Origin of the sequence: Flavobacterium piscis (genome assembly GCF_031457575.1) — a bacterium.
In the GTDB taxonomy this organism is placed as follows: Bacteria; Bacteroidota; Bacteroidia; order Flavobacteriales; family Flavobacteriaceae; genus Flavobacterium; species Flavobacterium piscis_A.
This window is the reverse complement of record NZ_JAVDWQ010000003.1, coordinates 346028-403698: the sequence shown is the minus strand read 5'-3', so window position 1 is coordinate 403698 and position 57671 is coordinate 346028. Positions and strand designations below refer to the sequence as shown.

General features: G+C 35.2%; 39 protein-coding genes (2 of these 39 running past the window's edge). 34 read left to right on the top strand and 5 right to left on the bottom strand.

Going from position 1 to position 57671, the window contains the following annotated elements; all coding sequences use genetic code 11:
* The 21 genes from J2W48_RS06990 to J2W48_RS06890 all read left to right on the top strand — a co-directional run.
* On the top strand, positions 1-642 hold the end of the coding sequence (locus tag J2W48_RS06990) for a phage tail sheath C-terminal domain-containing protein (protein WP_310279765.1). 1458 nt of this gene lie to the left of the window's left edge; 642 of the gene's 2100 nt are visible here — the last part of the coding sequence; its start codon lies beyond the left edge, outside the window; the stop codon is at positions 640-642.
* Positions 643-672: 30 nt separating this feature from the next.
* Entirely contained in the window at positions 673-1101 is a 429-nt protein-coding gene (locus J2W48_RS06985; RefSeq protein ID WP_111290789.1) for a phage tail protein, read from the top strand.
* A gap of 2 nt (positions 1102-1103) precedes the next feature.
* Positions 1104-1550 (top strand): phage tail protein, encoded by a 447-nt coding sequence (locus J2W48_RS06980; protein WP_310279761.1) that lies wholly within the window; start codon positions 1104-1106, stop codon positions 1548-1550.
* Between the two features lie 7 nt (positions 1551-1557).
* Positions 1558-1719, top strand: a complete 162-nt coding sequence (locus J2W48_RS06975; protein WP_310279759.1) for a DUF5908 family protein — start codon at positions 1558-1560, stop codon at positions 1717-1719.
* A 1-nt stretch (position 1720) separates the two neighbouring features.
* Positions 1721-2416: a CIS tube protein gene (locus tag J2W48_RS06970; protein ID WP_310279757.1), complete on the top strand. Its 696-nt coding sequence runs from the start codon at positions 1721-1723 to the stop codon at positions 2414-2416.
* Positions 2417-4162, top strand: a complete 1746-nt coding sequence (gene vgrG, locus J2W48_RS06965) for a type VI secretion system tip protein VgrG (RefSeq protein ID WP_310279755.1) — start codon at positions 2417-2419, stop codon at positions 4160-4162. It abuts the gene before it with no gap.
* Between the two features lie 64 nt (positions 4163-4226).
* Positions 4227-4517 (top strand): PAAR domain-containing protein, encoded by a 291-nt coding sequence (locus J2W48_RS06960; protein ID WP_310279754.1) that lies wholly within the window; start codon positions 4227-4229, stop codon positions 4515-4517.
* Between the two features lie 2 nt (positions 4518-4519).
* Positions 4520-4930, top strand: a complete 411-nt coding sequence (locus J2W48_RS06955; protein WP_310279751.1) for a GPW/gp25 family protein — start codon at positions 4520-4522, stop codon at positions 4928-4930.
* Positions 4931-4943: 13 nt separating this feature from the next.
* Positions 4944-8327, top strand: coding sequence for a baseplate J/gp47 family protein (locus J2W48_RS06950; protein WP_310279749.1), 3384 nt, complete (start codon positions 4944-4946; stop codon positions 8325-8327).
* The gene (locus J2W48_RS06945; RefSeq protein ID WP_310279747.1) at positions 8315-11017 is read left to right on the top strand and encodes a hypothetical protein; all 2703 of its coding nucleotides are present in this window, start codon (positions 8315-8317) and stop codon (positions 11015-11017) included. The genes J2W48_RS06950 and J2W48_RS06945 overlap by 13 nt, the downstream gene beginning before the upstream one ends.
* A gap of 11 nt (positions 11018-11028) precedes the next feature.
* Positions 11029-14469, top strand: coding sequence for a PKD domain-containing protein (locus J2W48_RS06940; protein ID WP_310279745.1), 3441 nt, complete (start codon positions 11029-11031; stop codon positions 14467-14469).
* On the top strand, positions 14453-16153 hold the full coding sequence (locus tag J2W48_RS06935) for a contractile injection system tape measure protein (protein ID WP_310279743.1): 1701 nt from the start codon (positions 14453-14455) through the stop codon (positions 16151-16153). Before J2W48_RS06940 ends, J2W48_RS06935 begins: the two co-directional genes overlap by 17 nt.
* Before the next feature lie 11 nt (positions 16154-16164).
* A complete protein-coding gene (locus tag J2W48_RS06930) occupies positions 16165-16743 on the top strand; it encodes a hypothetical protein (protein WP_310279741.1) in 579 nt (192 codons plus the stop codon).
* Positions 16740-17567 carry a DUF6734 family protein gene (locus J2W48_RS06925; protein ID WP_310279739.1) on the top strand — a complete coding sequence of 276 codons (828 nt, stop codon included), beginning with the start codon at positions 16740-16742 and terminating at the stop codon, positions 17565-17567. The genes J2W48_RS06930 and J2W48_RS06925 overlap by 4 nt, the downstream gene beginning before the upstream one ends.
* A gap of 23 nt (positions 17568-17590) precedes the next feature.
* A complete protein-coding gene (locus tag J2W48_RS06920) occupies positions 17591-18451 on the top strand; it encodes a DUF6734 family protein (protein WP_310279737.1) in 861 nt (286 codons plus the stop codon).
* A 40-nt stretch (positions 18452-18491) separates the two neighbouring features.
* Positions 18492-19958 carry an eCIS core domain-containing protein gene (locus tag J2W48_RS06915; protein WP_310279736.1) on the top strand — a complete coding sequence of 489 codons (1467 nt, stop codon included), beginning with the start codon at positions 18492-18494 and terminating at the stop codon, positions 19956-19958.
* Between the two features lie 41 nt (positions 19959-19999).
* Positions 20000-24187 carry an eCIS core domain-containing protein gene (locus J2W48_RS06910; RefSeq protein WP_310279734.1) on the top strand — a complete coding sequence of 1396 codons (4188 nt, stop codon included), beginning with the start codon at positions 20000-20002 and terminating at the stop codon, positions 24185-24187.
* A 2-nt stretch (positions 24188-24189) separates the two neighbouring features.
* On the top strand, positions 24190-25416 hold the full coding sequence (locus J2W48_RS06905) for a hypothetical protein (RefSeq protein WP_310279731.1): 1227 nt from the start codon (positions 24190-24192) through the stop codon (positions 25414-25416).
* Positions 25417-25469: 53 nt separating this feature from the next.
* Complete coding sequence (locus tag J2W48_RS06900; protein WP_310279727.1) at positions 25470-25787, top strand: hypothetical protein; 318 nt, start codon at positions 25470-25472, stop codon at positions 25785-25787.
* Positions 25788-25803: 16 nt separating this feature from the next.
* On the top strand, positions 25804-26625 hold the full coding sequence (locus tag J2W48_RS06895; protein ID WP_310279725.1) for a peptidoglycan-binding domain-containing protein: 822 nt from the start codon (positions 25804-25806) through the stop codon (positions 26623-26625).
* Between the two features lies 1 nt (position 26626).
* The gene (locus J2W48_RS06890; protein WP_310279723.1) at positions 26627-27931 is read left to right on the top strand and encodes an ATP-binding protein; all 1305 of its coding nucleotides are present in this window, start codon (positions 26627-26629) and stop codon (positions 27929-27931) included.
* A 98-nt stretch (positions 27932-28029) separates the two neighbouring features.
* Here J2W48_RS06890 and J2W48_RS06885 read toward each other — a convergent pair whose 3' ends face one another.
* From J2W48_RS06885 to J2W48_RS06870, 4 genes are all read right to left on the bottom strand, one after another.
* A complete protein-coding gene (locus J2W48_RS06885) occupies positions 28030-28872 on the bottom strand; it encodes a DUF4249 domain-containing protein (protein WP_310279722.1) in 843 nt (280 codons plus the stop codon).
* 5 nt (positions 28873-28877) lie between these two features.
* Positions 28878-31496 (bottom strand): TonB-dependent receptor, encoded by a 2619-nt coding sequence (locus tag J2W48_RS06880; protein ID WP_310279720.1) that lies wholly within the window; start codon positions 31494-31496, stop codon positions 28878-28880.
* A 101-nt stretch (positions 31497-31597) separates the two neighbouring features.
* Positions 31598-32440, bottom strand: coding sequence for a FecR family protein (locus J2W48_RS06875; protein WP_310279718.1), 843 nt, complete (start codon positions 32438-32440; stop codon positions 31598-31600).
* 267 nt (positions 32441-32707) lie between these two features.
* A complete protein-coding gene (locus J2W48_RS06870; RefSeq protein ID WP_310279717.1) occupies positions 32708-33226 on the bottom strand; it encodes an RNA polymerase sigma factor in 519 nt (172 codons plus the stop codon).
* A gap of 644 nt (positions 33227-33870) precedes the next feature.
* On the opposite strand from J2W48_RS06870, the gene J2W48_RS06865 reads away from it, so the two are divergent.
* From J2W48_RS06865 to J2W48_RS06815, 11 genes are all read left to right on the top strand, one after another.
* Entirely contained in the window at positions 33871-36105 is a 2235-nt protein-coding gene (locus tag J2W48_RS06865) for a fasciclin domain-containing protein (RefSeq protein ID WP_310279715.1), read from the top strand.
* A 1-nt stretch (position 36106) separates the two neighbouring features.
* The gene (locus J2W48_RS06860) at positions 36107-39391 is read left to right on the top strand and encodes a SusC/RagA family TonB-linked outer membrane protein (RefSeq protein ID WP_310279713.1); all 3285 of its coding nucleotides are present in this window, start codon (positions 36107-36109) and stop codon (positions 39389-39391) included.
* A 14-nt stretch (positions 39392-39405) separates the two neighbouring features.
* Positions 39406-40920, top strand: coding sequence for a RagB/SusD family nutrient uptake outer membrane protein (locus J2W48_RS06855; RefSeq protein WP_310279711.1), 1515 nt, complete (start codon positions 39406-39408; stop codon positions 40918-40920).
* A gap of 7 nt (positions 40921-40927) precedes the next feature.
* Positions 40928-42619: a fasciclin domain-containing protein gene (locus tag J2W48_RS06850; protein ID WP_310279710.1), complete on the top strand. Its 1692-nt coding sequence runs from the start codon at positions 40928-40930 to the stop codon at positions 42617-42619.
* A gap of 56 nt (positions 42620-42675) precedes the next feature.
* Positions 42676-44100, top strand: a complete 1425-nt coding sequence (locus J2W48_RS06845) for a fasciclin domain-containing protein (RefSeq protein ID WP_310279707.1) — start codon at positions 42676-42678, stop codon at positions 44098-44100.
* Between the two features lie 18 nt (positions 44101-44118).
* Positions 44119-47307 (top strand): SusC/RagA family TonB-linked outer membrane protein, encoded by a 3189-nt coding sequence (locus J2W48_RS06840; RefSeq protein WP_310279706.1) that lies wholly within the window; start codon positions 44119-44121, stop codon positions 47305-47307.
* 37 nt (positions 47308-47344) lie between these two features.
* Positions 47345-49081, top strand: coding sequence for a RagB/SusD family nutrient uptake outer membrane protein (locus J2W48_RS06835; RefSeq protein ID WP_310279704.1), 1737 nt, complete (start codon positions 47345-47347; stop codon positions 49079-49081).
* 947 nt (positions 49082-50028) lie between these two features.
* Entirely contained in the window at positions 50029-50724 is a 696-nt protein-coding gene (locus J2W48_RS06830) for an ABC transporter ATP-binding protein (RefSeq protein ID WP_310279703.1), read from the top strand.
* Positions 50725-50750: 26 nt separating this feature from the next.
* Entirely contained in the window at positions 50751-53204 is a 2454-nt protein-coding gene (locus J2W48_RS06825; RefSeq protein WP_310279701.1) for a TonB-dependent siderophore receptor, read from the top strand.
* 9 nt (positions 53205-53213) lie between these two features.
* Positions 53214-54662, top strand: coding sequence for an ABC transporter permease (locus J2W48_RS06820; RefSeq protein ID WP_310279700.1), 1449 nt, complete (start codon positions 53214-53216; stop codon positions 54660-54662).
* Between the two features lies 1 nt (position 54663).
* On the top strand, positions 54664-56010 hold the full coding sequence (locus J2W48_RS06815; RefSeq protein ID WP_310279698.1) for a DUF3526 domain-containing protein: 1347 nt from the start codon (positions 54664-54666) through the stop codon (positions 56008-56010).
* An 80-nt stretch (positions 56011-56090) separates the two neighbouring features.
* On the opposite strand, the gene J2W48_RS06810 is transcribed toward J2W48_RS06815, so the two are convergent.
* Positions 56091-56396, bottom strand: coding sequence for a hypothetical protein (locus tag J2W48_RS06810; protein WP_310279696.1), 306 nt, complete (start codon positions 56394-56396; stop codon positions 56091-56093).
* 194 nt (positions 56397-56590) lie between these two features.
* Here J2W48_RS06810 and J2W48_RS06805 point away from each other — a divergent pair, with 194 nt between their 5' ends.
* On the top strand, positions 56591-57079 hold the full coding sequence (locus J2W48_RS06805; RefSeq protein ID WP_310279694.1) for a DUF1761 domain-containing protein: 489 nt from the start codon (positions 56591-56593) through the stop codon (positions 57077-57079).
* Between the two features lie 118 nt (positions 57080-57197).
* Positions 57198-57671, top strand: the 5' portion of a protein-coding gene (locus tag J2W48_RS06800; protein ID WP_310279692.1) for a GNAT family N-acetyltransferase. The gene runs 672 nt beyond the window's last position; 474 of the gene's 1146 nt are visible here — the first part of the coding sequence; the start codon lies at positions 57198-57200; its stop codon lies beyond the right edge, outside the window.

Genomic DNA, 57671 nt, shown 5'->3' with positions numbered 1-57671 from the left:
TTAGAAAGTATCGACAATGTGACTTTTAATAAGATACTTACAGAAATTTACAACCTGCCAATAACACTTCCTCCAAGTTCTGCTATTGCGGGAGTTTATGCCAGAGTTGACAGAGACAGAGGCGTATGGAAAGCTCCTGCAAATGTAAGTTTGAACTATGTAATAAAACCAACTGTTAAAATAACAAATACCATTCAGGACAACTTAAATATTGATACTGTTGCAGGTAAATCTATCAATGCTATCAGAACCTTTACCGGCAAAGGAACCTTGGTTTGGGGATCAAGAACCTTAGCAGGTAACGATAGTGAATGGCGTTATGTACCGGTTCGCCGCTTTTTTAACATGGCCGAAGAATCTATTAAAAAAGCAACCGAACAGTTTGTTTTTGAACCCAACGATGCCAATACCTGGATAAGAGTAAGAGCTATGATTGAGAACTTCTTAATTCTTCAATGGAGAGCCGGAGCTTTGGCCGGGGCGAAACCAGAACAAGCTTTTTATGTAAGAATCGGACTGGGACAAACCATGTCAGCTATGGATATTTTAGACGGTAAAATGATAATCGAAATCGGTTTGGCAGTAGTTCGTCCGGCTGAGTTCATCATTCTTCGTTTCTCTCACAAAATGCAGGAATCTTAATTATAAATCATCATTAAAAAAATATAAATCATGAGTTATCCATTACCAAAGTTTCATTTCTCAGTTGACTGGGGTGGAACAAAAATAGGTTTTACAGAAGTTTCCGGATTAGATGTAGAAACTGAAGTTATTGAGTACCGTCAGGGCGCAAGTCCGGAGTACAGCAAAATTAAGATGCCAGGCATGCAGAAGTTCTCCAACATTACCATGAAAAGAGGCACTTTTAAAAGCGATAATGAGTATTACGCCTGGTGGAATACGGTAAAATTAAACACCATCGAAAGAAGGGATATTACCATTAAATTACTTAATGAGGAGCACGAACCTGTGATTACCTGGAAAGTAAAAAATGCGTGGCCGACAAAAGTTCAATCGACTGATTTAAAAGCCGACGGAAACGAAGTAGCCATCGAGTCAATCGAATTGGTTCATGAAGGTTTATCTATTCAAAATGACTAGTTATGGCTAACTATTATCCACCCGTAGGCTTTCATTTTCTGGTTGAATTTGATCAACTGGGCACAAAAGAAAAAGACCATCAATTTCAATCCGTATCAGGACTTTCTGTAGATCTTGAAACGGAAGAAATTGTTGAGGGTGGAGAAAACAGATTCAAACACAAACTACCCGTTAAAACCAAATATCCCAATTTGGTTTTAAAAAGGGGGATACTTATTGATTCTGACGTAATTGAATGGTGCAGAAAAGCATTAGAAAATTTCGAATTTAAGCCCATAGATTTAACTGTAAAACTCCTGAATCAAGACCACGAGCCTTTAATGCACTGGAAAGTTATACATGCCTATCCCGTAAAATGGGCAGTTGAAGATTTTAGTGCTTTAGAAAGCAAAATTGTTGTTGAGAGCTTTGAGCTTGCTTATAATTATTTCACCCTTCATAAAAAATAATTTTATCATGCCAATTGAAATCAAAGAGCTTCACATTAAAATAAACGTGAACGAAAACTCAAATTCGGGTGCAAAACCAGCAGCTTCATCATCTGCTGCTGAAAAAGATACTGTGGCTGAGTGTGTCGAGCAAGTAATGAAGATTATTGAACGAAAAAAAGAACGCTAATATGGCAACTACTACCGGTGAATTAAAAAAACTGAAGATCATTGCCTATAGCGATCCTCAATTCAACAATCCCATTTCGGATATTGAAGAGTTCATTACTTTGATGAATCCCGAAAAATATACTTTTCATTACAAGATAGAGCAAGATACAACCCAAGCTGCCGGAACGAGCAGTCCTGCGCCAAGATTTACAGCAATTGCTCCGGAGGAATTAGAATTGGATTTTGTTTTTGACCGAACAGGTGTTATTGCTGGCAAAGAAACTACCGAAAATGGCGTTATTGAAGACATTGAGCATTTTAGAAAAGTAATTTTAGAATACAATGGCACAGAACATAAGCCAAACTACTTAAAAATTGCCTGGGGAAGCCTGCTATTCAAAGGATCTCTCACAGAAATGACCATTGAGTATAAACTTTTCAGGCCAGATGGAACACCCATCAGAGCCATTGCAAAAGGAAAATTCAAAGGAGTTGTTGAGGATGAGTTAAGGGCAAAACAGCAAAACAATCAATCTCCTGATTTAACACATACCAGAATTGTAAAAGCAGGCGATACGCTTCCTTTAATGTCTTTTAAAATCTATGGCGATTCAAAATATTATCTCGAAGTAGCAAAAGCTAACAAACTTATCAATTTCAGAAAGTTAAAAATTGGCCAAAAAATATTTTTCCCTCCTCTGCAAAAACAACAATAGATGAACAATAGCGGCGTCATACAAACCAGTAAAAGTGCAGATTTAGTAACGCACAAATTGCTCATTGAAGGAAATGAGCTAGCTGGCATTTACCAGGTAATGAGCATTGTAGTTCATAATGAGGTTAACAGAATACCGATGGCGCAAATTATTTTGACCGATGGAGATGCTGCCGCACGAGATTTTAAATTAAGCAACGAAGATTTGCTCATTCCGGGAAAAAAAATAGAAATAAAAGCGGGTTATCACAGTGATGAAGAAACTATTTACAAAGGAATAGTTGTAAAACATTCCATAAAAATAAAAGACAATTCATCCCTGTTAATTGTGGAATGCAAAGACGAAGCAGTAAAAATGACTATTGGGAGAAAAAGCAAATATTTTTATGACGTAAAAGACAGTGATGCTTTTGAAGACATTATAGGCACTTACGGATTAGAAAAAGATGTGGAAAGCACTAATTTTAGTCATAAAGAGTTAGTGCAGTACAATACTTCCGACTGGGATTTTATTGTTTCCCGTGCACAAGCCAATGGAAAATTATGTTTTGTTGAAAACGGCAAAATCTCGATTAAAAAACCAGATTTGGCTTCTGAATCAGTTGAAACAGTTGCTTTTGGCGCCAGTATGCTCGATTTTGATGCCGAAATTGATGCTCGAAATCAGTTTGCCAAAGTTTCATCCTACAGTTGGAATGCATCTAATCAGGAATTATTAGAAATTGAAGCCAAGGATCCCAGCGTGAGCCTAAACGGAAATTTATCTCCTTCGGATTTATCCGATATAGTAAAGCTGGAAAATTTAGAATTGCGTCATGGCGGTCATGTTACCGATACCGAATTGCAAGATTGGGCTGATGCAAAATTATTATTTCAACAACTGTCAAAAGTTCGCGGAAGAGTGAAATTTCAAGGCATTCCAGCAGTAAAACCCAACACAATTATTACACTTGAAGGCGTAGGAGATCGTTTTAATGGCAAAGCATACATAACAGGGGTTTTCCATGAAATTGCAAACGGTAATTGGACTGTAAACGCGCAGTTTGGATTGAATCCTGAATGGTTTTCTGAAACTTATGATATCAATACACCATCGGCTTCAGGAATAATTCCATCTATAAAAGGACTGCATATTGGTATTGTGACCCAACTTCAGGACGACCCCGACAGCGAAGACAGAATTTTGGTAAAAATACCAATTATCAATAACGAAGAACAGGGTATTTGGTGCAGAGTAGCTGCCTTAGATGCAGGTGACAACAGAGGTACTTTTTTTAGGCCCGAAATTGAAGACGAAGTAATTATTGGCTTCATCAACGAAGATCCTAATGATGCCATTGTATTAGGAATGCTCCACAGCAGCGCAAAACCAGCTCCTCTAAAAGCAGCTGACGATAACCACCAAAAAGGGATTTTTACAAGAAGCGAAATGAAAGTGCTGTTTGATGATGACAAAAAATCGATAGCAATTGAAACTCCGGCAGGCAAAAAAATAACACTGGACGAAGACAAAGGATCTATAGTTATTGAAGACGAAAATTCGAACGTGATTACAATTGACAGCGCAGGAATAAAAATGGAAAGTGCAGGCGATATTTCAATAAAGGCAACAGGCGATGTAAAAATTGAAGGTACCAATGTAAATCTAAAAGCAACCGCCCAATTTAAAGCCGAAGGCAGTGCTGGCGCAGAAATGTCGTCGGCAGCGGTGGCGATTGTAAAAGGCAGCATTGTACAGATAAATTAATTTATCCCTTCGATTACTTTCAGTCCTTAAACTCTTAAATAAAAAATTAATAAAAATAATAATAATGGGAGCACCAGCCGCAAGAATCAACGATATGCATGTTTGCCCAATGGTAACAGGAACTGTCCCTCATGTAGGCGGACCCATATTACCACCAGGCGCACCTACAGTAATGATAGGCGGTCAGCCGGCAGCCTGCCTGGGAGATATGATCGTTTGCACAGGGCCTCCGGATAGTATTATAGCGGGTTCGAGTACCGTACTGATTGGAGGAAAACCAGCTGCAAGAATGGGAGATTCAACTGCGCATGGCGGAACAATTATAATAGGATGCCCAACCGTTTTAATAGGCTAATCATGGAAAATAAAGAAGCTTTTTTAGGTACCGGATGGAGTTTTCCGCCAGAGTTTAAAAAGAACACTAAAGCAGTCGTAATGACATCTGACGAGGCAGATATTAAAAGCAGTCTGGAGATATTGCTTTCTACCAAAATCGGTGAACGCATTATGCTGCCCAGATATGGCTGCAATATGGACGAATTACTTTTTGAAACATTAGACAGAACATTAAAAACCTATGTTTCAGAACTAATAAAAACGGCCATTTTATATTACGAACCCCGAATTGATGTTGAAAAAATTGACATCACACAAGGTGATGATTTAGAAGGGGAATTATTGGTCATAATCGATTACAGAATAAGAAGTACAAACTCAAGAAGCAATCTTGTTTATCCATTTTACAAAGGAGAAGGCACTAATATTTAAAAGTTTATAAGCTATGAGTACCAACAGCCAAATAGACAATGTTATTTTTAAAAGAAATGGAGTCAATCAGGAAGAACGCTTTAGTGACGCACTAGAGCCGGGCAACTTGAAGCTACATGATTTTACTATTGAAGACTGGCTGCTATTTGCTTATAATTTTGCAAAACAAGTCAACTTTTTCGATACGAATAACGATAAAACTCCAGAAGGCAACTGGCAGGAATTTTTTAGTTATTTCGGCTTTTCAAAAGATAATCTTCCGGATGGCATCCCGAAAAGAACAGATAAAGAGTATGCTGCTTTAAAAGAAAACATTACCAAAACATTATCTACTGCCAATATAAATCAAGACCTTACTCCTCACATGACATTGTTTGTGTGTTTCCTGAAATTATTGGAATTATCCCAAAACAAACTTAATCTTATTACAAAAAAACATTTAGATTTTTTTTATAAAGACATACTGCAAATCGAAAAACTTCCCGCAAAAGCGGATAAGGTTAATATCATTTTTGAGCTGGCAAAAAAGATTGCCGAAGAAAAAATCGCTGTAAATACAGAACTGGATGCCGGAAAAGATCCCGATGGCAAAAAATTAATATACAAAACCACAGAAGAATTTATTGCCAATAAAGCCAATATAGCCTACCTAAAAAATGTGTATAATGACTTTGATTTGGGTGAAATAAAATACAGCGAAATTGCAAATTCCCTTGACGGAAAAGGCGAACCCCTAAAAGAAGACGCTCCATATTGGTTTCCTTTTGGATATACATCCAATGAAAAAAAGTACCCGAAATTGGACGATGCAAAATTAGGTTTTGCAATAGCTTCAGAATTATTTAATCTTAAGGAAGGAGAAAGAAAAATTGACATCACAATTACTTTTGATAAAGCTTTGGATTTTTCTGCTTCACCATTTACTGTAGACAATCTTTTGGAGAACATCAGCATTCTATATAGCGGAAAAAAAGGATGGATTGAAAATTTTAAACTTAGAACAGACATTGATTTTAAGAATGGGAATCAACCCTCTAGCATTGGCGGTGACACATTAAGATTGGTTTTTAAAATACCGAAAGATAGTCCGGCAATTGTTGGCTACGATCAGAAAGTTTTAGGCGAATTTTTCTCGACAGAGCTGCCTGTAATTCGATTTTTAATCAATACGCAAGATAAAAAGGGGCATGCTCTTTTTAGAAGTTTAGTCAAAAATACAATAGCTAGCATCATTGCAAAAGTTGAAGTTAACGATGTGAAATCTTTATTATTAGAGAGTGATACTGGCCTGCTTAATGCTGCAAAACCCTTTTACCCTTTTACAACTCAACCCGAAAAAAACAGTTCCTTTATCATAAACTATCCCGAAATCTTTTCTAAAAAATGGATAGAGGCAGATATTAACATCAAGTGGAAAAACACTCCATTATCATTCGAAACTCATTATGCCGCCTACAAAGAAAGTTTTCTTGAAACAATAAGTAAACAGATTTTTCTTGATGCAATTTTCATCAAAGATAGCAGTGAAAACAAAATGAAGGCCAACCAGCCTGAAGATGGAATTACCAAAAAAACCGATTCAGAATCAAAAATTTCTGTAGAAACTAATGATTCAATTACAATAAACCCAAACGGTCCAATTGTTACAAAGGACTATTTTAAAGCAACATTATCTGTTTTAAACAAAGAAGTTTGGGATGAACAAAATCCAGCTGTTAATTTATTTGATGGTCCTGATAAAGATAAATTATTTTTTGAATCTAATATCAATGTAAAAAGCAACTATGAGCTTGGGAAAAGCGGTCCAATTCGATTGACATTAAATCAATCGTTTTTACATTCGTTATTTCCAAAGATATATACTTTGGCCATAATGAATGTGGCGACAGACCCATCAACTCCTATCCCAAATGAGCCTTACACTCCGGTTGTAGAAAGCATAAGCCTGAATTATTCTGCTAAAGAAACTATTGATTTTACTGCCTACGAGTCTAACCGAATAAAATTATTTCATGAAGCTCCTTTTGGTCAGCGCGAAGAGCATTCTTATTTGAAACAACAAGCTATCAATAAAGAGATTTTAGATACTGGAACGCCAACTACCAATTGTCTGGTTCCGGATTATTGCAATGGAGGCGAATTTTATATAGGCCTTCAGGATGCAGAAACAATGCAGCAAATTTCATTATTATTTCAAATATTAGAAGGAAGCGAAAATATCAGCGTTGAAACTTTTACAGGAAAAGAAAAAGTGGGATGGTACATATTATGCGATAATTATTGGAAAAATTTGGATAAAGATATTTTAGCAAATGGTATCGATAACTTTTTAAAATCGGGTATCGTAAAATTTAGCATTCCAAAGCAGGCATCTAATGATAATACACTATTTCCAGCCGATACAATTTGGATAAAAGCAAAAATGCACAAAGACTATGATGCTGTTTGTAAAGTTATCGATGTGAAAACCCAGGTTGTTACCGCAGAATTTTTTGATAACAACAATAATTTATCTCATTTAGACAGCACATTGCCTGCCAAAACTATATCTAAATTAATTACCAGAGTTCCGCAGATTAAAAGCATTGAACAACCCTTTAATTCATTTGATGGAAAACCATTGGAATCAGATGAATCCTATTATCTGCGTGTAAGTGAACGCTTGCGCCACAAAAACAGGGCTATAACGCTTTGGGATTATGAGCATCTTATTTTACAGGAATTTCCAAATGTTTTTAGAGTAAAATGTCTTAACCATACTTTTATTTCGGGTACAAGTACCTCCTTTTTATCCCCGGGAAAAGTAACACTGGTAGTAATTCCGGATATCGTGGACAAAAATGTATTCGATATTTATGAACCAAGAGTGAGTACAGCCACATTGAACAGTATAGAAGGTTTTATTAATTCTAAAAACTCAATGCTAGTGTCTGCAAAAGTAATTAATCCTGATTATGAAAAAGTTATAATAAAATTGAATGTCAAATTTTATCCAGAATATGATGAGAATTTCTATAAAAAACAGCTCAATGAAGATCTTATAAAATTTTTATCCCCTTGGGCATTTGATACCTCTAAGCAAATCATATTTGGAGTTGAACTGCAGAGAAGCATTGTTATAGAATATATCGAAAATTTATATTATGTCGATTTTTTATCTAAGCTTGAGATGGCGATATATATCGATAAAAAAACAGATAAGGAACACCCTGATACATTAGAAGATACGGAAAATAACGAGGCCAATGTACGTCTTTTAGACTTTTTAACCACACTGTCCCCATCAAGTCCAAAAAACATTTTAGTCTCTGTTAAAAACCATATTATCAGTACCACTATAGAAACTTGCAAAATACCAACTCCAACCCCAGAAGAACCTGAAAAATGTCAATACTAAACCAACATATCACCATTCCTAAAAAATCAGCAACCGAGGACGATTTGGATTTCTTTTATTTAAGAAAAAAAGGAATTGAATATATAGAGTCTTTTGGCAGTAAATTTTGGACTGATTTTAACGAGCATGATCCAGGAATTACGATGCTGGAGATGCTTTGCTACGCCATTTCTGATCTTGGGATGAGACTCAATCTCCCTATAGAAAATATATTAGAATCTAATGACAGTAATAAAGGCATTCCAAAACAGTTTTTTAAAGCCTCAGAAGTATTGTCATCAAGTCCTGTCACGCAAAATGATTACCGAAAATTATTTATAGACATAAAAGGAGTTAGAAATTGCTGGCTCGCAAAACATAAAAAAACAGTGTATGTGGACTGCAAAAAAGATAAACTTTCTTATGATTTTAAGGATTATGAAAATCTATCAGAAAATTTAAGAAAATCTTTTGAGCTCAATGGCTTATATGATCTTTATGTAGATTTTGAAAGCTCAAAACCTGCAGAAATAGAGGCTGTTAAAGAAAAAATAAGAAAGCAGTATCATGCAAACAGAAACCTTTGTGAAGATCTTGTTGAGATAAAAAAAGTGGTAGACTACCCTATCAAAATATGTGCAGATATTGAAGTAGATACTGAAGCCGATGAGGAACTGGTTCATGCAAATGTCATTGATGCTCTGGAAAGTTACTTATCGACAACGGTCAATTTTTATTCTCTAAAGCAAATGATTGACAAAGGATATTCAACTTTGGAAATTTTTGATGGTCCAAGTTTAGAGAATGGCTTTATTGATACAAAAGAATTGCTTACAGCCGATTTGAGAAACGAAGTACGCCTCTCAGACATCATGAGAATAATAATGTCCGTGCCGGATGTACTGCTGATTAAAGATATTTCTCTGGGAAATTGTGGAGGTGATGATTTGGAAAACAAATGGCTTATTTGCCTTTCACCTTACCAAAAACCTGTTGTTTGTGCTAAAAGTGTTTTCAATTACAACAAAGGATTATTGCCACTCAATATCAATCAGGCTCAGGTAAAAATTTATTTAGACGCCATAAAAGCCGAAAAAGACAAAGCTACAACAAACGCCAGTCAGGATAAAGAATTAGATATCCCAAATGGCGAATATCTTAACACCGATTTTTATACAACCATACAAAATGATTTTCCTGAAACCTATGGTATTGGTGAAGTGGGACTTCCTTCCAGATCATCTGTTGAACGTAAATCTAAAGCAAAACAATTAAAAGGATATCTTTTATTTTTTGATCAGATATTAGGAAGTTATTTTAAACAATTAGGCAAGGTAAACGAATTGCTTTCTGTAAGCGGTAATTTGTCGCGAACCCTTTTTACTCAAGTTGTTAAAGACATTGAAGGGGTTGATGACATTGTAAACGGATATGAAAATTACAACGATGAAACTATTACGGCACTGCTTTTTGACCAGCAGGACAATAATATTGAACGAAGAAATAAAATTTTAGACCACCTCTTGTCTCGTTTTGCCGAGAATTTTTCAGAATACGTATTTGTTAACAAAACGATTTATGGCAACACTACAGATCAGGTAGTATTGCGTGACAAAGAAAACTTTTTGAAAGATTATAAAGTAGTAAGCAAAGAGCGAGGCAATGCTTTTGATTATTACAAACAGCCCATTGCCAATTTATGGGATACCAATAATGTTTCAGGAGCCGAAAAAAGGATTTCAAGACTCATTGGTATTAAAGATTACAGTCGCAGGAATCTTTCTAATTCGTTTGTCGAAATGTACAATTTTATTGATACAGACAATCAATCTGTTTACAGATGGCGTATTGTAGACACTAATAAGGAAATTGTACTTTCTTCAACAGCAGAATACTTTGATACTTCTGCAGCAAATAAGGAACTTTATTTTGCCGTGCTGCAAATTATTCAGACTCGGGAATATAAAATAAAAGAGGCTTTTAAAAACGGCACAATAACAGATTTATCTATTGTTGACAATATTTTAATTCAAAAGTCAGATGCCGGGAAATATTCTTATGACATTATAAATCCGGCAATTAAAGACAAGAAAAACCCAAACCGTATTATTGCCCGCAGATTTGAATACTATAATAATTTACCGGATTTAGAAAAATCGATTCTGGAATTAATTCAATTCATGAAAGAAGATTTTACTGAGGAAGGAATGTTTTTGATAGAACACATGATGCTCCGTCCAGATGTAAATCTCACTACCGTAAATCCTGATACTTTTATGCCTATCTGCGCCGATGAGTGCGATAATTGCGAACCGATAGATCCCTACTCCTACCGTGTGAGTGTAGTGTTGCCGGGATATACATTGCGATTTGCCAATACCGATTTTAGAAATTATATAGAAAAAATAATTAAGGAAGAATTACCCGCTCACGTTCTGGCAAAAATATGCTGGATTGGATATAGGGAAAAAGATGTGAAAGACCCCGCAGAAAACCAGCTTGTTCAATTTGAAAAAACATATAAAGACTACTTGTTTGCCAAAACTGATTTGAATCAGGAGCAGCCGGAACCTCAATTAATCAGCTTTATTAAGGCGCTTACCGTTCTGGACAATGTTTACCCAACAGGACGACTGTTTGACTGCAGTGATGAAAACGAGCGATTGTCAGATAAGATTATACTAGGAAAAACGAATTTAGGATCATTATAAAAACTATTCCCATGTCAGCAAAACTTTCAACAATAACAACACAATACCGCCGATTCACAAAAAATCAGGTACTTACAGAAGGAAACCTTAATGAGGTTGTAGATTTTTTTGACGACCAGGATCGCCTGTCCCGCATTTACCTGAGTGGCGTTGGTATAGTTTGCGGGTTTTATGCTGCTTATAATGCAGCCCAAAAAAACATTTCAATAACGCAGGGAACTGGTGTAACTACTGATGGTGATCTTTTTAAATTATATCAGACAGATATATTGGGAAACAAAAAAATCGATTTTGATTCCAAAACATATACACACTGCAAAATTTATGATAATACAAAAGCGGCTTATAAACCTTTTTTTTATGATGGGGCAAATAAGCAATTGCCTCTTTTTGAACTCCTGACAGAAGAACAGCAAAAAAAAGAAAAAGATCCCTATTTTGCTTTAACACAATTTACGGCAAATACAAAATTTGAGCTTAAAGATGCCGTAATTCTTTTGTATCTGGAGTCTTATGAAAAAGAATCTGACCTTTGTGTAAGTCTTTCGTGTGACAATCAGGGATTGGAAATTGTAGGCAATTTTAAAGTTTTAATTGTCAGCAAAGCCGTTGCCACACAAATAATGAGCCATGACAGCATGATTGGCAAAATCAATTATTCCAATTTATACCATAAATTACCAGACCTAAAATCAAACAGAATTGTATTAAAGCCAGATGATTTTGTTCATCTTGAGGCTATAAAAAAAACTTTTACCAAAGGGATTTTCAAAAATAATGTTGTAAAGAATTTGCAGGATGGCTACAATACCCTATTGACAGGTTTAAATATGCCACTCGTTTTAGATGCTATTCAAAAAAATATATCCGAATTATTTAATTTTGAAGGAGACCCGGTACTGCCTCCCGATTTTCAATACCTATATGATCTTCTTAACGATCTTGTTGATACTTACAACGAAACCAAAGCACTGCTACTTACCATAGATGATAGTTATTGTTCTCCTGATATCAATGCTTTTCCAAAACATTTAATGCTGGGCGAACTCATAAAAACCGAGCCTTGTTTTGAATTCCGCCATGCTTTTTACAAATCGCCTCTACTTACAGGAGAAAGTCTTACCGCTTGCAATAACTGTCTTGCAGATGGTAAAGATTCGGAAGAAAAGGAAAAAGAGATAACAGATGAAATAAAAATATGCCACGGCGAAAACACAGCCAGACAAAGAATGTACAGTCTTATTCTGCGAAGTTTACAATTATTAGAAAACTACAATCCATTACATGATTTTATAAAAATCACACCCTCTCTGCAAATGGGTAAACTGGGCAAAAAAGCCATTCCTTTTTACAGTAAAGTAAACGATTCTCTTATTAAAGCCTGGGATTTTGATAAAACGATTTTAGGATTACAGAAAAACAATATTAGTTACCATGACGATTTATTGAATACTAAAAAACCTCTCGAAATTCATCTTGATAGTGATTTTTACAGAATTGAAGGGCACCAGGGACGCAATTACAAAGAAGCACTTAAAGCTATTCAGCAAATTAGATTCGAAAACGGGCTCGGATTTAATATCATGATCCTGGCAGTAAATGCTAATGAACTGGACAAAACCATTCAAAATTTTACCAAATATTACCTTAACAAAAACCATGGTTATGAGCATAAAGCAGGCGTAGCTCCCGGAGGCACCTTTATAATGATCTATCTGGAAGAAAAAATACCCTATTATTACTATTATAACGCCCGTAGACCCTCTTTAACTGGTGACTTCGAAAAATTTACAGAAGGGATACCCATTTTAAATCCAATTGTTGCTGATTTTTCAATACCCTATTTATGTTGTGACGAAAATAATATAAGTCTTACTTTACCTGTAGATAAAATTTGTTTTGACAGCAAAACACCTCCTCTGCCTTTTAAAGTATCTCCGGCAGGAGGTTTTATAAAAGCGAATGTTGGACCTGACCAAAACGGAGGGATAACGGTAAATGAATTTGGAGTACTCGTTTTTGATCCAAAATTAGTCAGCAAGGAGTTAATAGGTCAAAAAATAACATTTACAGTTAATAATTTTGAGACTAAATGTGTCATAACCATTTTTGAAAAACCAATATTCGATTTTATCGCTACCCCTTTAAACCCAGGAATCAGCGAAACAGAAGTTACTTTTACCGTAACGGGAGATAATCTTGCCGGCAATAAATATACCTGGGATTTTGGAGACAAAACTGATCCTGTTACAGATGACAAGACAGAAATAAAACACATCTACAAGTATAATAGTGAATCGCAGAAAAAATTCACATTTGATGTTACGCTTAGTGCCGATAACGGCAACTGCGGTTTTCAGGTTACTCATCAGGTGAGTTTTGAAATTTCAGACCCAAAAGTACTCATCGATAACAAATTGGTGAATACTATTTCTTTCTGCAGAAACGACAAAACACCGTATTCACTTACCCTTGAACCTGCTGTAAAAGGGGCAGTTCTTTCAGGAGAAGGAGTTAAACCAATAAAAGGAGGACAATTTCAGTTTATTCCGTACAATGTTACTGAGGATGTTACAAGTGTCACGATTCTAATAGACGGCAAACCATCTAATCTTGTCATTACACTTTTAGATCTGCCTACTGCCAGTTTTACTGCCAGCGTAGATGCTACAGGAATTTTAACCTTAAACAACAATTCACAAAACGCTGCTACTTACACTTGGGACATTAATAAGGAAATAGTAAAAACAGATAAAAGAGAGCCAATATCAAGACCAACTGCTTTATTTAATGAATCGTCTATTTCCGTTTCATTAACTGCCGAAGGCAAATGTGGCTCAGTAACCGATGGCCCAAGGTCAATTGAGATTAGGAAAGAGGTTGAAGTAAATACATGTCTTGACAATGCTGACTTATTTGTAAAAAACGCAATTGGAACCACTTCCAATTTAAAAGAAATTTCCGTTTTAAATAAATTCAATGAGGAGACTATTAGCTTCATTTCCGAAACTGAAAACAGATTTGCCGAAGTTCAAAAAAACCTTGAAAGTTACACCAGTGGTAAGTCAAACGCTAAATTATCTGAATTATTCACACAGGAATATTTCAATTTTATATCGACAGTTGTTGCTTCTTCCATTAGACTGCAAAATTTAAATCAGATTGCTGCGGTACAAACACTTATATCGCTAAATACTTCATTGTATTACACTATTTTGAGATGTCAGGATCCAGAAACGCTTAAGGCATCTGAAAAACAAATTATCCCGGCAGCATTACTTTTCAATAATTTATTTAAAAGTTTCATAGAAATAAAATTCAATACAGATAAGGACGGATCATTGAAAGAGTTTTTGTCAGGCATGCTAACCGTATTTCCTAAAATCGATTTTATCCTGTCCAGTTTAAATATACAAATAGAAGACCTTAAAGCTGGTGATACATTCAAATAAACATATTATCAATAAAGTTTTCCTTGAGATAAATACCAATTCTAAAGAAAAAGGATATTATCTCAAGGACAATATTGATGCGTTTTTGCAAAAGGAAATATTCTCGCTTTTAGAAAATTATTTTAATGAACTGGATTCGAAAAACCCTTCATACAGCATACAATTAGAAAAACTCAACATTGATATTGCCATCAATCAAAATTTGGATTTCGAAGATTTCAAAGAACAAATCCTGAAAAAAATTACAAAACAAGTTGAAGAAGTTTTTGAAAAAAACGAAAAAAACATAGAAGGCTATAAACTCATCAGACCACAAGAAAAAGAAATAGAAGGCTTTTTTTATTTTCTGGAAACAGGTACAAATGTCTGGTGGACAACATCAACTCATGATTTTAAAATAGTAGATGACACTGCATTTGATGAAATCCTAAATGACGAAACCTTTCCTTTTAAATGGGCAAATGCACTCCAAAAACCAATTGTAAGAACAAGGTTTATCAAACAATTTAGTAATAGCCAAATTGTAACAATTATTAAAAAAGGAATATTGCTTAAAAAAAATAGTACTGACAGCAGTGCCACAATAATCAGGATTGAAGCCATAAAAAAACACATTGAAACCAGCATTGCAAAAAATCAATTGATCCCAAATCAAAGATTTTTAACATGGAAAATAGTCGTTTTAATCCTTTTGGGAACAAGCGATGCAATTGTAAAACAAAAGCTTTCCGGGTTGATTTGCAGTGTGCTTGAATTTCATAAAAAAAATAGCTTTTTGGAACACAAAGAACTTTTTCTAAAGGTAATTGAAAATCAGATAGAGAACCAAAACGAACTGGAATTGCTGGCTAATCTTAATGCCATTGTTTTGGTTATCGAAAAAAAACTAGACAAAATTATTTTAAAAGAAAAAGAAACAGGCATAAAAACTGTCGCAAAAAACCAAGCAACAATAAAAACAGAAACAGAAATAGAAACAGGAAGAATTCAGGAAAATAATGAAAAGACCATATCTGATTCGGCTTTGATTTTGTTAAATAATAAAGATGCTGCTGTTCACAACGACGATAAAAATATCAAACCATCATCCAATAACTCAAAAGAAAAAACTCCAAAAAATCACGAAGAAGCAATCGATAAAAAAGATCTTTCTTTCGAAAAAGAAGAAGACATATTAGATGCAGATTTCAGCGACTTATATGTTAACAATGCGGGTTTACTACTAATTCATCCCTTTTTGAAATCCCTTTTTAAAAACTGCGGCCTCCTCAATAAAGACAATACTATAAACGATCCGGAAGTTGCCACGCACCTTTTGCATTATATAGCCACCGGACAGGAACAGGATTATGAGAACACTATGATTTTCGAAAAATTTTTATGCAATATTCCAATAGCCCAACCTATTGAAAGAAACATTGTACTCTCTGAAGAAATGAAAAAAGAAGGAGATACAATGCTGCAGGCGGTATTGAGCAATTGGGATATAATGAAAACAGGATCGGCAGCATTGCTTCAAAACGAATTTTTGCAACGCCCCGGAAAACTGAGCATTAATGGAGACGAAAGTCCTGTAATACTTATAGAGCGAAAAACACAAGATGTTTTATTAGACAAATTAAGCTGGAATTTGAGCATCATAAAATTGGCCTGGAAAAAAAGAATCATATATGTTAACTGGTAAAAATTAAAAGCATGAATATTGAAAATGCCTCTTTTTTAGAATACGATAAAAAAAATATCCGCAGCCTTCAGCAAATGGCTTTGGAATTTTTATTCAACAATGTAAATATGTCTAAAATAGTCTTTTGTGGAGGTGTTGCAGACTATCTTAATCTTCGCGAATATTATGACATTACCATTAATGATATAGATCTGATTTATGAAAACGAGCTGGATTTGCAGCCCATGAAAAACAAGTTGGAAACAAAAAGATACATTTCTAAATTCTATAAAACAAAAAATGGAGAAGCATTAGTAAATATATTCAGAGTTGGGGAAACGTCAATTAATATAGACAGTTTTCCAAGGGACTTTTGTAAATCAGCTTATACACAGTCCTATTTATTAGGTAAAATGGTCTGGCATACCTCATTTGAGGACAGCAAAAAAAATCATAATAATGAAATACACCTAAACACCTCAGAAGCAAGGGGCATCGATTATGAATGGAAACGATTGTATAAACACAGCCGAAAAGCTTCTTTATACAACAATGTAACTTTCCTGGAAGAAAAAAACTTAATTCATACTATTAAAAAAAATATTTTATGAGGGAAGAGCCTAGAATAATTTACAGCTTAGATGCATTTCCCATTAGTAATAATCGATGGAATGAAGGTAATAAATTTAAAGAAACGATTTATTCGACTGCATTAAGTATACTATACAGCCATTTATGGTATCAGGATATCGAACTTTATGCTGATGAAACAGCTTATAAGTTTCTTTATATGCTTCCCTGCAGAGTTACTAAAATTAGTAGTAATAAAGACACTGACATTTGGATGAAATCAAAAATTGATGTTATCGAAAAACAAATCAAACCTTTTGTGCACCTTGATAATGATGTCTTTATAAAGAAAAAAATAAATTTTGATTTTGAAAAGGTAATTGTTGAACAAAATGATTACGAATTATACAGTATGTACCAATATCGTTTAGATTTTTTTAATCAATATACGCAGCATCTCGACTATTGGAAACCAGATTTAGGATATGCATTTAACTGTGGAGTGTTAGGTTTTAGAGACTTGAAACTTCGGGACCAGTTTTTAAAAGTTTTTTATGAGTTAGAGGAAATCTTTATAAAAAATAATAATCCAAAAATAGCAAGAGTAGAACCTTGTATCGTTTTAGAACAATACAATCTTGCTTCATTATTACATCATAATAATATTAAACCCACATTATTGCTATGGAAAAAAAACTTGTTCGAAAATAGCCGGCTGGCAGATAAAATTGGTTACACGCACATTGCCGGTCAAAAAAAATACAGGAGTCACATCGTTCAGGAAATAGAAAACAGGCTTTTTAAACTGTTTCCGTATTGGTACAAAGAAGTAAAGACTGCCTTAGAGAAAGAAGGTATCGTTTAATATAAAACTATAATTAGCTGTATATGAAACAAAGACACAAGATAATCTATAGCCTTGATGTACTTCCTATTATAAATAATCGATGGAATATGGGAGACAAACTAAAGGAAACTATCTACATGACTGCTCTAAGTGTATTGTATAGTCATTTGTGGTATGATGAAATTGAGCTTTATGTAGATGAAACAGGCTTTGAGTTCCTGTATATGCTTCCTTGTGCTGTTACCAAAGTGCAGAATGACAATAGAATAGAACTTTGGATGAAATCTAAAATTAATGCTATGGAACTACAAACAAAACCATTTGTTCACATAGACACTGACATATTTATTAGGAAAAAAATAGATTTTAGTTTTGATGATGTAATAGTTGAACGCAAAGAAGGTACTTATGAAATTCATTACAAGAAGCAGGTAGAATTTTTTAATAAATACACCAATAACCTGCCTTACTGGCATCCAAATTTAGGCTATTCCTATAATTGCGGAATATTTGGTTTTAATAATCTCAGGCTTCGCGATGAATTTATAAAAAGCTATTATGATTTGGAGAAAATATATCTTGAAAATCAAAAAAGCTTTACTCTATTGAAACAAGAAGGTTATGAAACTTGCATTTTAATAGAACAATATACCCTTGCATCGTTACTGAACTATAAAAACAATAATCCTACAATACTATTAAAAGGAGAAAACATAACAGAGCAAGGAAAATACGCAGATAATATTGGGTATTCTCATTTTTTTGGAATGAAAAAATATGAAAAATATGTTGTTGATGAAATTGAACTTCGGCTCTCTAAAATATTTCCGTATTGGTATATGCAAATAAAAAGCGTATTAGAGAAAGAAGGTGTTATGGCGAATAATCCGCAGTTTGTTTAGTTAAACAAATTATTAACCAAAAATGGTAAAATAATAAATCATGAGAGAATTTGAACAAAAAAAAATAGCTAACCCCTCTCCTTCTCCTTTTTTTGGACCAAAAGTTCAAAAAAAGCTAACCACAGGCACAGTAGGAGACAAATATGAAACAGAAGCCGATAATGTTGCTGATAAAGTGGTTAACAAACGTAAAACGGGAGGGCTCTTGCAATCAAGAAGTGAAGAAGCTGTGCAGCAAAAACCTATTTCAGAAACCATTTCAACGGTTCAAAAACAAGATCTGGCACAAGAACAGCCTCTGCAAAAAAAAGGCAAGGAAAAAGAAGAAGATAAAAAAGTGCAAAAGAAATCTGACAAGGAAGAAGATAAAAAAGTACAGAAAAAGGGAGAAAAAGAAGAAGAGAAACCTGTTCAAACGAAGTGTGCAGATTGCGAAAAAGAAGATAAAGTTCAGAAAAAAGATAAAGAAGAAGAAAAAGCAGTACAAAAGAAAGGGCTAAATTCAGAAACTGAAATTCAGAACAATGCCTTAGAAGGAAAACTCGACAGCTCAAAAGGAAGCGGAACCGGATTAGACAAAAAAACCAAAAAAGAAATGGAATCTGGTTTTGGCTCTGATTTCAGCAATGTAAAAATCCATACCGATGCCAATGCTGTTCAAATGAGTCAGGAATTGGGTGCACAGGCATTTACCAATGGAAATGATGTTTACTTTAACCAAGGAAAATACAATCCTGAATCTAAGGAAGGAAAACATTTGCTGGCACATGAATTAACTCACACTGTTCAGCAAACGGGAGGAGTACAAAAAGTGGGAAAAATTCAAAAATCATCTATTGAAAACATCGAATCTGAAAATCTTGAAGCCCCTAGATTTCAAAATGAATACAGGCTGGAACAAGCTCATGACGATTTAGATTATATAGGTGTTGGCTCAAAAGGTGAACCTGTAAAAAAACTGCAGTCCGGTTTAATGGATTTAGGCTATCAGCTTCCTAAGTTTGGAGCCGATGCTGATTTTGGCAGTGAGACAAAGCAAGCCGTTTTAGACTTTCAAAATGACAATAATTTAAGTTATGATGGTGTAGTCGGAGTCCAGACAATGGGGCGTCTGGATGATATTTATGCATCAAAAAACAAGGGTAAGGAAACTCCAAAACCCTGCAAACCCAGCAAATTAAACAAAGTTCCTTATTCTGAAGAATTTACGAATCAAATAAAAATAGGTTTTAATACTACAACAGAATGTGCCAGCGTAAAAGTTATTATAAACGCAGAAGGAATAACAAAAGATTGTACCGCTTTTTTCATCAGTATTGATGGTGCGGACGGAACTAAAAAAACTATTGAAATGCAACCCGACCATACAGCAAAAAAGACCTTTACTTTCAAATTAGAAAAAATAGGACATCATAATTTAATATTCTCCATGCCGGAAAGCTGCAAAGGAGGAGTTGGATTGTCAAGTTCAATATTTAAAGTTTCGGGAAGTATTACCCGATTTTGAGTGTAAATATTTCAAAATAACAAATTAATACAATTCATCAGATGTCAGCATTCGGTCAAAAATCAAAACCAAATCCCTCTACTCCATCCGCTTTTAGTTCAAGAAAGGGTGAGGATTTTTTTGGTGTGCAGGCAAAACTCAACATTGGCAAATCGAATGATAAATATGAAGTCGAAGCTGATAATGCTGCTGATAAAATTGTATCTCAAAAACAAAATAAGAATTCTTCAGAATCTTTTTTTAACCCTTCGCCTTTAGTTCAGAAAAAAACTAATGAATCGCAAAAAAAAGAAGAAAAAGAAAGCATTATACAGGAAAAACCATTATCAGAATCCATTACTCCTGTCCAATTAAAAACAGAAAAAGAAGAAACCATCCAAAACAAAACCGAAGCTCCTGTTTCTGAAAATAATAAAGTTGTCGAAAAAGCTCCGGTTGCAAAACCACTGATTCAGCAAAAGAAAACCGAGGATGAAGTCCAAACCAAAGAAGAGGAAGAAATTCAAAGTAAAGAAAATGATAAAGAACTTCAGACTAGTGCTGCTGCCGATGCCAATCCTACTGACGATTCCAGCCTTGAAAGCAATTTAAACCGTAGTAAAGGCGGTGGATCATCCTTGTCTGGTCCTGTAAAAAACGAAATGGAATCTGGTTTTGGAGCCAACTTTAGTAATGTAAAAATTCATAATGACTCCAATGCAGTTCAAATGAACAAAGAATTGGGATCACAGGCATTTGCAAACGGCAGCGATATTTATTTTAACGAAGGCAAGTACAATCCCAACTCAACTGATGGAAAACATCTTTTGGCTCATGAGCTGACACATACCGTTCAACAAGGAGCTAGTGCAATCCAGCCAAAAATGATTCAGAAAGTTGAAACACCACCTGCTGCTGCTCCGGCACCGAGCAGAAACGAAAGCATTTCTTTACAAACACCAACATTTACTCCAACTGAAGCCATTTCAGCTCAAATTGAAGCGGCAGGAAACAGAGGTGCAGATGTTGATGTAACATTTGGACACTGGGCATCTGGAACAATCAAAATTAAGAAAAACACAGACGATACATACAGTACAAAAGACAACAGACAAAGTATAGCATTAGGTATTAGCTATTTAAGTCCGCTTGCAAGTATAAATATCACTCCGGTTTTAGCTGTTCAAATAGAGAACAGTAATATAACCGGCTACATTACCGTAAAAGCCGGAGACCGCTTAGTTGGCAATCCTGCTGGTCTAATTAATGCCATTAAAGATAATAGTCAGGCCTTTGGCTGGGTTGGAATTGATGTAACAAGTGTACCTAACATTCAAAACAGTATTGATGGAGGGAACCTGACATTGACAGCAAATGGTATTCCTGTTCAATTGGGTGGTTTTGTAAATGGGTCACTTGACTTTGGCATTCAGGGCGAAAATATCACATTTAGAGCCAGCGGTACTATTGAAGTTCCAAACATGAGTCCAACCCAGATAACAATCGAGCGTAATGCAGAAGGAAATATAACAGGAGAAATTGATATCGCTGTTAATATGGCCAATTTTAACGGCAGCCTTCATGCAGCATTTTTGAATGGCACACTAGACATTAGAGGAACTGTGGGGTATCAAACCGAAAAAATAAGCGGTCAGGTTACATTATTGGTTACTGACGCTGCTACAGCTAGAAATGCAGCTTTAAGTCAGCTTGATCCATCTCAAATCGACGAGAGTGCCAGAGAAACAAATGGCATTCCTGAGGCAAACAGCGGCCCTACTCCGGGACCAAGAGCTATGGCAGGCTGGGGTGAAGTCGATTTTAGTTTCACCGAATGGATGACAGGAAAAGCTATGGTTATTATCGATAATGAAGGTCATGTTACCATTCATGGAGAAATCACACCACCTGCTGAAGTTGAATTGTTTGCCCAGCGTGATTACATAAGGGAAATTTTTACTGTCGAAGTTCGAACTATGTATGGTGTTCCACTGGTAGGAAATGTTTTCTTATTTGCTAATATTGGATTAGAAGCACTGGCAAAAATTGGCCCTGCCAAAATTTATAATATCAGGGCTGTAGGAACATATTCTACTGATCCGGCTGTATTTAATGATTTTAGTCTTTCTGCCTCTTTTAATATGTCAATGTTTGCCGGATTACGCTTGCGTGCCGAAGGAGGATTAGGAGTCGAATTGTTAGGGCATGATATAAAAGTAGGTGTTGGAGTGAATGCTCTCGCCGGAATTAGAGGATATGTTGACGCTACCCCAACAATTGGATATAGAGAAACCGCTTCTCCGGAAGCTGGAAGACAAGGTGAATTTTACATCCACGGACATGCCGAGATGGCTGCACAGCCTTTCTTAGCATTAGGCGGAGATTTATTTGTTGAATTAGACAGTCCATGGTGGTCACCTGCACCAGATGACAAATGGACCTGGCCTTTGGGCGAATTAGAATATCCTTTGCCGGGTGAATTTGGAATTGGTGCGGATGTAGATTATGTTTTAGGTTCTGATCAATTACCTGAAGTAGAATTTGCTCCGGTAGATTTCAATTCAGATAAATTCATGACCGATTTAATGAATGATCATGTACCTCCTGCTCAGGCACCAAATACAGAGCATCCGGCAGAATTTCAAGAAGGCGCAACAGGAGGTGCAGGCAGTGAAACTCCGCAGGTAACGGACTCTACAGGAAATCCTCACGCAGGAGAAACAGGAACACCTCCTGGCGCTGCTGCTCCGCCAAACCCACCAACATCCGAAGTTCTGGCGCATTGGGGAGATGGATTACAAGCATTACAAACATTGGCTACCACATCAGAAAATAATCCTTTAACACAAGCTCAAATTACAGCAGCGTTAAACCCAATCAGAACCAGACATCATTTCACTCATTTAACCGCTAGAAGAAACGGTGAAAATTGGAATATTGATGCAGAAATGCCAAACATCAATAATCACAATACTCCAATTTTAGTAAAAGGAATAAGAGGGGCTGGTGAAGAAGAAAATGGAGAGGTGAATGGAGAAACTAATCCTGTAAAAGGAGAAATACTACAAATAGAAAAACCTTTTGAGGAGACGGATGGAGACCAACATACTTTACGATTTAGGGATAATCATAATTCGATTCAGCTAATGGTTCACAGTGATCCTAAAGACATCTTTGAATATTTACATTCCGATGAAGTCGACCAAAATGATAGTATCGTAAGAGATGCTGTAAGGTTGGCTACAGAAATAAGAACTATGGCAAATAATGCTGCAAATACTAGTGGAGTCATCCCTAACATAAACTCAAAAATGAGAGAACTCAGTGAGATGATGGGGCATATTAGAGGTAATCTTAGAAGATATTTACCTGCAAATCCGGTATATAATTACCAACCACAAGGTAACAAAGCACATAAGGCAGAGGTAACTTTACTATCAGCAAACAGATCGGGTGGTACTGAGCCCGGAGGTTCATTTGTACAAGGTTGGGAAGCCATTCAAACCGGAGGTCTGACAAGAGGTGCCGGTCATTGGAAAAGACTCCATCTTGTCAATCAGGGTTTCGGAGGATTTGGAGTTCCTGAAAATCTGACTCCGGGAACAACATCAAACAATTCTTCTTACGATAATAGGTTTGATGACCCTGTAAAAAACTTAATAGGAAGCCGTCCAAATGATTCAACCAAACAAGGTGTGGTGAAAATTGCTGTTGAAATAGACAGTTATTACAGCGGAGAATTTCCAACAAATGTTAATGCTCCCTTAGCCGGATCTTTAGACAGTAAAGATGCTAATAATAGAGTCACAAGAGATAATTATGCCCAACATATAAAATTTGAAGCCTGGGAGTATAATTACGTCAATCGAAGCTGGGAATTAGGAAACAAATTTGTTGATGCGGGTTTAAATATTGACTTGCCTGACTGGAATTCGGTTAACCCTCCTGTAATTGGAGTCGGTACAAGAAGTGAAATTTTACGAGCCTACAACTCTCTTCAACCAAGAGATAAATATAGAGTTGACACACTGCTTAGCTCATCCTTTGAGAGTATCCTGACTGACACTGTAATGGATATTATAAGAAGTAGAACATACAGTAATGTAACTGATTTCAGAAATGCTATAACCACTGAAATAAATACACCATCAACTCCATCAGGTCGCAGAACAACAGACACTATAGACCGATTAAATGATGTAAAAGATACTATCCCGATTATGGTCAATGCTAACGTATTAAAATTCTAACCATGGAAAATATACTCCCAGAAATAAAAGAACTTTCAGCTTTGATGCTAAAGAAAAATCACACTCATACTATAAAACTAAGCCCTCCACTAGCCAGTAGTAAATTAAAAAAACTGGGGACTGAATTAAAACTAAATGACGCTTTATTATCATTTTACAAAACTGCTAATGGACTTTTTATATCCTGGTTTTCTGATGTTGATATTTTATGTTTTGGAAAAATTAATATTCCCAAATTAGAAACCTTGTCAGATTATCTGACTAAAGTAGAAAAGACAGACCTTAAGGAATATTCAAGCTATATCCAAAAAGGATATATTCCTTTTGATGTCGACATCATTAACAAATTTGTAACTTTCATAAAACCAGTAAAAGAAAACTACGAAATCATAAGATTGAGCCCCGATTTTAACGAAGTTAAATTAGATTGTACTTTAGAAAGTTACTTAAATTTGGGGATTAAGACAGGTGGGCTTTACCATTGGCAAAATTATATCTCAGAGGAGGTTTTCAATAACTTTAGGAAATACAACAACGATTTTTTTTACTATTTAGTCAACACAAAGTTGAAACCTGAAATACTTGAATCATTCTTTAATGATTCAAGCACAAAAGCAAAATCATTCCCAGATATTGGAATTGCTCAATTTAAAATACCTGAAAAGCATAAAATTATAATCTGCAAAGAAAACCTTGGATGCTCAAATATTGAGATTAGAAGAGTAGAAATCGCAATGAAAGACAAACTAAACTCTAATTTTGTTTTTTATCATTACCGAAAAAATGGCATGGAAATCCATTGGCAATCTGAATCCTACTTTGCTAATTTTCAAATGCTGCCAATTGAAACCATTTTCGGAGGAGCTCTTCATGCTCAGGAACGAATTTGGGACAATAACTATTTTAAGTTCATTAAAGCGGATAAAAGTTTCGAAGAAAAGCTGAGTAAGTTTTATCCTTTGATAATTGAAGAGGCCGGAGATACTGTTTTCTCAATAGAAAATGAAACAATTTCTCTTTATTTTATTTTTTCCTCTTTTGAACCTCAAAGAATAAGACTTTCTTTTGAGACATTCGTAGAAAAACTATACAGTTGTGGAGGGATTAGCGGATGGCAAAACTTATTTATTGATGAATACACGGAAAAAAATCCCTTCTATAAAGATATTTTAATGGGTATTGAACACTGTTTTCCTAATCTTAACGTCGCAAATTTCCTTAAAAATTAGAACAATAAAGTCCCGGTTATAAATTCAAGAACAATAGTCAAAACAAAACCACCATGCAACTCCTACTTCAGTTTCTCAAAACCCAATATCAATTTCAACTTGATACACTTTTTCAAGTGGCAAACCCTACAGAAAAACCTGTCTTTTCTCAACTTGAAACGGATACTTTTGTTAGCGAATTCATCATTGAAAACCATCTTTCTGAAACCGATATTTTACTATTGGCGTTGGCTCTTGCCCCACACCTCAAACCCGATTTTCTAAGCTCGATTATTGCCGAATATTTACCCAATGGCGGCGAATTACCTGAGTTTGTCGGAATAAACAAAGAACCAAAGCGGTCTAAACAAAAAAATCTAATTAATTTTTAAATTTAAAACCTCAGTCATGCAAAAAACATTCTACCAAAAAGAACTGGTTATTAAAGCACTTCAACAAAGAAAAGGAGTAAATAATAACAAAAAGGATATTGAAAAAATTCAATCCTGGCTTAATTTATTCGCGATGCAAAATCCAAACTCAGGAACTGCAACGGGTATCGATGGCAATTTTGGTCCTGCAACAGAAAAAGCAGTGCTTAATTTTCAAAAAATTAATGGCTTACCCCAAACCGGTAGTGTAGATCAAAAAGTATTCGATATACTAGTTTCACCACTCAAAAAAGCTTTTGAAGATCCTGTTTCAGGCAATAATTTGAGAGAATTAATTTTAAATACAGCCAAAAACCATATTAAAAATCATCCTTTTGAACTCGTAATCAACAATCAGAGTAATACTGGTCCTTGGGTGCGAAGTTATATGGATGGGCATGAAGGAACCGACTGGTTCTGGTGCATGGGATTTGTTCAGGCAATAATTGACCAGGCGGCCTCTGTTCAGAGAAAAAACTTCAAAACTCTAATGCCGTTAACTTATAGCTGCGACACTGTTGGTACAACCGGTATTCAGAAAAAACTACTGACCCGTTATCAGATGGCAAGAACAAATCCGGCTTTAATAAAACCTGCAGATGTATTTCTGATTCAAAAAACAACAAACGACTGGTTTCATACCGGAATTGTAACTGCGGTTCATGGCGATATAATTGAAACTATTGAAGGTAATACCAATAGTAATGGTTCGCATAACGGAAACTCAGTCATGAACAGAATCAGAAACTATAAACAATCAAAAATTGATTTCTTTTCAATCGAATCATTAGTAGCATAAAATGGAAAATGTATTCACTTACCTAAAAAACCAATTCGTATTTCAGCTTGATACTCTTTTTCAAGTCGAAACTCCAATGGAAAAACCTGTTTTAAATCAGCAGGATTGCATTGGATTTGTTAACGAATTCATTATCGAAAATAACCTGATAGAAACGGATATTCTTTTATTGGGATTAGCCCTTGTTCCTCATGTTAAACCAGATTTTCTAAGTTCAGTCATTGCCGAATATTTGCCCAATGGCGGCGAATTGCCCGAGTTTGGCGGAATGAAAACGAAGAACCATCGCGGCATTTTACCAACCGGTGAAACAGCTCAGTTTTTAATTGCAGGAAATAATCTTGAAAACAGGATTGCCTTTTATAATTACTTACACAATCAGTCGTTTCTTTATCAAAAAGGAATTATCAAAATAGATATCGTCCCTGCCGGAGAACCCAAACTGAGCGGTTTACTGATTTTAGAAGATGAATACATTGAAAAATTCATAACCGGAAAAATCCTAAAACCACAGCTTAGCAGTATTTTCCCTGCTCAATTAATTGAAACCGAATTAGACTGGGAGGATTTGGTGCTGAATTCTAATACCTTAAATCAGATTAAAGAAATAGAAACCTGGCTCAAATTCAATGAAATCTTGCTTCACGAATGGAACATGAAAGCCAAGATAAAACCAGGTTTCAGGGTCATGTTTTACGGCGCACCCGGAACCGGAAAAACACTTACGGCTTCTCTGTTGGGAAAATATACCAAAAGAGACGTGTACCGAATTGATTTGTCTATGGTAATTTCGAAATACATTGGCGAAACCGAGAAAAATCTTTCTTCTCTTTTTGACAAAGCGGCTGATAAGGACTGGATTCTCTTTTTTGATGAAGCCGATGCCGTTTTCGGAAAAAGAACGAATGTCAGGGATGCACACGATAAATATGCCAACCAGGAAGTTTCGTATTTGCTGCAGCGTATCGAAAATCATCCCGGGTTGGTTATTCTGGCTTCCAATTTTAAAACAAATATTGATACGGCTTTTACCCGTAGATTTCAATCTATAATTGAGTTTGAAGTACCGTCTTATAACGAGCGCTTAAAGCTTTGGCATAATAACCTGCCTAAAGGAATTAGTATTGCTGAAGATGTAAATCTTACTGAACTATCAAAAAAATACGACATCACCGGCGCCAATATTGTGAACATCATTCAATATGCCTGCCTGAGAACATTGGAAGACGAAAATGAAAATATTAACCTGCATCACCTCCTTCAGGGAATAAAAAAAGAATATGTAAAAGAAGGAAAAATGATGTAAACCGGAATTAAACAAATTAATATAAAACAGAAACACCTGCCAATAAAATTACTTTAATGACAGATGCACTTACAAATCAATCTAAAAGCCTAATTTTTTTATTTTACCAGATAAGAAACTTTGTCAGCTTCGCAAAGTCTGAAGTAACCAAAGGCAAAATTATTAGCATCGGTTGTGTTTACAATATTTCCCCTGATATTGCCGGGAGGAATAGAAAAAGGATTTCCACCATATACTTCTAAAATTAAATTCATATAATTATAGAAATTCTTTGAAATACCACGATGCGTAATATGAACTGTTTTTCCCGATTTAATTTTATCATCGTATTCGAATCGCGTGCTTACTTCATTTCCATTAAAAAACTCATCATCTGTGAGCTCATATTCAGGAAACAACAAGAAGTCACTTTGATAATCTGTTAGATAATAATTCTCCTGATCTGCCGGATCTTTATAATAAAAAGTCAGCTCGATTACATCTTCTCCCCCAAAATCAGGAACAATCTGTTGTTCTACTTTATCAATTGGCGTTACAGAAGTCAGTTTTTCCGTAGCTGTAAAACTTTGTCCTTCTGCAGTTACATAAAGGGTATAATCCATATTTAAAACCGGAACAAAATTGGTACAAACGTAAGAGCCCGGTACTGTTTCAGTAAAAGCAAACACATCGCCGTTACTGTTTTCAATTCTTACCTGTGCCCCTGAAACTTTTGGCGTTGTGTTGCTGTAATAGGGAGCTGTTTTACTAATCTTTACAGTCTGCTCACTTCCGGTTGTTCCCTTTAGCCAAATAATTTCTGCATCGACAACTAATCTTGTTTCACCGGTTTCCAAATCAAGAGTCACTGCTTCTTCACAAGATGTGAAAGCCAGTACAAAAAGAAAACTCAATAAAGCGAGTGCTTTATTTTTAAAATTATATTTTTCAAACCTTTGCATATTCATTAAAATTTAAAGTTATAAGAAATACCAGGTACCATTCCAAAAATAGATAGTCTTCTGGTCTCATTAGCTCCCGTATCTTCATTTGTTGCAAATGTCATAGAAGCGGCATTTTGCCTGTTGTAGATATTATAAATGCTAAATACCCAATAGCTCTGCCAACCTTTCTTTTTATCTGGTTTAGGTGTATAAGTCGCTGCCAGATCCAGGTGATGGTAGAGCGGCAGTCTGTTTTCGTTTCTTAGTGAAAAATTAGGGATATTGATACCTCCAAATTCATAGTAGCCATTTGCATACGTTACAGGCTGACCTGATTGTAATGAAAAATTGGCATTAAAAGACCATTTTGGATTATATTGATAACTGCCCACAATATTTAAATTATGCAGTTTGTCATATCCTGATAAATACCAGTCACCGTTTGCAACGCCCGGTTCTTCGGGACTTCTGCCCGGTGTTTTTTGTTCTGCCCTTGATAAGGTATAAGAAACCCATCCAGTAAAATCGCCGGTATTTTTTCTAAATAACATTTCCATACCATACGATCGGGCTTTACCATTCAGGATAACCTGTTCAATATTATTGTTTGCCAAAATACCTGCCCCGTCTATATAATCTATTCGGTTTTGGATATTCTTATAAAACAATTCCCCTTCAAAAGAATAATCCCCATCCTTAAAATTCTTAAAATACCCCATAGCGTACTGATCCAGAATTTGTGGTTTTGTAAAAGGTCCGCTTGGTGTCCAGATATTCATTGGCAATGGCGATTGGGTATTCGATAAAATATGAATATATTGTGCCATTCTGTTGTAACTTGCTTTTACCGAAGTATTGTCGTTAAAAGCATATGACAATGCGGCTCGCGGTTCCAGATTATTAAATTTACTTATTGTTTCTCCACTTTTATACGATATGCTTCCGGTTGGGGTTCCTTCTTCATAAATATTATACAGCGGATTATATACTACTGCCTGCCCATTCTCGTAAGTCGTAATGGCTTCGCTTCCTAAACGGTAAAACATACTATAACGAAGTCCGTAACGAAGATTCAGTTTCTCCGTAATCTGATGTTCAAAATCAAGATAAGCAGAAGACTCTAAAGCATATTTTTTATCAAGCTGTTTGTAATTGAACTGTGAATCTGAACTAGTGGGTTGTACTGTACCGGGATTGAAATCATAATATTGTCCGTCAATTCCGTAGCTAAGTTTGAGTTTTTGAGATACAGCCTGATTCCAGTTATATTTAACTCCATAGCTTTTTATGGTATTGTCCCACTCAAAATTTTCCGGTTCAATTTCGAGATTAAAATTATAATCGCTGTAGAAAACAGATAAATTTGTATTTAACTTATCTGTAAATTGATGCTTCCAGCTTAATATTCCCATTTTATTTCCGTAGGTACTGGCAAAACGATCACTTATATCGAAAACATCGTTTCCTAAGTATCCCGAAAATGCAAGCGTATTTTTAGCACCTAAACGGTAATTGAACTTTGCATTAAGGTCATAAAACATAGCGGAATTTTTATTATCTGCCAGCTTTAAAAATAAATGGGCATAAGAAGCCCGCCCAGCCAAAACAAAAGAGCCTTTCTCTTTTGTAATGGGGCCCTGTACCAATAAGCGGCTGGATATTAAACCAATACCACCATTTACTTTGTAATTTTCAAAATCCCCGGTTAACTGGCTTACATCAAGAACAGAAGAAACCCTTCCACCAAATTTAGAAGGGATGCCTCCTTTGTATAAATCCAGCCCGTTAACGACATCTGCATTAAAAACAGAGAAAAAACCAAACATATGAGAGTCTCCATACACCGGTGCTCCGTCTAAAAGAATCAAATTCTGGTCTGCAGCACCTCCCCTGACATTGAAACCTGAAGAAAGTTCCCCTGCATTTGTAACCCCCGGTAATGTTAATATTGATTTTAACGGATCAGGTTCACCCATGGCTGATGGTATTTTTTTGATCTCTTCCATAGTAAGCTTATTAACACTCATTTGAGTATTTCTTACATCAACTGCTTTACTGTGTGTTATAATCACCTGTTCCAACTGCTGGCTGTCTGGCTCAATGCTAAAATCTATTCGTACATCATCAAAAACTGTAATCTCTTTTTCTTTGTTTTTAAACCCTACATAACTGATAAGAACGGTATAAGTTCCATTATTTAATTCTAATGAAAACATTCCTTTTGCATCTGTAGTGGCGCCTGTTTTCAATTCTTTTATAAAAATATTGGCTCCAATAACCGGTTCTTTGTTCTCATCTAAAACCTGGCCGGTAAGCTTATTCTTTTTTTTAACTGTTGCTGCTTTGGAAGTTTTTTGTTTTACGAAAATATTATTACCGACGATTGAAAACTGAATAGAAGTGTTCTTATTCAGTTCATTAACAAGTGCTTTTATTTCGATATTTTTATAAGTGCTTTTTTGATTAAAATATTTTTGACTTGTATTAATCTGATCTGTAAAAGCAAATTTAAAATCCGTTTGATTCTCAATTTGCTTAAATAGTTCCTTTAATGTCATATTTTGATCTACAGTTACCGTTACGTTTTGAGAAAACATACACAAACTGAATAAAAAAAAGCATGCTGAAATTATATGCTTCATGAAATTTTGTATTTTTGAATTATTATTAAATGGGACAGCTCTATACTGCCTTGATTATGAGGAGGATGTTTAGTTTCGCGGCTAGTGCATCCTTTTCTTTTCTATCGAAAAGTGATTTGTTTTAATTCTTCATTTATTTCGAATTTTAGGTTATACATTTCTGATATTAATTGCACAATTATTTTTAAGTCTTCTTTTTTATTGATTCTCAGTGTAATGCGCTGGCTGCAGTATTCGTCTGGAAATATCATTTTATATCCATAATCAGAAGCTACATAAGCACTTACAGCTGTTAGTTTTTCGTTATCAAAATCCTTGAACCTGTTGAATTCTGCTATTGAAGCCATTTTGTTTCCGAAGGTGAATTTTTCTCCGGGTTTCAGTATCCATTTTTTAGTCTCACCCTCTACATTCATCTGCACACTTCCTTCATAAAGCGCTACAATTACACCATCATCATTTTGACCGGCTACAATGAATGAAGTCCCTAAGACTGTCGTGGTCGTCGCATTGCAAAAAACCTGAAAAGGGTATTTTTTATCTTTTTTTACTTTAAAGTATGCTTCACCCTCTACTATAATTTTTCTGTTTTTTTTAAAATTATTGGCATATACAATTTTAGAATGTGGACTTAATATCACTTTTGAGTTTTCCGGCAAAAAAACTGTTTTTACTTTTGAAGTCTTGTTCTCCACTGTATTTGAAACAAGATAAACCTCATCCTGCAATGGGCTTCTGTTAAAATAAATACCAGTGCCTATTAGCATAAAAATTATCACTGCTGCTGCCGCTGCGTAACGCCAAACCTTAAACTTTGGCTTTTGTACAGCAAAGGTTTTAGATTGAAAATCTTCCCATGAGGCTTTTTTTTCAATATTGGAATATGAAACCGGAGTTTCATCCCATATTTTTTTTAATTCTTCTTCTATTCTTTTTTCATCCATGTCTTGGAGCGTTAAAGTTTCTGACAATAAAATCCCTGCTTATTAAAAACACCATAAACCATTTCTTTAATCTCTCTGTTAGTTTCGATTCTTAGAACTCTTTGACGATTTTTGAAATCAAAGTATATAATACAATCCGAAATAATGAACTGTAAAAGAGCCACAATTAAGCTTGCGTCTTTCTTAGTTCTAACATTTGTTTTATACGTCTCAATGTGCATTTGTATGTTCTGTTTATAGCTATAACAAACGAGAACAGAAAAGTTCCTAATGGTCTTCGACTTTTTTTCGAATAAATTTACTGGCAAGATAAATATGATTGGCAATTGTCTTTTCAGAAAGATCCGTAATTGCTGCAATCTCCTTATAGCTAAGGTTTTCCAGTTTATGTAAAGTAAATATTTTTTGCTGCTGCTCAGGAAGCATATTTATGAAAGAATGTAGTTTTTCGGTCCTTTCTTCGAAAATTCCTGTTTCCGTATGTTCTTCTTCAGCCTCAAACTGTGGATCAAGCTGGATTATTTTATTTTCCCGGTTAACATGATTAATAATGATGTTTTTGCATATCACAAACAATTGCTTGTCAAATAAAACATCTTCATTAAGTAACTCTCTTTTATTATACAATCTTAAAAAAGTTTCCTGAACAAAGTCCTGCGGGGTAAGAACTGTAAAATTAAATCGTCTGGCTATGTTTATCAGTTTATCATAGTAATTTAAATAAGCCTGTTTGAAAGAAGCTTCATTACCTTTTTTTAAACTTAAAATAAATTTTCTGTTGTCCATAACGAAACATGATAATAAGACTTAACTCAATGCCTAAAATAATATTGCATTCTAATTTCAGGACTTCACAAAAAATAAAAATGTGGCTTATGGCACAGTACAAAGAACAGAAATTTATTCTAAAAACTTATATTAATTTTTAACTTTCGCAGATGGAATTTACCCTCCTAATATTACTTCTTCAATCTAAAAAGTTGCTCATTTGCTTCAAAAAAGAGATCCATTTTGCTCTAAAACTCTATTTAATCTATCCAATAAATCTTGAGATAATTTCTTTGTTGTTACTTAAAATTGGTAGCGATAATATTCGAAAATGCATGTGAACTTTCGTTAAAATAATTATTGGCACATTTTCAAAGTTTACTTTTTTAACAAAAAAATATTTTTTTTCAAAGTTTCCTTTTTACACTAAATATAAAAAGAATGGGACGCTCAGACCTTACAATTATTGGATTTATACTTTTATAAAATATTAACATATATATTATATTATTGATATTTTATACCAATAATAAAAACACATATAAAAAAAAACAGGATAGTACAGGATAGAATTAGCAACATATCCTTTTACGTTTGATACATTAATATTTACTAAAAAAAAGTTAACAAACCGGCTTTTTTCAATTACAAATCAAACAAGAATGAAGAAAATACTACACTTCTATTTCCTTGCCTTTTCATTTTTAATCCTGTTAAGCGGTTGCAGCCAGGATGTCTATGATGATTATTATAAGCGCCCTGAAAGTCTTGAGCCTCCTATTTACCAGCAATTGGAAGCACGTGGCAATTTTAAAAACCTTATGGTTTTGATAGAAAAAGCAGGCTATAAAGACATTTTAAGCAAAGCAGGCTATTGGACTATGATGGCTCCCAATGATGAAGCCTTTTCTAAATTTTTTCAAGAGCAGGGAATTTCAGATGTAAACAAGATGGATTCCATTACCGCCTCAAAAATTGTTAGATACGCACTAATATACAATGCCTTTCGTACTGAGCAACTTTCAGATTACCAATCAGCAGCCGGATGGGTAGCCGATAACGCTTTTAGAAGAAGAACAGCTTATTATGACGGATTTCAAACTAAAACGATTAATGGTAAGCCAATGATTGTTGTAGGTTCTAATCGAAATAATAATGGTGGTGCGGGCTATTATATTTCAGGAGACAATAATAACAAGTACATCTCCTATTTTGAAAAAGAGTATTTCGCTGCAAAAGGTTTAAATTCAAATGACTATAATTTTTTCTTTCCAAACTCAATCTACACAGATTTTAATGTTTTAGGAGGCGCAATAAAAGAAGCAAATATTATTGCAGAAAATGGTATTATTCAGGAAGTTAACCAGATTTCTCTTCCGTTAGTGAATTTGGATCAGCATTTGGAGAATAGCAGCCAATACAGTCTTTTTCGCAGTTTACTGCAAAATAATTTGGTTACATATGTTTTTAACCAGTCTGCAACTACTACCTATCGAAATTATACAGGCAAAACAGACGATGTTTACGTAAAAGTCTATGATCGCGCTTTGCCTTATTCCCTTAACAATGAAAACTATTTAAAGCAGGCTGATAATGACGGACAAAGTGATGCCTATACTTTATTTGCTCCGGATAATACTTCTTTACAAAAATTCATTGACGAAGTTCTGCTTAAAAACTTTACCTCTCTTGATAAACTACCTAAATATGTTTTTGAGGATTTTTTTAAAGCGCACATGGTAACAGGTGCGGTATGGCCATCTAAATTGAGTTCTTTTAATAATGCACTGGATGAAGAATTACGATTCAATCTGAATACTGATGTAAAAGAGGCTAAAGTAGTAAGTAATGGTTTCTTTTATGGAACTAATAAAATACAGGCATCTAATTTATTTTACAGTGTTTATACTTCGGCATATTTAGATCCTAAATTTACTTTGGCCACACGATTGTTCAATGACGGTTCTTCATACAGAGAAATCATCAGCAATATCAATCAAAAATACACCTTGTTTCTTCCCTCAGATACAGTATTGCTTGCTCTTGGATATGACTATAATACGGCCAGATCAGAATGGATGTATGTTTCACCTGTAACCGGTGTATCTTCAACAGCGGTTGATTCGCGATTACGTTTATTGCGTGTTTTGTATAATTCTATCGTTCCTACACCTGAAGGAGAATTGAATGATTTGTCCGGATCGGGAATTATACGTTCCGGAGATATGGATATCCCAGGGGAATACATCAAATGGAGCAATAATAAGGTTTATGCTGCTGGAAATGAAGCTTTAGGAAATATGGCTAATATTCTTGGGTACGAAGATCAGCAAAACGGACGTACATATTATATTGATAAATTACTTGAATTTAGCGAAGAGTCACCAGGTGTGGACCTCAAAAATTTAGCTGCACCATCCGGTTCTGAATATTTTAATTTTTATAGTTATCTAAAAAACTCTACAATTTTCAATGCTACGGGAGATAAAATACTGGGGGTAGATCTTGGGACCTCTTATACATTTGTGGTACCAAATAATGCGGCTATTGTACAAGCTGTCAAGGATGGAAAACTTCCTGGCAATATTACAACCGGTGCTCCCAACTTTGCGCCGGTTAATTTAGGAGAACAAGACATAGTCGCTGATTTTATTCGCTACCATATTTTGGCTACCAAAACTGTTTCAGATGATGGACTTTTAGGAGGTCAAATCGAAACTTTAAGAAAAGATAGTCGTGATGAAAAGACTTATGTAGGGGTTATGAGTGATAAAGGAGTATTAACCTTTATTGATAAGGCAAATAGATCTGCCAACTTTATACCAAATAACAGCAACAACCTAGCTGACAGATCCTTAATCCATTTAGTAGACAACTATCTTTTATATACGGAATAAAATGAAACAAAAAATAACCCATTTGCTTTACCGTTTTACATTTGCCTTGATTATCCTGGCAGCATTACCATCTTTGGCCCAAGACTCTAAAAATACTTTAGTACGGGGCCAGGTTGTCGATTCAGGTGATAATTTACCTATTCCTTCAGCAACTATTGTTGAACAAGATTCAGAAAATCGTACCGTTGGAGGTGTTTTATCTGATATAGATGGAAATTTTGCAATACATCTCAAAAATCCAGACAATAAATTATTAATTTCAAATATTGGATATAAATCCAAAGTGGTTTCCATTAATGGTAAAACCACAATAAAAATTGCTTTAGTATCTACGATTACCTCCTTAGATAATGTAGTCGTTACGGGACAAAAAAAGGTAGAAAGCGGTTTGCTGAACATTGCAGACAGGAACAAAACTACCAGTTCAGTAACAATAAAAGCCGCTGACATAGCCAATTCTCAAGCCGCTTCTATTGATGAACAATTGCAGGGACGTATTGCCGGTGTAGATATCATTGCATCCAGTGGTGACCCTGGTGCGGGAATGCAAATTAAAATTAGGGGAGCCTCCTCTATTTCCGGATCTTCCAGTCCATTAATCGTTGTTGACGGAATGCCTTATGAAACATCTATCCCTGCAGATTTTAACTTTGGCACTGCAGATGATGATGGTTATGCGGCGTTATTAAATATTGCCCCTTCAGATATTGATACCATTACTATCGATAAAGATGCAGCTGCAACTGCTTTGTGGGGTTCACGTGCAGCAGGTGGTGTTATTATTATCAATACTAAAAGGGGAGGAATCAGTGCTCCTAAAATTAGCTACTCTTTTGTAGGAACCCGTTCTAAAGTTCCGGATGCCATTCCGATGTTAAACGGAGACCAATACTCACAGTTGATCCCGGAAGAATTTATGAATCGAAATGGAGTGCCTTTAAATACACAAAATATCAAAGAATTTCAGTACGACCCACAAGAAGTTTATTATTATAAAAACTATAGTAACAATACCGATTGGACAAAAGCAATATCTCAGACTGGCCTGATACATGACCATAACCTATCCTTGCAAGGGGGTGGACAAAGAGCAAGATATTTTAGTTCTGTAGGGTATTACAACTCTAAAGGAGTGACTATTGGAACTGGTTTTGAGCGTATCAGCACCCGTTTAAATTTAGATTATGTAGTTTCTGACCGTATTCGTTTTAAAACAGATATCGCTTACACCTTCTCTAGTACAGACCGTAATTATGTAAATAATTTTTCAGGCACTGACAAAGATTTACTCAGAAGTGTTTCTTATGGAAAAATGCCAAACATGGGGATTTTTGAATATGACCAGACCGGAGTACTAACCCCTAATTTTTTCTCCCCGGCACAAAACGTTCAGGGTGGATATCCCGGTACTTACAATCCGGTTGCCATGGCAGAATTTGCCACTAACAATCAGGTAAGCAATAGAGTAGTACCTCATTTTAATATAAATGTTGACATTATACCGCAAAGATTAATCTCTACATTTGATTTACAGTTTGATTTTAATAGTACAAAAGCTAAATCTTTTTTACCTCAAAATGCCACAGGACGCCCAATTACAGAAACTGTAGTCAACCGCGCTTCAGATGTGGATGTAGATATGGCTAATATTACAACCAAGACCAATTTTGTATACACACCAGATTTCGGCGAAAAACAAAACTTATCCGTTCTTTTGTCCTTGCAATCGAATGATTCCCGTTATGAGTCACATCAGGTAATAACTTCTAATACAGCCTCTTCGTTACTTACAGATCCATCCAATCCGTCCAGAACACAAAATTCAGAATTGAATTTATATACCAGCAATAGTCAAACCAGAACTGTAGGCGGTTTGTTGAATGCGCAATACGACTTATTAGATCGTTACATTATAAACGTTGGTTTACGTGGAGATGGTAATTCAAGATTTGGTCAGGAAAACAGATACGGACTATTTCCTTCGGCATCTGCCCGCTGGAGAGTTTCGGGGGAATCTTTTATGAAAAATGTGGATTTTGTTGATGACCTGAGTGTAAGATTTAGTTACGGGCAATCCGGAAAAGCGCCCAGATATGACTACCGCTACTTCAATGTATATGGAAATTTTGGTACTGAATACTTAGGCCTTAACGGTGTGTATCCTCAAAATATCGAATTGAGTAATTTCCGTTGGGAAACACTGACCGGAAAAAATTTAGGGTTTAATCTTCAAATGTTTAATAAGCGTGTTACACTTGACGTAGAGATCTACCGAAACACTACAAAAGACATGATTTTTCAGGATCTTGATATCACTACCGTTTCGGGATACAGCAAAATGGACCAGAATGTGGGTACTATGGATAATCAGGGATGGGAAATAGGTCTTTTTACAACCCCAATCAAAACCGACAAATGGAAAGTAGAATTCAACTTTAACATTGCCAGTAATGAAAACATGATTCGTGAAATTTCAGAATATTTCCCAAATGAAAGCGGAAATACGGATCGTAATGGAGAATACAAACGTTTCCTTCAAAAAAACAATCCTTTTGGATCTTTCTACGGATACCGTTTCAAGGGAGTTTATACGGATAAAGAAGCTACTCTTGCCAGAGATGCGAATGGAAATGTAATTACTGGCCCCAATGGTCAAACGGTATACATGCGTTTTAATTATCCAAATACCGATTACACTTTTCAGCCTGGGGATGCGATCTACGAAGACATTAATAAAGATGGTAATATAGACAGTCGCGACGTGGTATATTTAGGAAACAGTAACCCAAAACTTACTGGAGGGTTTGGACCTAATATAATCTTTAACAATCAGTTCAAATTACTACTGTTCTTTAACTTTCGTCTGAATTATGATATTGTAAACGGAACAGATATGACTACGACAAATATGTATGGCTGGGGAAATCAAAGTACTGCCACATTATCGAGATGGCGTAATCCGGGAGATAAAACCGATATGCCAAGAGCAATTTACGGAGCAGGATACAACTGGTTAGGATCTGATCGCTATGTAGAAGATGCTTCTTTTCTTCGTCTTCGTTCTGTCACTTTTAGTTATTCTTTTGGAAGACAATTATTAAAAAGCCTAAAAATGGATGAAATAAGAACTTATATAACAGCCGATAACTTGTTAACATTTACAAACTATAGAGGTCAGGACCCTGAGGTAAGCATGAGATCCGGAGATCCTTTCGGAATGGCTATTGACAACTCAAGAACCCCTCCTACAAGCCGTATCTCATTAGGTATTACAACACGTTTCTAAATAAAAAAATGATTATGCGAACTAAAATAAAATCTACACTGGCAATCCTTCTAATTTTTGTTACCGCAACATCGTGTGACGATTATTTAGATTTACGACCTGAAGACGGAATCGTACGTGAAGAATTCTGGAAAACCAAAGAAGACATCCAGGCAGCCGTTATTGGTATCTATTCATCTTTACTAAAAAGGCCTCCTGCAGCACAAATCCCTACAAACGGAACAGATTACAATATCAGTGAATATCTGTTTATGTATGGAGAAATTAGAGCCGATATGATATCGCCAGCAGGAAATGTTACTTTGGACCAAAGAGATATTACCACATCAAATATATTATCCTCTAACGATTTGACTAGTTGGGCAGCATTTTACCGGGTTATCAATTACTGCAATACGGTTATTGAGCTTGCACCAGCTGTAAGGGATAAGGACCCTACTTTAACACAAACACAATTGAACAATTATCTCTCCGAAGCTTTGGCAATCAGAGCTTATTTATATTTTACGCTAGCCCGTACCTTTAAGGATGTGCCTCTTAAACTAAATGCAACTCTTTCAGACAATGATAATTTTCAATTGGCTAAAACTCCACAAAATGAAATTTTTGAACAGGTTATCAAAGACCTTGCTCTAGCAGAAGGATATGCTGTTGTTGATTATGGCAATACACCTTCTAACAAAGGCAGGATTACAGTTTATGCTATTAATGCAATGCAGGCTGATGTTTATCTTTGGATGGATAAATATACCGAAGCACTTACTGCAGCTGACAAGGTAATTGGTTCAGGTAAATTTCAATTAATTCCCGCTTCTAATAGTTGGTTCTCAAGAGTCTTTGCCGAGGGAAATACTACAGAAAGTATTTTTGAATTTCAATATACTACACAAAACCTAAATCCTTTTTATGACATGTTTTTTCAAAGACCGGAATTTATAGCTTCCCCGGTAGTTTTAGAAGACGTGTTCGGGGTTGACTTTGTGGATCCTCTAAACAGAGATGTACGTGGTGAAAGATGTGCTTTGGTCGCTGGAACTAATGAAATCTATAAGTTCACAGGTCTTAATATCGAAGAACGTAAAACTTTGCAGGAATCAGACACACACTGGTTTGTTTACAGATATTCAGATGTTTTACTTTTAAAAGCAGAAGCCTTAACCCAACTAGAAAGAGGAGAGGAAGCTGTTGCTATTATTGAAAATATCCGTACTACACGCAAAGCAATCAGTTTAACCTCTCAAACTGTAAATCCTGCCAGCAAATCAGAAGTAACCGATTATCTTTTGGCAGAAAGGGCACGTGAATTTGCATTTGAAGGAAAACGCTGGTTTGATGTTTTACGAAATGCCAGAAGAGAGGGTTACGACCGTCTGGATTTATTGAACAATATGGCATTGATTAGTGCTCCGGCAGATCAGTTACAATCTATTTTGGCTAAACTTCAAGATCCCAATAGTCATTATTTACCAATTAATGAATACGAATTATATACCAACAAAGCACTTATTCAAAATCCATTTTATAAATAATTAAGTCATGAAAAGATACACTGCATTACCAAAATTGATGAGACTTACTTTAGTGGTTTTTTTAACCCTGGCATTTCTTAACTGTACTTCAGAGAAAATAAATGAACGTACAGATGAAACAGTAAACATTACTGGTTTTTTGAGACAAAATGATGACTTTTCCATGTTTTTGGAAATGTTAGAAATCACTAACAATGCTTCATTTATGAATACTTACGGCACTTATACTTTGTTCTTACCGAACAATGCCGCTGTAAAAAAATATTTAACCGATATCGGTGCTGCATCTGTTAAAGACGTGCCATCAAAAGATTTGGAAGATATCGTAAAGCTCCATATCCTTGATCAGGAAGTAGCTACTACATCATTTACCGATGGAAAAATTGCAACCCCAAGCCAACAAGGGCAATTCATCATTACAGGTGCTGCTAATGTGGGTGGTGCTTCCAGCATTACTGTTAATAAAACAGCGCAAATCACTGCTTCAAATGTAAAAACAGGAAACGGAGTAATACATGTAATAGATAAAGTGTTGCGTGTTGCCAATAAAACTTTAGCGCAAACTATAGAGGAAAATGAATCATTTTCTTTATTTACCGAAGCCTTAAAAGCAACAGGGTGGTACGAAAAATTAAATCAACCCTTAACTTCAACAACTGTTGATGGAAAAACTACACTTACCGGACATCTAACGGTCTTGAGTGAAACAAATGAGGTATTTAAAGCAGCTGGCATCAATACCCTTGAAGATTTAAAAACAAAATACAGTCACTTAAACGATCCTTTGAATCCTGCTGATAGCCTGAATCTTTTTGTGAGCTACCGTATTTTGCCAAAGCTTCAATATTTAGCAGATTTAGCTGTTTCACCATCATTAGAAACCAAAGCGCCCCTGGAAGTAATTAGTGTAAAACTGGCTACAGGTACTATTTTATTAAACGAGGAAACTTTTAATGGCGTTTTAGAAAAAGGAATTCCTGTTAATCGTCCGGGAAGTGATGTTACTGCCTCAAATGGGGTGGTTCACGCTGTTGAGCAAAATTTCTTTATTAAAAAGAGAAACCCGGCTCCGGTTTATTTTGACCTGGCTGACCAACCGGAGTTCAGACAATTGAGTGCGGTTTTTAGAAAACCCGGCAATACGGCAACACTGGCAAAATCTCTTTTTAGTGAAGTTACCTGGGATGGTGTTGATGCACTAACTTATATATGTGCTCCCAAAGGGAATTCTAATTATATAGACCGTGGATGGAACGGTGATGTAGTTGAAATATTCCGCTTTAGAAATGGTAATACTCAAAATATTGCCTTTAAAACACCGGTAATTATAAAAGGAAAATATAAAGTTTGGGTAGCTTATAGACAAAAAGCGACTAAAAACCCTACTGTTAAAGTTCATTTTGATGGTGTAGCACTTCCCAGACTTATTAACTTTCAGGAAGGTGGTAATGTTACTTTAAATGAAAGGGTTTTAGAATCACAAGGGTATAAAAATCATGTCTCTCCATTCACTAACCGATTTAATACAAGGCTTTGTGGTATTATCGATGTACAAACTACAGGCCGACATACTATAACTTTTGAGTCGCTTTCTAATCCTGGTGACACTGCCTGGCTGGATGTGGTAGAATTCCGCCCGATAGATATGGATCAGTTGTATCCAAGATTACAATCAGGTGGTCAGGGTTTTGCTCCTTAATAATTACCTAATTAAGTCAAAAAGGACTCTAATCAAAAACCTAATTACCTAAAAAAATGAATACATTAAAATTAATATATAAAACACTCTTTGCTGGTATTCTGACAATAGCATTAGTTTCGTGTTCTGATCCCTGGTCAGATCGTGAAAATAATGGCGATAACAATTTAAATTCAAATTTAAGTGAAGCCATTTCGGCTACATCAGAAGTATCAAAATTTGGAGAGTTATTGACAAAAACAGGATATGACAAAATTTTGTCAGCCTCTAAAACGTATACTGTTTTTGCACCCGTCAATGAAGCTATTGACCAGCTGGATGCTTCGATTCTTAATAATCCTGAAGCACTGTCTGCTTTTGTAGCCAACCATATTGCATTAACTTCCTATTCTTCTGTAAGAAATGAAGATACTGTGCAAATAAAAATGCTGAGTGAAAAATATTTAAATTTTAAAGGGAACAATCTGATATCTGATGCTACTATTGTTTCTGCAGATCATTATGCTAAAAATGGTGTTTTTCATATCATCAATCATACTCTTGCGCCAAAAATGAATATTTGGGAATATATCAAGTCACAAACAAGTTCTTCCTCAATGAGTAATTATTTGGTAAGCCTGAATGAATTAAACATTTATGATTCTGACATTGCAGCTAAAGAAAATGCAATACCGGGCGTATTTGCTGACTCACTTAGTAACTCCTTTTTAAAAAATGTTTACAATGTAAATAACGAAAAGAATTCTTATACGCTGTTTTTAATCGAGGACGAAGGTTATGATACTGAAGTAGATAAACTTAAGCCTTACCTGAACAAACCTACTGCAGATTCGACAACTACTTATTCAAGGTATTTTACAATTAGGGATATGGTTTTTCCAAAAGCGTATAGGCCAAATGAATTGCCAAACGAATTAACTACCCGTTTTGGTGTAAATGTACCAATAGACAAAACACAAATCATTGGAGAGCCAGTTGTTTTGAGTAATGGAATTATATACCACATGAAAAAGGTCGATGTCCCTTTAGTTAATCGTTTAGTTCCTACTAAAATAGAAGGAGAAAAAAACACTTCATTCTTCCCTGCTGACCTGCGTAGCAAAATTCTATATCGTGATCTTAAAGACCCTTCCGGAGTCTTGTTTAACGATATCTACGTGAAAAACACTAAAGTTTCAAATTTTCAACTCCGTTATTTTGCTACTGATTTATACAGCACCACTTACCAAGTATATTGGAGAGCCATAAACAATCAACCAACTGTTTTTCAACAAAAGGTAGCAATAATTAATGGTGGTATATCACAAGATATTCCATATACCAATGTAGCTGTAAATTTTTATGATGAAGTTTATATCGGAGAATTGAGCTTAACTCAGGCTGGCAGTATGAATACTTTCCTACTCGCCAATACTACAACTGCAGACGGCACCAACTCACTTACCCTTGATTATTTAAAATTTGTTCCTGTCGTTAAATAATATTTTATAAAAATAGATATGTTAAAAAATTTACAACTAACCTGGGTGATAAGTATGTTCTTTTCTGGAAGCCTTAGCTTATCCTTATACGCTCAAACCGCTCAGGATTCAACTGCAGCAACTGTTACCACCGCTCCAAAAATAAAAAAAGGAATCTTTGTTAAAGGTATTGTTAAAGATGCTAAAACTAAAGGAGGGCTTTCAGGTATAAATGTAGTAGTTAAAGACTTTTCGGCAGCAATTACTAATGATGATGGTAGCTTTGAAATAAATGTACCCCACTTGGAAACACTGCTTACTGTAAGTGGCCAGGAATTTCAAACCAAAGTTTTTCCAATTAAAAATAGAAATTCAGATTTAGAAATCTTTTTGTATGAAGCGTATTATTCGCCAACCTATCAAATAGGCAATTTGCCTACCGGAGAAGAACTTCAGTACGGAAGCACAAAAGCAGTAAATGTGGTAAATTTTAAAACCAATCAATGGTCCAGTCCTGTTAAAGAATCTGTGGGAGACTTTCTTCAGGGAAGAGTAGCCGGATTAAACAGTGTTAGAAAATCAGGAGTTCCAGGTGCCGGGGCATACCTGACCCTGCGTGGTTTTACTTCTTTATACGGAACAAACAAACCGTTAATTATTGTAGACGGAATGATTTATGACGATGAAGATTATGGTTCTGGAATTATACAAAATAATGGTTCTTCACCACTGGAAAATTTAGATGTTAAAGATATTGAAAACATCACTGTCCTTAAAGACGATAGTGCCCTTTACGGAACGAAAGGGGCTAACGGAGTACTTATTATCAACACCACACGCCCAACAGAATTAACTACTAAAATTGATTTCACCATGTACGGAAGTGCGAACCAAACCCCGGAACAATTGCCAGTTATGGGTGCTGATGCCTATCGCACACATATTTCGCAATTAGAAACTTCCCGTGGACTTTCACAAGATCAGATCGCCGCTCTTCCCTACATGAATGATAATCCGTTAGTTCCGGGATATTATAGATATCATAATGAAACCAATTGGCAGGACAGGGTTTTCAAATCAAGTATAAGCCAAAACTATTTCCTTAAAATTCGCGGTGGTGATGATATTGCAAAATATGGTTTATCAGTAGGATATCTTAACAATGAAGGCATTGTTGAAAACACCAAATCAACTCGCTACAGTACTCGTTTAAATGCAGCTTTACGTTTAACAGAAAAATTCCACGTAGATGCCAATATGTCTTTTATCAATAATCTTCAGGATCAAAGGGATCAGGGGTTTGCTTATAAAACAAGTCCAATATATCTGGCTCTTACAAAATCACCATTTTTAACATCTAATGCCATTGGTAATGATGGAACTCTTTCGCCAAATCTGGCAGATACAGATGATTTTAATGTTAGTAATCCAAGAGCCATCATCGATAATGGAATTGGAACCAACAAAAACTACCGTTTCTTTGGAAATTTGAATTTTAAATATATCATTAATAATTCCTGGAATGTAAACACTCTTTTTGGGCTGACTTATAACAAGGAGCGTGAAACTTTCTTTATTCCGGATAAAGGAGTAGCCGACATTATTCTACCTACTGCCATAGGTAAAAACCGTTCTGGTAGCGAAGTACAAATTTTCAATAGTATTTATACGGACACTTATGCTAATTACTTTACCAAATTAAAGGACGATCATAAAGTCGATGTTCGTTTTGGTTTTAGAACCCAAAGCAATCATTCTGAAAGCGATTTAGGGTTAGGTTACAACTCTGCTACAGATGATTTTACCAGTGTCGGGGCCGGATCTAACTTACTGCGTCAGGTAGGCGGGGCTTTAGGAGAATGGAATTGGCTGAATATCTACGCCAGCGCTAATTACAATTATCATGATAAATATTTCCTGACTACCAGTTATGCTGTTGATGGTTCCAGCCGTTTTGGCGATGATCTGGATGGATCTGATAAATTCTCTTTAATGACTGCCTTAACAGGAGCATGGATGGTTTCTGCTGAAAATTTCATGAAAAATTCAACAGTTATTGACTATTTTAAATTAAGAGGGACCCTTAGCGAAAGCGGAAATGATGATATCGGAAACTTTACAGCTCAAAAATATTATGTTTCCCAAAACTTATTAGGTGTACAAGGCCTGGTAAGTGGCAATATTGGAAATCCAAACTTACAATGGGAAAGAGTTAAAAAAGTTAATTTCGGTGCTGACTTTGGGTTGTTAAACGAGCGTATTAATCTTTCTATGGATTTTTACGGCAAGAAAACAACTAATATGATTGTTTATGAATCTGTTAGCAATGTAAGTGGTTTTGATTATGTGGTTTCTAATAGTGCTCAGATGCGGACTTTCGGGACGGAAATGTCTTTGAATGCCCGTGTCCTGAGTTCGCCTGATTTTACTTTTGATTTTGGTTTGAATTTAGCTACTTATAAAAACGAAATACAAAACCTTCCAAACGGAGATATTCTTACTCAATTTGGCGGAGCAACTTACATTACATCAGTAGGTCATGATGCTAACTTATTCTATGGTTTAAAAACTAATGGTGTTTATTCTACAACTTCGGATGCTCAGGCAGACGGATTGTCCAGACGTTTGACGAATGGTCAACTGGTGCCTTTCACAGGTGGGGACATGCGTTTTACAGATACTAACGGAGATAAGGTTATTGATGATAATGACCGGATGGTTATCGGAAATCCAAACCCGGATTTTACCGGAAGTTTTACGGCTAATTTTACCTACAAACGTTTCAGTCTGCAAGGTCTGTTTAATTTCTCAGTAGGAAACGACCTTTATAACGGAGTACGCTACAATATGGAAAAAATGAGTGGCTACGAAAATCAAAGTGTCGCTGTAGAAAACCGCTGGAGAGCAGAGGGGCAACAAACTGATATGCCAAAGGCAGTATGGGGAGATCCGATGGGGAATGCCAGTTTTTCTGACCGATGGATTGAAGATGGTTCTTATTTAAGACTGAAAACTTTAGTACTGGGATATGATTTTAATGTTGCCAAAATGAATTATATCAAGGCTGTAAAAATTTATGCTACTGCCAATAACTTGTTTACCCTAACAGATTATCTGGGATATGACCCTGAATTTAGTGCTACCCCGTCCCTATTTGGTCAGGGAGCAGATATAGGATTAACTCCACAGTTCAGAACCTTTCAATTGGGATTGCGTTTAGGCCTTTAATTATTTTACACTATAGAAAAACTTACCGATGATAACAATGAGTACAACAACAAAAAATGGCATTTTATGGGTTTTTACCCTCCTATTTAGCCTCAGTTCCTGTTCAGACTATCTGGATGTACAACCTGAAGATAAACTTGTCGAAGAGCAAATGTATCGTAATTTATATGATGCAGATGCAGCCGTTTTTGGAGTTTATGGAAAATTCATGGCACTTGCAGAAAAAAATATTATTTTGAATGAAATGCGTGCCGATTTGATGACGACAACCCGAAATTCCAGTCCTTTCCTAAAAGAAATTTCAGAACACAATGTTTCAGCAAATAATCCTTATGCCAATCCTAAAGATTTTTATGTAGTGATTCAAAACTGCAATAATGTGCTTAAAAATTTCAATGTCATGCTTAAGGAAAAACGCTTTACCCAAGAACAATATGATCAGCGTTATTCGGATATTGGAGCGATTCGCAGTTGGGTTTACCTGCAATTAGGAATTCATTATGGAAGTGTTCCTTATATCACGGAACCTATTGAAACTTTAGAAGATGTCAGAAATATTTCGAAATATCCGAAATTACCATTCAATCAACTGCTGGATCAACTGGTTTTATTTACAGAGAATTTGCCCTATAATAAATTATACGATGCAACAAGTTCTTTAATGATTAATATAGATGGCTACAATACAGATAAATTCTTTATCAACAAAGAATGTCTCTTAGGTGATTTACAACTTTGGAAAGGAAATTATAACAAGGCTGCCATCCATTACAAAAACGTTATGGAAACATCAACTAATAGTGGTAACGATACCGATCGTTTTAATATGTACCGCATAAAATTTGCTGAGGTTGTTACTCATGACGACTTAGCAGTTGGCTATAGAAGAGATTTTACAGAAGATGCTGCATCTTTAGTCAATAGCAATACGCAAGGGTGGCGATCAATTTTTGCACGGGATAGAGATGTACTATGGAACACAGAATGGATCTGGTCTTTGCCTTTTGAAAATAATTTTGCTCCTAAAAACCCATTCATTACTTTGTTCTCTAACAAAAATGGGGACTATCTGGCGAAACCTTCGCAAAGCGCTATTGATTTATGGAATAGTCAAACACAAAGTAATAATATCCCTTACGATGCACGTGGATCTAAATTTTCCTATAACATCGTAAATGGTGACCCTGTTATTATGAAATATCTTTATAGCAGTGAATCTGTGCCTTCGACTGGAATTGCCAATACAAAAGGGCAGTGGTTTTTATACCGTGCGGCAAAATTACATCTGCGTTATGCAGAAGCAGCCAACAGAGACAACCAACAAAAAGTAGCTTATGCCATTTTAAATTACGGTATAAAAACGGCTTACACTCCACCAGCAAATCCGGCACTTACTGACGTTACGAATATTCAGCAAAGCAACGAGCCATTTCCTTATGATTTTGACGCTCGTATGGGAGATTATCCGTTTTTTAGAGCAAACTGGCACCGTGGCGCAGGAATTCGTGGCCGCGCCTATATGAAAGCCGCCGGAGTCATTGGAGATGATGTGATTACCACTGAAAATAATATTATTAATGAAGATGCATTAGAGCTGGCTTACGAAGGAAACCGCTGGGAAGATTTAGTTCGTGTAGCTTTACGCCGAAATGACCCTGCATTTTTAGCTGATAAAATTTATGAAAAACTTAGTAAAGATGGAAATGGCAAAGCAAGTGACGTACGTTCTAAACTAATGAATGTTAACAATTGGTATTTGCCTTTTTCCTGGTAACAAAAGAGAATTTAACTTTTTGTTACTAAAAAACCTTATCAGTAAATGAAATTACTGATAAGGTTTTTTTTATAAATAAGTTTTGATTTTAGAAAATTCCACAAACTTGAAATACTTTTGTAAAAGTAATATCAGAGGATTATGCTTGTCCAAACAGAATGAATACTTTACATCTTCTGTTTGGTTTCTTCCGTAACACAAATATTAATTCTTTAAAAAAACAAATACAACTTCATCGCATTTGCAATTAAGATTTATATATTTGCAACCTAGTTGCATTTTTAGCAATAAAAGATTTCCAAAAAATCAAGAATGAATAAAAAGAAAAATTTAATAATTAATCTTTTAATGTCTCTAACTGTATTGTTCGCAATGCTTTTTCAGACATTACATTCTTATGAGCATCTTTACAAGCAAATAACCGAGAAACATTGTGATCATAAATATACTGCTCACGAAAACCAAATAACACATAGTCACTACGCAGATAATAACTGTCCTGTTTGTCATTTTGCATTCAGTATTTTTATTTCAGATTCGTTTCATGCTTTATCATTCCATAAAACAACAGTTGTCACTTCCATTGTATTCATTTACAATAAAGTTACATCAGGCTTTTTTAAAGGTAGCCTCTTTGCCTTGAGGGCACCTCCTTCTCTATTTTAGTTTACTACATTTTTTATGTCGGATCATCTTTAGCTTTTAGGTATAAAAGTTAAGAATGCTGTATGCCATTATTCTTTATAATGAGTATCAAAGAGATAAATTATTATAAAGAATTTTTCAACTGATTTATCTTTTATCAAAAGATGTTTCCTTCAGGACTTTTGCTGTAAACTTTCAATTCAATTATCAAAAACTTCAACTAGTTGTTTCAATTTAACAACGTGTTTTAGTTTCTCATTTATTACGCACAGAAAATTAATCCCAAAAAATAAAAAAAAACTATGCTTATAGCAGAAAACCTAACAAAAAAATATGGCGATCACGTCGCTTTAAATGCACTTAACTTAACAATTAAAGAAGGCGAAATTTTTGCTCTTTTAGGACAAAATGGTGCCGGAAAAACCACTACTATCAACTTATTTTTGGGCTTTATACAACCAACTGACGGCAAAATAAAAATTAACAATATATCTGTTGTTACTGATGCAGATAAAACCAAAAAAGATGTGGCATACATTCCTGAAACGGTAATGTTATATCCAAACCTTACCGGACTTGAAAACCTGAAATTCTTTTCGTCTCTGGCAGGATTTAAATATTCAAAAGGAGAATTAACTTATTTTTTATCAAAAGCCGGTTTACAAACTACTGCTCATGATCAAAATTTAGGTGGATATTCTAAAGGAATGCGTCAAAAAGTAGGTATTGCCATTGCGATTGCAAAAAGAGCAAAATTGTTATTATTAGACGAACCTACGAGTGGTTTAGACCCAAAAGCATCAAACGAGTTCTCTCAAATCCTGAAAGAACTTTCGGCAGACGGAACCGCAATTTTAATGGCAACACACGATATTTTCAGAGCCCGTGAAGTCGCTACGCATATAGGAATCATGAAACAGGGAAATCTCGTTACAATCATTGAAGCTGAAAAAATATCAGCAAATGAACTTGAAGACCTCTATTTACAAACCGTTTAAAAAAGGAAGATTTCCATCAACATAAAATGAAACATCTATTTATAATTCTAACTTTTATCTTTAGTTCAGGGATTTTACAAGCTCAAAAAATTAACGGAAAAATTACAGACAGCAATACTAAAGAAGTTGTTGCGGGAGCCAATATCAAATTATTGAATACTGATCAGGCCACAAATTCAGACCAAAATGGTACTTTTTCACTTGAAGGAGAAGGAACACTGGAAATATCGTATACAGGTTATAAAACATTGCTAATTAAATCGTCAGCTGAATTTCTGACCATACAAATTGAACCTAATTTGAATGAATTGCAAACCGTTGAAATTATAGGTCGCTCAACCAGAAAATACAACAGCGACTATTCTTTTGCAGCAACAAAAACAGCGGCACTTAATAAGGATATTCCGCAATCCATTTCAACGGTAACCAAAGAATTAATTGCAGATAAAGCAGCATTTTATCTGGCCGATGCAGTAAAAATGACAAGTGGCGTAATACCGGCAAGTTATTACAATCAATATACCATTAGAGGAATCAGCCAAAACGAAGAAGGGCAAATTATAAACGGAATGCGTACGCGCCAATATTATTTTCTGCAGCCCCTAACGAGTAATATTGAACGTGTTGAAGTAATTAAAGGACCATCAAGTGCCACATTCTCCTCTGTAGATCCGGGCGGAAGCATCAATTTGGTCACCAAAAAACCTTTGGCAACAGATCATAAAGAGGTTAGTTTAAGTGCAGGAAGTTTTAGTACTTTTAGAGGAGCTCTTGATTTTACAGGACCTTTAAACGAATCTAAAACGTTATTATACCGGGTTAATGCGGCTTATCAGGAAGCAAAATCGTTTCGTGATTTAGTAAATAATAAATCATATTTAATCTCACCATCATTCAGTTATATTCCGAATGAAAAAACAGCAATTAATACGGAATTGATTTTAAGTGACATGACCGGAATCCTCGATCGGGGTCAACCTATATTTGGAGCTGTTGCAGGGCAAACAAGCTTAAATAAAACTCCAATAAGTCTGAATTTAGGTGCTCCAAGTGATTTCTTCAAATCGAAAGAAATGGTTTTCACAACGAATTTCTCTCATAAATTCACTTCAAAAATTGGTTTTAATACCTCGTACATGAAACAATCCTGGAGAGAAGACCTTCAGGAACACAGAACCACAAATGGGTTTGCTGTAGACATGAACAATCAGCCAGTCACAAGTCTGGCCATGATGCAGTTTGTACAACGCCAGCAATATTGGAACGTTGACAATTTAACGGCTTTTTTAAATTTTGATTTAAAAACCGGAAAACTGAATCATAAATTATTAACCGGTTACGATTTAAGCAGCTGGAATAAAACCAAAGGTGGCGGACAAAATGCAGCAAGAGGTTATTTATTGAATGACGGAACTGTTGCCAGCACTTTTGTTCCGGCAAACTCCGCTAATTATCAAACTATAACCGTTGACGGAGTGGTTTTACCAAGACCAAATGTAAATTATTTTAATTTAAACAACCCAACGTATACGATTACTAGTGCGAATGATTATACTTTGAATATTAGAAACCCTTTACCATCGGCATTAACGACTACAAACGCCATTTATATTCAGGATCAGATTCAGTGGGAAAAATTTACTTTTTTATTAGGATTGAGAAATGAATGGTTTGCCGATATTACTAATTATGAAACTAATAACGAATTGACCGTAAAAAAATCAGCTTTATTGCCTCGTGTTGGGGTTACTTATGAAGTAAATACTGAAATTAATGTTTACACCACTTACCTTGAAGGCTATCAGCCACAATCGAATACGGTTACTTTAATGCCTCAAACCGGAAGTTTACCTGCCGGAAGTTTGTTTGATCCGCTGGAAAGCAATTTGAAAGAAGTCGGTTTAAAAGCTACTTTTTTAAATAACACCATGAGTTTTAATGCAGCCGTTTACGAAATAAATCAACGTAATATCCTGATGAATGCTAATGATCCTGTAAATCCGGATTTATTGGTAACAAGAGGTGCTGAAAGAAGCCGTGGTTTCGAATGCGATTTGGCAGGATATATTACGTCAGACTGGCAAATCAATGCCTCTTACAGTTATATCGATGCTAAAATTACAAACGATCGCGATGTTTCATTAATTGGGGCAAGAAAACAAAACACACCAAAAAACAGCGCCAATTTATGGACCCGTTATAATTTTAAAGCAGATTCGGCTTTGAAAGATTTAGGAGTTGGTTTTGGCATGCAATATCAAAGCAGCAAAGTGCCTTGGTTTACAAGAGATTTCACGCTACCCGATTTTACTGTTTTTGATGCCGCTTTATATTACAAACCAGAAAAAAGCAATATCCAAATTGCTGTAAATGCAGGAAACTTATTCAACAAAACATACTGGTTAGGCGCTCAGAATTATTTAAGATTATTTCCCGGAGCACCAAGAAATGCAACGCTTACTGTAACTTATAAATTTTAATCTGTAACTATGTCATTATACGTAGAAAATTTAATAGCCCAACATTTTAGAAAATCTGTTTTTAAAAATTCGGCTGTTTATATCATCACTGTTTTTATTGGTATTTTATTGGTTTACGCTGCATTTTCAGGTTGGAAAAATTATACCAATCAAAATGAAACCAGCGAAAAATACCAACACGAATCCAGAGAAGACTGGTTGAAAAATCCGGATAAAAATCCGCACCGAATGGCACATTACGGAAATTTCGCTTTTCGCAAAAGTACCTCATTAAGCGTTTTTGAATTTGGAATGGAACCTTTTTTCGGAAATGCCATTTTTCTGGAAGCACACAAACAAAATACAGCCAATTTCTCTGAAGCCGGATTCTCTAACAGCATGCTTCGTTTTGGCGAAATTAGTATTGCAATGGTCTTGCAAATCTTATTGCCTTTACTGATCTTTTTCTTAGGATTCAACTCTGTTGCTTACGAAAGAGAAAACGGAACCCTGAAACTGCTTTTGAGTCAGGGAATCAGCTGGAAACAACTTCTGTTGGGCAAAACTTTAGGAATTGCCTCTGTCATCATGATGCTTTTTATTCCCACCATTATTGTTCTTGTTTTCGTTTGGTTGTTACTTCAAAATTTTACGATTTCGGCAGATGAAACGATTAAGATGGTCTTATTTGTTCTTTTCCATTTTATATATCTGATATTTTTCTGCGCAATTGCCGTTTTGATTTCAGCTTCAAGTAAAACATCAAAAAAAGCATTGGTCTCATTAATTGGGATTTGGCTGGTTTTCACCATTATTTTACCAAGAACCACTCAGGCAATTGGTTCCTATATTTATGAGGCCCCTTCGAAAATACAATTCAACAGCGATATCGAAAAAGATATTTTAAAACAAGGTGATAGTCATAACCCAAATGATCCGCATTACAAAGCGATAAAAGATTCATTGCTTCGAACATACAAAGTCGATTCTGTCCAAAAATTACCTTTCAATTATTCCGGTTTTATCATGACCGAAGGCGAAAAAATAAGTTCGAATATTTACAACAAACATCTTGAAAGCTTACTCGAAATTTATAAAAAACAGAATAGCTTTTCAAAAACAGTTTCTTTTGTAAATCCGTATATCGCCATGAAAAACTTGTCAATGGGATTATCGAATACAGATTATGATTCGTACATCGATTTTCAAAAACAAGCCGAAGCGTATCGTTACAGCATGGCGCAAAAAATGAATGCTTTACAAATTAAATACATAAGCAACAAAAAGCCGGGCCCAAACGATAAGCCACTTACCATCGGTAAAGAACACTGGGCTGACGTACAGGAATTTCATTATGAACCAAAAGGAATTATCAGTGTCCTGAAAAGCGAAATCGTTTCGATTATCTCAATTATTCTCTGGATTTGCTTGCTGTTTATCTTCATTAAAATAGCCGCTAAAAACCTAAAAGCCATTTAATATGTTAGCATTATTATTTAAAAATTTCATACGATCGAAAGGAACAAAAATCGGATTGCTTTTTTTGTTGCTTATCGGGTTCATCAGCCTTTTAATTGGTCATCAGTTTCAACAAAAACAAAGCCAAAATATAACGGAAGCAGCAACGTATCAAAAAGAACATATTGAGAGAAATGCTGCTTATCATTCAGACGAGATGGGACTTCTGCTCTATTACATCAAGTTTTCATTGGTCAATAAAACATTGCCCATAAACAGTCTGGCAATTGGGCAGCGCGATGTAAATCCGTCGATACAAAGTGTTACGATTCGCGGTCTGGAAGGACAGAAATACGATTCGGAACTCAATAATCCGAACAATTTGATGTTAGGAAATATCGATTTTAGTTTTGTTCTCATTTATCTTTTTCCGCTTCTGATTATTGCTTTTACGTATAACATTGTTTCTGAAGAAAAAGAAAGCGGTACCTGGAAAATTGTAGCAACACAAAGCGATAATACGTTTTTCTATATTCTGAAATTATTTTATATTCGAATTTTAAGTTTAATTGCATTACTAACACTTGTACTTTTTATTGCGATTCTCTATTTACAAATTCCATTAGACCAATCACTTTTTACCTTTTACATTTTAAGCGTTTTATACATTCTTTTCTGGTTTGCAGTTTGTTTTTATATTGTTTCACTTCAAAAGAATTCCAATTTCAACGCTGTGATTTTATTAACGATCTGGTTGTTTCTGATTATTATTCTTCCTGCAGCAATCAATACGTATATCGTTAATAAATATCCCGTTCCGGAAGCTTTAGAACTTACGTTGAAACAACGAAATGCCTATCATGAAAAATGGGATATGGATAAAAAAATAACAATGGATAAATTCTACCAGCATTATCCGCAATTTAAAAGTTATCCTTTGCCTGATAGCGAATTCAGCTGGCTTTGGTATTATGCGATGCAGCAAATGGGCGACGACGAATCAGCCGTTCAATCTAAAGAATTAGAAACAAAATTAAAGCAAAGAAACGAAGCGAGTCAAGCCATAGCGCAATTTATTCCGACTTTGCACACTCAAATTCAGCTCAACGAAATTGCCAAATCTGATTTAGGAAACCAGCTTTTATTCATGGAAAAAACAAAAGACTTTCATGAAAAATTGCGATTGTATTTTTATCCAAAAATCTTTGATAATGCCGATGTTAAAAAAGAAAACTGGTCTAAATTTAAAGTAGCAACTTTTAGCGATGCATCACCAATGAATTTTGCTAAAACCTTATTACCATTGTTCGCTTTCAATTTGTTACTGATAGGTTTAGGCTGGATGAATTTCAGAAAAAAACTAAACTAATTATTCAAAATATGGTTTAAATCCTCAAAAAGAAAGACTGCCATTGGGCAGTCTTTCTTTTTGAGAGTTCATTATAAAACTTATGCTCTAAACAATGCATATTTATTATAATCATATAAAACCTTGTCGTATGGCACAAATAAAGGTGCCATTTTCTCTGATGAAGCATCAAAGTCGATTCCATTGTGCTTCCTGAACAAATAAATTTCTTTTAAACAATTAGATAAACTCTGGTGGATTGAAGTCGTAAATGTTGGCAATTGTTTATCGCCAACCAATAAATCAATCTGGTAATTAGAGCTGCTTTTTGAAAGATTGTTGCCAATAATTCTTATTGTGAATGTTGTAGAAACCCCATTTTGTTTTCCCTGATACTGTACTACCATAGTATTAAATTTAATAATGTGGATAAATTAGATATAAATAACTTCAAACTTTTAATAATTGCTGAATTCTTGATTAAAGTTATAAAAAAAAAGGAAACCACAATAATAACTATATTAAATTATTATTTTTTTAGTAACTTTTATTTCGTCATTTTTAATTAAATTTGAAAAACTAATTATAAAAACCTCATATCATGGAAATTAACCCTTTTGCATTATTAGCTTCAGCTGCTGTCACACTAGTTGTTGGTTTCATCTGGTACAATCCAAAAGTTTTCGGGAATATCTGGATGAAAGAAAATAATTTAACTCAGGAAGAACTCCAAAAAGGAAACATGCTTAAGATTTTCGGGCTTACCTATATCTTTTCTCTAATGATAACGTTGATTGAAATGGGACTAACCATCCATCAATCCGGGGCCATTGGAATGATTGGGGGACCTCCGTTAATTGATAGTGCGAAGCCGTCATTTAATGCTTTCATGGCTGATTACGGAACGGTTTACAGGACTTTTAAGCATGGTGCGCTTCATGGATTCATGTCAGGTTTGTTTTTTGCTTTCCCAATCATAGGAATTACTGGATTATTCGAAAGAAAATCCTGGAAATATATTTTCGTTAATGCCGGATTCTGGATGGTAACCCTAACTTTAATGGGCGGAATTATTTGTCAATTTGCCTAAATTCATAAATGTAAAACCCGCTTGAAACTAAATCTCAAACGGGTTTTTCTTAATAATAACATAAAGAAAGCAGGTTATTATAAATATTATCTAATTTTGAAAAAATTAGCTTCCACATTTGAATACAACTTATTCTTTCGAAATATACAATAGCGTATCATTACTACCTTTAGAATGGAATACGCTAGCTACAGATAACATTTTTTTGACACGGGAATATCTCGAAGTTCTGGAAAATTCTTCTCCTATAAATATGATTTGCCATTTTATTGGATTTTTTGAAGAAGAGCAACTTTGCGGTATTATCGTAACTCAATTTTTATTTGCAGAAAAACTGCAATCTTTTGGAGAACGCGATAAGTGCTTAAAAACCTCTGTTCGAAATTTTGCTTTCAAAAATTTTGCATCGCACGTTTTGTTCATCGGTAACAATATGCTAACCGGGCAAAATGCATTTGCTTTTGATAAAAACGTAAAGCAGTCTAAAGCGATTAAAACACTCCATAAAGCAATCACCCAGCTAAAAAAACAGCTGAAAGCAAATGGAAAAAAAGTACATATAACCAGTATAAAAGATTTTACAGCGACAGAA

What these genes read in the sequence shown, in the direction of transcription:
- J2W48_RS06985 (WP_111290789.1), top strand. Translation starts at nt 673, where the DNA reads ATGAGTTATCCATTACCAAAGTTTCATTTCTCAGTTGACTGGGGTGGA.
- J2W48_RS06980 (WP_310279761.1), top strand. Translation starts at nt 1,104, where the DNA reads ATGGCTAACTATTATCCACCCGTAGGCTTTCATTTTCTGGTTGAATTT.
- J2W48_RS06975 (WP_310279759.1), top strand. Translation starts at nt 1,558, where the DNA reads ATGCCAATTGAAATCAAAGAGCTTCACATTAAAATAAACGTGAACGAA.
- J2W48_RS06970 (WP_310279757.1), top strand. Translation starts at nt 1,721, where the DNA reads ATGGCAACTACTACCGGTGAATTAAAAAAACTGAAGATCATTGCCTAT.
- vgrG (WP_310279755.1), top strand. Translation starts at nt 2,417, where the DNA reads ATGAACAATAGCGGCGTCATACAAACCAGTAAAAGTGCAGATTTAGTA.
- J2W48_RS06960 (WP_310279754.1), top strand. Translation starts at nt 4,227, where the DNA reads ATGGGAGCACCAGCCGCAAGAATCAACGATATGCATGTTTGCCCAATG.
- J2W48_RS06955 (WP_310279751.1), top strand. Translation starts at nt 4,520, where the DNA reads ATGGAAAATAAAGAAGCTTTTTTAGGTACCGGATGGAGTTTTCCGCCA.
- J2W48_RS06950 (WP_310279749.1), top strand. Translation starts at nt 4,944, where the DNA reads ATGAGTACCAACAGCCAAATAGACAATGTTATTTTTAAAAGAAATGGA.
- J2W48_RS06945 (WP_310279747.1), top strand. Translation starts at nt 8,315, where the DNA reads ATGTCAATACTAAACCAACATATCACCATTCCTAAAAAATCAGCAACC.
- J2W48_RS06940 (WP_310279745.1), top strand. Translation starts at nt 11,029, where the DNA reads ATGTCAGCAAAACTTTCAACAATAACAACACAATACCGCCGATTCACA.
- J2W48_RS06930 (WP_310279741.1), top strand. Translation starts at nt 16,165, where the DNA reads ATGAATATTGAAAATGCCTCTTTTTTAGAATACGATAAAAAAAATATC.
- J2W48_RS06925 (WP_310279739.1), top strand. Translation starts at nt 16,740, where the DNA reads ATGAGGGAAGAGCCTAGAATAATTTACAGCTTAGATGCATTTCCCATT.
- J2W48_RS06920 (WP_310279737.1), top strand. Translation starts at nt 17,591, where the DNA reads ATGAAACAAAGACACAAGATAATCTATAGCCTTGATGTACTTCCTATT.
- J2W48_RS06915 (WP_310279736.1), top strand. Translation starts at nt 18,492, where the DNA reads ATGAGAGAATTTGAACAAAAAAAAATAGCTAACCCCTCTCCTTCTCCT.
- J2W48_RS06910 (WP_310279734.1), top strand. Translation starts at nt 20,000, where the DNA reads ATGTCAGCATTCGGTCAAAAATCAAAACCAAATCCCTCTACTCCATCC.
- J2W48_RS06905 (WP_310279731.1), top strand. Translation starts at nt 24,190, where the DNA reads ATGGAAAATATACTCCCAGAAATAAAAGAACTTTCAGCTTTGATGCTA.
- J2W48_RS06900 (WP_310279727.1), top strand. Translation starts at nt 25,470, where the DNA reads ATGCAACTCCTACTTCAGTTTCTCAAAACCCAATATCAATTTCAACTT.
- J2W48_RS06895 (WP_310279725.1), top strand. Translation starts at nt 25,804, where the DNA reads ATGCAAAAAACATTCTACCAAAAAGAACTGGTTATTAAAGCACTTCAA.
- J2W48_RS06890 (WP_310279723.1), top strand. Translation starts at nt 26,627, where the DNA reads ATGGAAAATGTATTCACTTACCTAAAAAACCAATTCGTATTTCAGCTT.
- J2W48_RS06885 (WP_310279722.1), bottom strand. Translation starts at nt 28,872, where the DNA reads ATGCAAAGGTTTGAAAAATATAATTTTAAAAATAAAGCACTCGCTTTA.
- J2W48_RS06880 (WP_310279720.1), bottom strand. Translation starts at nt 31,496, where the DNA reads ATGAAGCATATAATTTCAGCATGCTTTTTTTTATTCAGTTTGTGTATG.
- J2W48_RS06875 (WP_310279718.1), bottom strand. Translation starts at nt 32,440, where the DNA reads ATGGATGAAAAAAGAATAGAAGAAGAATTAAAAAAAATATGGGATGAA.
- J2W48_RS06870 (WP_310279717.1), bottom strand. Translation starts at nt 33,226, where the DNA reads ATGGACAACAGAAAATTTATTTTAAGTTTAAAAAAAGGTAATGAAGCT.
- J2W48_RS06865 (WP_310279715.1), top strand. Translation starts at nt 33,871, where the DNA reads ATGAAGAAAATACTACACTTCTATTTCCTTGCCTTTTCATTTTTAATC.
- J2W48_RS06860 (WP_310279713.1), top strand. Translation starts at nt 36,107, where the DNA reads ATGAAACAAAAAATAACCCATTTGCTTTACCGTTTTACATTTGCCTTG.
- J2W48_RS06855 (WP_310279711.1), top strand. Translation starts at nt 39,406, where the DNA reads ATGCGAACTAAAATAAAATCTACACTGGCAATCCTTCTAATTTTTGTT.
- J2W48_RS06850 (WP_310279710.1), top strand. Translation starts at nt 40,928, where the DNA reads ATGAAAAGATACACTGCATTACCAAAATTGATGAGACTTACTTTAGTG.
- J2W48_RS06845 (WP_310279707.1), top strand. Translation starts at nt 42,676, where the DNA reads ATGAATACATTAAAATTAATATATAAAACACTCTTTGCTGGTATTCTG.
- J2W48_RS06840 (WP_310279706.1), top strand. Translation starts at nt 44,119, where the DNA reads ATGTTAAAAAATTTACAACTAACCTGGGTGATAAGTATGTTCTTTTCT.
- J2W48_RS06835 (WP_310279704.1), top strand. Translation starts at nt 47,345, where the DNA reads ATGAGTACAACAACAAAAAATGGCATTTTATGGGTTTTTACCCTCCTA.
- J2W48_RS06830 (WP_310279703.1), top strand. Translation starts at nt 50,029, where the DNA reads ATGCTTATAGCAGAAAACCTAACAAAAAAATATGGCGATCACGTCGCT.
- J2W48_RS06825 (WP_310279701.1), top strand. Translation starts at nt 50,751, where the DNA reads ATGAAACATCTATTTATAATTCTAACTTTTATCTTTAGTTCAGGGATT.
- J2W48_RS06820 (WP_310279700.1), top strand. Translation starts at nt 53,214, where the DNA reads ATGTCATTATACGTAGAAAATTTAATAGCCCAACATTTTAGAAAATCT.
- J2W48_RS06815 (WP_310279698.1), top strand. Translation starts at nt 54,664, where the DNA reads ATGTTAGCATTATTATTTAAAAATTTCATACGATCGAAAGGAACAAAA.
- J2W48_RS06810 (WP_310279696.1), bottom strand. Translation starts at nt 56,396, where the DNA reads ATGGTAGTACAGTATCAGGGAAAACAAAATGGGGTTTCTACAACATTC.
- J2W48_RS06805 (WP_310279694.1), top strand. Translation starts at nt 56,591, where the DNA reads ATGGAAATTAACCCTTTTGCATTATTAGCTTCAGCTGCTGTCACACTA.